At 71.1% G+C, this 57,671-nt stretch carries 47 protein-coding genes and 2 tRNA genes (1 of these 49 running past the window's edge); 28 read left to right on the top strand and 21 right to left on the bottom strand.

Annotation, left to right across the window (positions count from 1 at the left end; translation table 11 throughout):
- The 3 genes in view from MYF83_RS33450 to MYF83_RS33430 are tightly spaced (at most 51 nt apart) and all read left to right on the top strand, a layout consistent with a single transcriptional unit that may run on beyond the window.
- Positions 1-1,568, top strand: partial view of an RNA ligase family protein gene (locus MYF83_RS33450; protein WP_248964753.1) — the 3' portion only. It extends 277 nt beyond the left edge of the window; the window shows 1,568 of its 1,845 coding nt (coding positions 278-1,845); its start codon lies beyond the left edge, outside the window; the stop codon is at positions 1,566-1,568.
- Positions 1,569-1,570: 2 nt separating this feature from the next.
- Complete coding sequence (locus MYF83_RS43265; protein WP_279340419.1) at positions 1,571-4,672, top strand: poly(A) polymerase; 3,102 nt, start codon at positions 1,571-1,573, stop codon at positions 4,670-4,672.
- A 51-nt stretch (positions 4,673-4,723) separates the two neighbouring features.
- A complete protein-coding gene (locus MYF83_RS33430; RefSeq protein ID WP_248964752.1) occupies positions 4,724-5,272 on the top strand; it encodes a P-loop NTPase family protein in 549 nt (182 codons plus the stop codon).
- Between the two features lie 77 nt (positions 5,273-5,349).
- On the opposite strand, the gene MYF83_RS33425 is transcribed toward MYF83_RS33430, so the two are convergent.
- Positions 5,350-5,937 (bottom strand): TetR/AcrR family transcriptional regulator, encoded by a 588-nt coding sequence (locus tag MYF83_RS33425; protein WP_248964751.1) that lies wholly within the window; start codon positions 5,935-5,937, stop codon positions 5,350-5,352.
- A gap of 124 nt (positions 5,938-6,061) precedes the next feature.
- On the opposite strand from MYF83_RS33425, the gene MYF83_RS33420 reads away from it, so the two are divergent.
- Complete coding sequence (locus MYF83_RS33420) at positions 6,062-6,886, top strand: SDR family oxidoreductase (RefSeq protein WP_248964750.1); 825 nt, start codon at positions 6,062-6,064, stop codon at positions 6,884-6,886.
- Between the two features lie 393 nt (positions 6,887-7,279).
- Here MYF83_RS33420 and MYF83_RS33415 read toward each other — a convergent pair whose 3' ends face one another.
- Entirely contained in the window at positions 7,280-8,224 is a 945-nt protein-coding gene (locus MYF83_RS33415) for a lysozyme (protein WP_248964749.1), read from the bottom strand.
- Positions 8,225-8,765: 541 nt separating this feature from the next.
- On the opposite strand from MYF83_RS33415, the gene MYF83_RS33410 reads away from it, so the two are divergent.
- The 5 genes from MYF83_RS33410 to MYF83_RS33390 all read left to right on the top strand — a co-directional run bounded on the left by MYF83_RS33410 (position 8,766) and on the right by MYF83_RS33390 (position 15,091).
- Positions 8,766-10,241, top strand: coding sequence for an alkaline phosphatase PhoX (locus tag MYF83_RS33410; protein WP_248964748.1), 1,476 nt, complete (start codon positions 8,766-8,768; stop codon positions 10,239-10,241).
- A 178-nt stretch (positions 10,242-10,419) separates the two neighbouring features.
- Positions 10,420-10,899, top strand: coding sequence for a MarR family winged helix-turn-helix transcriptional regulator (locus MYF83_RS33405; RefSeq protein WP_248964747.1), 480 nt, complete (start codon positions 10,420-10,422; stop codon positions 10,897-10,899).
- A 56-nt stretch (positions 10,900-10,955) separates the two neighbouring features.
- Positions 10,956-13,487 (top strand): MFS transporter, encoded by a 2,532-nt coding sequence (locus MYF83_RS33400; protein WP_248964746.1) that lies wholly within the window; start codon positions 10,956-10,958, stop codon positions 13,485-13,487.
- Between the two features lie 98 nt (positions 13,488-13,585).
- A complete protein-coding gene (locus MYF83_RS33395) occupies positions 13,586-14,443 on the top strand; it encodes a YceI family protein (protein WP_248964745.1) in 858 nt (285 codons plus the stop codon).
- A gap of 42 nt (positions 14,444-14,485) precedes the next feature.
- Positions 14,486-15,091, top strand: a complete 606-nt coding sequence (locus MYF83_RS33390; RefSeq protein ID WP_248964744.1) for a MarR family winged helix-turn-helix transcriptional regulator — start codon at positions 14,486-14,488, stop codon at positions 15,089-15,091.
- Between the two features lie 110 nt (positions 15,092-15,201).
- Here the strand turns inward: MYF83_RS33390 and MYF83_RS33385 are convergent, their stop codons facing one another.
- Positions 15,202-15,882 (bottom strand): hemerythrin domain-containing protein, encoded by a 681-nt coding sequence (locus MYF83_RS33385; protein ID WP_248964743.1) that lies wholly within the window; start codon positions 15,880-15,882, stop codon positions 15,202-15,204.
- A 204-nt stretch (positions 15,883-16,086) separates the two neighbouring features.
- Between MYF83_RS33385 and MYF83_RS33380 the strand changes: the two genes are divergently transcribed.
- The 8 genes from MYF83_RS33380 (at position 16,087) to MYF83_RS33345 (ending at position 21,095) form a co-directional block, all read left to right on the top strand.
- Positions 16,087-16,305, top strand: a complete 219-nt coding sequence (locus MYF83_RS33380) for a transposase (protein WP_248964742.1) — start codon at positions 16,087-16,089, stop codon at positions 16,303-16,305.
- A gap of 375 nt (positions 16,306-16,680) precedes the next feature.
- Positions 16,681-16,753 (top strand) — tRNA-Thr (locus MYF83_RS33375).
- A gap of 216 nt (positions 16,754-16,969) precedes the next feature.
- A tRNA-Met gene (locus MYF83_RS33370) sits at positions 16,970-17,043 on the top strand.
- Positions 17,044-17,121: 78 nt separating this feature from the next.
- Positions 17,122-17,286 carry a 50S ribosomal protein L33 gene (rpmG, locus tag MYF83_RS33365; RefSeq protein WP_114028158.1) on the top strand — a complete coding sequence of 55 codons (165 nt, stop codon included), beginning with the start codon at positions 17,122-17,124 and terminating at the stop codon, positions 17,284-17,286.
- Positions 17,287-17,665: 379 nt separating this feature from the next.
- Entirely contained in the window at positions 17,666-18,115 is a 450-nt protein-coding gene (locus MYF83_RS33360) for a MaoC family dehydratase N-terminal domain-containing protein (protein WP_248964741.1), read from the top strand.
- A 3-nt stretch (positions 18,116-18,118) separates the two neighbouring features.
- Entirely contained in the window at positions 18,119-18,547 is a 429-nt protein-coding gene (locus MYF83_RS33355; protein ID WP_248964740.1) for a MaoC family dehydratase, read from the top strand.
- A gap of 135 nt (positions 18,548-18,682) precedes the next feature.
- The gene (locus MYF83_RS33350) at positions 18,683-19,792 is read left to right on the top strand and encodes a glycosyltransferase family A protein (protein ID WP_248964739.1); all 1,110 of its coding nucleotides are present in this window, start codon (positions 18,683-18,685) and stop codon (positions 19,790-19,792) included.
- 157 nt (positions 19,793-19,949) lie between these two features.
- Positions 19,950-21,095: a UDP-N-acetylmuramate dehydrogenase gene (locus tag MYF83_RS33345; RefSeq protein WP_248964738.1), complete on the top strand. Its 1,146-nt coding sequence runs from the start codon at positions 19,950-19,952 to the stop codon at positions 21,093-21,095.
- Between the two features lie 192 nt (positions 21,096-21,287).
- Here MYF83_RS33345 and MYF83_RS33340 read toward each other — a convergent pair whose 3' ends face one another.
- The 3 genes from MYF83_RS33340 to MYF83_RS33325 form a co-directional block, all read right to left on the bottom strand.
- Complete coding sequence (locus MYF83_RS33340; RefSeq protein WP_248964737.1) at positions 21,288-21,854, bottom strand: TMEM165/GDT1 family protein; 567 nt, start codon at positions 21,852-21,854, stop codon at positions 21,288-21,290.
- Between the two features lie 390 nt (positions 21,855-22,244).
- The gene (locus MYF83_RS43260; RefSeq protein ID WP_279340417.1) at positions 22,245-25,121 is read right to left on the bottom strand and encodes an ATP-binding protein; all 2,877 of its coding nucleotides are present in this window, start codon (positions 25,119-25,121) and stop codon (positions 22,245-22,247) included.
- 293 nt (positions 25,122-25,414) lie between these two features.
- On the bottom strand, positions 25,415-25,582 hold the full coding sequence (locus MYF83_RS33325) for a hypothetical protein (protein WP_248964736.1): 168 nt from the start codon (positions 25,580-25,582) through the stop codon (positions 25,415-25,417).
- A gap of 341 nt (positions 25,583-25,923) precedes the next feature.
- On the opposite strand from MYF83_RS33325, the gene deoC reads away from it, so the two are divergent.
- From deoC to MYF83_RS33305, 4 genes are read left to right on the top strand one after another with little or no spacing between them, the layout of a single operon-like run.
- A complete protein-coding gene (deoC, locus tag MYF83_RS33320; protein WP_372500317.1) occupies positions 25,924-26,943 on the top strand; it encodes a deoxyribose-phosphate aldolase in 1,020 nt (339 codons plus the stop codon).
- A gap of 9 nt (positions 26,944-26,952) precedes the next feature.
- Positions 26,953-28,410: an aldehyde dehydrogenase family protein gene (locus MYF83_RS33315; RefSeq protein ID WP_248964735.1), complete on the top strand. Its 1,458-nt coding sequence runs from the start codon at positions 26,953-26,955 to the stop codon at positions 28,408-28,410.
- Positions 28,403-28,612, top strand: a complete 210-nt coding sequence (locus MYF83_RS33310; RefSeq protein WP_248964734.1) for a hypothetical protein — start codon at positions 28,403-28,405, stop codon at positions 28,610-28,612. The genes MYF83_RS33315 and MYF83_RS33310 overlap by 8 nt, the downstream gene beginning before the upstream one ends.
- Positions 28,605-29,474 carry an aldehyde dehydrogenase family protein gene (locus MYF83_RS33305; protein ID WP_248964733.1) on the top strand — a complete coding sequence of 290 codons (870 nt, stop codon included), beginning with the start codon at positions 28,605-28,607 and terminating at the stop codon, positions 29,472-29,474. The genes MYF83_RS33310 and MYF83_RS33305 overlap by 8 nt, the downstream gene beginning before the upstream one ends.
- Before the next feature lie 67 nt (positions 29,475-29,541).
- Here MYF83_RS33305 and MYF83_RS33300 read toward each other — a convergent pair whose 3' ends face one another.
- The 4 genes from MYF83_RS33300 to MYF83_RS33285 all read right to left on the bottom strand — a co-directional run bounded on the left by MYF83_RS33300 (position 29,542) and on the right by MYF83_RS33285 (position 35,128).
- Complete coding sequence (locus tag MYF83_RS33300) at positions 29,542-29,763, bottom strand: hypothetical protein (RefSeq protein WP_248964732.1); 222 nt, start codon at positions 29,761-29,763, stop codon at positions 29,542-29,544.
- Positions 29,764-29,779: 16 nt separating this feature from the next.
- Positions 29,780-31,573 (bottom strand): hypothetical protein, encoded by a 1,794-nt coding sequence (locus MYF83_RS33295; RefSeq protein WP_248964731.1) that lies wholly within the window; start codon positions 31,571-31,573, stop codon positions 29,780-29,782.
- A 255-nt stretch (positions 31,574-31,828) separates the two neighbouring features.
- Complete coding sequence (hrpB, locus tag MYF83_RS33290) at positions 31,829-34,360, bottom strand: ATP-dependent helicase HrpB (protein ID WP_248964730.1); 2,532 nt, start codon at positions 34,358-34,360, stop codon at positions 31,829-31,831.
- Between the two features lie 189 nt (positions 34,361-34,549).
- Positions 34,550-35,128, bottom strand: a complete 579-nt coding sequence (locus tag MYF83_RS33285; RefSeq protein WP_248964729.1) for an LURP-one-related family protein — start codon at positions 35,126-35,128, stop codon at positions 34,550-34,552.
- A gap of 150 nt (positions 35,129-35,278) precedes the next feature.
- Between MYF83_RS33285 and MYF83_RS33280 the strand changes: the two genes are divergently transcribed.
- The gene (locus tag MYF83_RS33280; RefSeq protein WP_248964728.1) at positions 35,279-35,476 is read left to right on the top strand and encodes a PspC domain-containing protein; all 198 of its coding nucleotides are present in this window, start codon (positions 35,279-35,281) and stop codon (positions 35,474-35,476) included.
- A gap of 100 nt (positions 35,477-35,576) precedes the next feature.
- Positions 35,577-36,239, top strand: coding sequence for a lipoyl(octanoyl) transferase LipB (lipB, locus tag MYF83_RS33275; RefSeq protein WP_248964727.1), 663 nt, complete (start codon positions 35,577-35,579; stop codon positions 36,237-36,239).
- Between the two features lie 61 nt (positions 36,240-36,300).
- Here lipB and MYF83_RS33270 read toward each other — a convergent pair whose 3' ends face one another.
- Together MYF83_RS33270 and MYF83_RS33265 are read right to left on the bottom strand one after the other, a co-directional pair.
- Entirely contained in the window at positions 36,301-37,851 is a 1,551-nt protein-coding gene (locus MYF83_RS33270; RefSeq protein WP_248964726.1) for an amino acid permease, read from the bottom strand.
- A 76-nt stretch (positions 37,852-37,927) separates the two neighbouring features.
- Positions 37,928-38,905 carry a phosphotransferase gene (locus MYF83_RS33265; protein ID WP_248964725.1) on the bottom strand — a complete coding sequence of 326 codons (978 nt, stop codon included), beginning with the start codon at positions 38,903-38,905 and terminating at the stop codon, positions 37,928-37,930.
- Positions 38,906-38,976: 71 nt separating this feature from the next.
- Here MYF83_RS33265 and MYF83_RS33260 point away from each other — a divergent pair, with 71 nt between their 5' ends.
- From MYF83_RS33260 to MYF83_RS33250, 3 genes are all read left to right on the top strand, one after another.
- Positions 38,977-41,634, top strand: a complete 2,658-nt coding sequence (locus MYF83_RS33260; RefSeq protein ID WP_248964724.1) for a GcvT family protein — start codon at positions 38,977-38,979, stop codon at positions 41,632-41,634.
- A gap of 187 nt (positions 41,635-41,821) precedes the next feature.
- Entirely contained in the window at positions 41,822-43,327 is a 1,506-nt protein-coding gene (locus MYF83_RS33255) for a cytochrome P450 family protein (RefSeq protein WP_248964723.1), read from the top strand.
- A 611-nt stretch (positions 43,328-43,938) separates the two neighbouring features.
- A complete protein-coding gene (locus MYF83_RS33250; protein ID WP_248964722.1) occupies positions 43,939-44,313 on the top strand; it encodes a DoxX family protein in 375 nt (124 codons plus the stop codon).
- A gap of 144 nt (positions 44,314-44,457) precedes the next feature.
- Here MYF83_RS33250 and MYF83_RS33245 read toward each other — a convergent pair whose 3' ends face one another.
- From MYF83_RS33245 to MYF83_RS33235, 3 genes are all read right to left on the bottom strand, one after another.
- The gene (locus MYF83_RS33245; RefSeq protein WP_248964721.1) at positions 44,458-45,345 is read right to left on the bottom strand and encodes a sugar kinase; all 888 of its coding nucleotides are present in this window, start codon (positions 45,343-45,345) and stop codon (positions 44,458-44,460) included.
- Between the two features lie 148 nt (positions 45,346-45,493).
- Positions 45,494-46,039 carry a type 1 glutamine amidotransferase domain-containing protein gene (locus MYF83_RS33240; protein WP_248964720.1) on the bottom strand — a complete coding sequence of 182 codons (546 nt, stop codon included), beginning with the start codon at positions 46,037-46,039 and terminating at the stop codon, positions 45,494-45,496.
- Positions 46,040-46,124: 85 nt separating this feature from the next.
- Positions 46,125-47,030: a Sco1979 family transcriptional regulator gene (locus tag MYF83_RS33235; protein WP_248964719.1), complete on the bottom strand. Its 906-nt coding sequence runs from the start codon at positions 47,028-47,030 to the stop codon at positions 46,125-46,127.
- A gap of 263 nt (positions 47,031-47,293) precedes the next feature.
- Between MYF83_RS33235 and MYF83_RS33230 the strand changes: the two genes are divergently transcribed.
- Both MYF83_RS33230 and MYF83_RS33225 read left to right on the top strand, forming a co-directional pair.
- Entirely contained in the window at positions 47,294-47,803 is a 510-nt protein-coding gene (locus MYF83_RS33230) for an ATP-binding protein (RefSeq protein WP_248964718.1), read from the top strand.
- Between the two features lie 131 nt (positions 47,804-47,934).
- A complete protein-coding gene (locus tag MYF83_RS33225) occupies positions 47,935-48,846 on the top strand; it encodes a LysR family transcriptional regulator (protein WP_248964717.1) in 912 nt (303 codons plus the stop codon).
- A 78-nt stretch (positions 48,847-48,924) separates the two neighbouring features.
- Here the strand turns inward: MYF83_RS33225 and MYF83_RS33220 are convergent, their stop codons facing one another.
- The 6 genes from MYF83_RS33220 to MYF83_RS33195 form a co-directional block, all read right to left on the bottom strand.
- Complete coding sequence (locus tag MYF83_RS33220) at positions 48,925-49,740, bottom strand: serine hydrolase (RefSeq protein ID WP_248964716.1); 816 nt, start codon at positions 49,738-49,740, stop codon at positions 48,925-48,927.
- 124 nt (positions 49,741-49,864) lie between these two features.
- The gene (locus MYF83_RS33215; protein ID WP_248964715.1) at positions 49,865-51,538 is read right to left on the bottom strand and encodes an N-acyl-D-amino-acid deacylase family protein; all 1,674 of its coding nucleotides are present in this window, start codon (positions 51,536-51,538) and stop codon (positions 49,865-49,867) included.
- A 76-nt stretch (positions 51,539-51,614) separates the two neighbouring features.
- Entirely contained in the window at positions 51,615-52,379 is a 765-nt protein-coding gene (locus MYF83_RS33210) for an amino acid ABC transporter ATP-binding protein (protein ID WP_279340421.1), read from the bottom strand.
- Positions 52,379-53,383 (bottom strand): amino acid ABC transporter permease, encoded by a 1,005-nt coding sequence (locus MYF83_RS33205; protein ID WP_248964714.1) that lies wholly within the window; start codon positions 53,381-53,383, stop codon positions 52,379-52,381. The genes MYF83_RS33210 and MYF83_RS33205 overlap by 1 nt, the downstream gene beginning before the upstream one ends.
- A complete protein-coding gene (locus MYF83_RS33200) occupies positions 53,374-54,258 on the bottom strand; it encodes an ABC transporter substrate-binding protein (protein ID WP_248964713.1) in 885 nt (294 codons plus the stop codon). The genes MYF83_RS33205 and MYF83_RS33200 overlap by 10 nt, the downstream gene beginning before the upstream one ends.
- A gap of 209 nt (positions 54,259-54,467) precedes the next feature.
- Positions 54,468-57,332 (bottom strand): helix-turn-helix transcriptional regulator, encoded by a 2,865-nt coding sequence (locus MYF83_RS33195; protein WP_248964712.1) that lies wholly within the window; start codon positions 57,330-57,332, stop codon positions 54,468-54,470.
- Positions 57,333-57,671 lie beyond the last annotated feature (339 nt).

Below are 57,671 nucleotides of genomic sequence, written 5' to 3'. Positions count from 1 at the left end.
CCCGGCACTCGATCGCCTACCGGGACCTGGAGGGCTGGTTCTACGCCTTCTCTGTCTGGAACGGCGACTTCTGCCTGGACTGGGACCAGACCGTGCGCTTCACCCGGCGGCTGGGAATCCCGGTCCCGCGGGTGCTGTGGCGCGGCACCTTCGACGAGCGGGTGCTCAGGGCGCTGCGCCTGGACACCGCTCGGCACGAGGGCTACGTCGTGCGGACCGTCGAGGGGTTCCAGCACGAGGAGTTCGCTCACCGCGTGGCCAAATGGGTACGGCCTGGGCACGTGCGAACCGATGAGCACTGGATGCTCGCACGCGTCGTCGAGAACGAACTGAGCCCTGCCGCCGCCCTGTGGCAGGTGCGTTCGGGCGGCGGCGCAGACGTGCCATCGCTCCTCGCCGCGGTAGGCCTGGCCAGTGGCGACCTGCGCTGGCCCGCCGTACTGGAGAGTCTGCGCGGGGCCGCCGCGCCCGAGCGCTTGCGCGGGCCCGCCGTACCGGAGCCCGCGGTCGTCGAACGGGTCGAAGCGGCCGTGGCCGAGGTCTCCGCTCGGCTCGATCTGCTGGGCCGGTCCGGGGATGCCCGGCTGGCGGGGGTGCTGGGGGCCTTGTTCCACGGTACGCACCGCTCCTGGCTGGCGCCCCGATTGGTGGCGCCCCTCGGCATGCCCCTGGCGCGGCGGGTCGCCGATCTGGCCGAATTGTCCGCCCGCCTGCACCGCCCGTTCCCTGACGAGGCGCGCAGGGCCGGTCTGGTACGGCTCGCCGCAGCGACCGACGTGGGCGTCCTGCATGCGGTCGCCGCCGCGGTCCTGGCCAGGGGCGGAAGCGCCGACGGCGATGCCGGAGCCGCCGCCGAGGCGGGCGAGCAGGTCGACTGGTCTGAACTCCACGCCGAGGAGGCCTGCCTGCTCGGCGAGGCGCCACTGGAGCCGCTGCGCGCAGGCCTGTGCCGGGCGCTCGGCGGGTGCGATCCCCAGGTGGCGGATCGGTGCTGGGCCGAGGCCCGGGAGGCGTACGCGCTGGGCCGGATCGCCACGGTCGAGGAGGCTCTGGCGCTGAGCCGGCGGTGGCGATCGGGCCGGTTTCCCCGGCTCGTCATCATGGTCGGGCCGTCCGGCAGCGGGAAGAGCACCTTCGCCCGTGCCCTTCCGGGCGTCGACGCCGTCGTGTCGCTCGACGACCTGCGCCAGACCCGTGGATCGCGGTCGGACCAGCGGGCCAATCCGGCGGTACTCCGCGAGGGCCTGCACCGGCTCGACGCGCTCTTGGCCGGTGGCGGGACGGTCGTCTGGGACGCCACGGCCCTGAACCGGCACCAGCGTTCGCTGGTGCACGCCGTGGCCGGCCGCCGTGACGCGCTGACGACGCACGCGGTGATGCTGGTCCCCGGTGACGTGCTGGCCAGGCGTAACGGCGGCCGCGCGCACCCGGTGCCGGCGGAGGTGCTCTCGGCCCAGCTCCGCCGCTTCTCCCCGCCCTATCCGGGAGAGGCGCACCGCACGTGGTACATCGGATCGGAGGGGGACGTCCGTGACGTCGCCGGGTCTCTGGACGGCGAGGAAGGCTGAGCATGCGGACGAGTGAAGAGGTCTACCACCGGGTCCGCTGGGACCCGCGCTTCGATCCCGCGCGGTTCGTCCTGGGGATCAACGTGCGCGAGTCCGCGGCCAAGCGCGTGCCGCTGCCCGCCTTCGTACCCGGAGGGGACATCCCCTGGCATCGGATCCTGTTCGTGGAGGCGGACGGCGAGGTGGTCTGGGACCGGTCGGCGGGCGTGGACCGCATCGACTCCTCGCAGGCCAGCCGGGTGCGAAGTCCGCGCAGACTCCGGGCGCCGTTCTTCACGGCCAGAACACCGTTCGCGTGGGATCCCGCCGTGGGCTGGCAGCCCGCGGAAGACGTACCGACCGGGCGGGCGCCGACGGCGGCCCGCCTGCGCGTGGCGCCGACGGCGGCCCGTCTGCGCGTGCTGACCTGGAACACCCTGTGGGATCGCTACGACAGCGACCGAATCGACACCGCCCGGCGCAGGCCGCTGCTGCTGGACGCCCTTGAACAGGCGGACGCGGACGTCATCGCGCTGCAGGAGGTCGAGGCCGAGCTGCTGAGCATGCTGCTGTTGTCCCGGTGGGTCCGCTCCGGATACACGTTGAGCACCGACCCGGCGGGCCGGGATGTCGACGACGGCGGGCTCCTGCTGCTCAGCCGCCTGCCCGTGCGGGAGGCGGGCGTGCATGTCCTCGGTCCGCACAAATCCGTCGCCGCCGTCACCGTGGAGTCCGCCGCCGGGCCGATCGTGGTGGCCGTCACGCATCTCACCAGTGATCACTCCGAGAACGGTAAGGCCAGGCGTGAAGCCGAGCTCACCCGGCTCGCCGAGGTGCTCACCGGGCTGGACGGGGACGTGATCCTGCTGGGTGACCTGAACGACGGCGGTAGCGGGCCCGCCGGGGTGCTCGGCCTGCGGGACGCTTGGACGGAGGTGCACGGCCCTTCGGACCCGACCGTGACCTTCGACCCGCGGGTCAATCCGCTGGCGGCGCTGTCCTCGCTCTCCGGCCGCGCCTCCCGGCTCGATCGCGTGCTGCTGCGCGGCCCCGGCCTGCGAGCGGCCACCGCGGTCCTGCGGGGTGACTCTCCGGCGACCCCCGACGGCCTGTTCATATCGGACCATTACGGCGTGATGGTGGACGTCGCCATCGGCGAGGGCGAGGGCGAGGGCGGTGGCGCAGGCCAGGGCGAAGGTACGGGCCAGTTCACGGGCGAGGGCGAGGGTGAGAGCCGGAGCGGGCGCGGGGCCGCCGGCACCCTCGACGCGCGACCCACGGCACGGACGGCAGTGGTCTGGATCCCTCCTGGAGAGCTATGGCCGAGGATCCAGGAGATCCGCCAGGAGCACGACCCCAAGGCCCGCAGATGGCCGCCGCACGTCACGCTGATGTTCGGTTTCGTGCCGGAATCCGACTTCGAGGAGGCGGTGCCCATCCTGGCCGCCGCCGGGGCCGCGACCGTCCCGTTCACCGCGCGACTTGAGGGCGTCCACGCTTTCCCTCATCGTGAGGGCGCCGTGGTCTGGCTCGACCCGGCCGCGGCCGGGTCGGAACCGTGGGCGGGGCTACGCGGCGCGCTGGAGCGCGGATTCCCCCGCTGCCGGGGCGGCGCCGCGGGCTACGTCCCGCATCTGAGTCTGGGAAGGACGCGCGATCCGCGCCGCCTCGTCGCCGACTGCGCGGCACGGCTCGGCGGCATGTCCGCGCGTGTCGGCGAGCTCGTCGTGCTGTCACGCAGGGGTGCGGAGCCCATGCGGCCTCGGCTGACCGTCGCCTTGGGGACCGGGGAGGTGCGCCGGCTCGACGACGAGACCGGCGCACCCGACGACCAGGTGCCGGACCTGGGACGCCCAGGGGTCACCCCCGGCACGGGCCACGGGAACGTCGCGGAAACACGTCCTGGAAACGCGCCGGGAGCGGAGCGGCGCTCCTGGCGCGATCCTGAGGCGGGGGAGCGGTCCAGGGTCGCGTGGGCGCAACGGGTCGTGGAGCGGCTGCGCGGTTCGATGGCGCAGGGTGTGGTCCACGTGGCCGGGTCGCGACGCCTCGGCTGCGCGCTGCACGGTACGGACCTGGACCTGGTGGTGGCGCTGCCGGGGGCGGCCGACATCGCGGACGTCGAGGCGCGGGTCAAGACGGTGCTGCCGGAGGCCACCGGGGTGAGGCGTGTGGTCGGCGCCCGGGTGCCCGGGCTGCGGCTGCGCGTCGACGATCTCGACGTCGACCTGGTCGTCGTGGCGACCGGGAGCGTCGCGCCCACCGAGGCCGTGTCCCGCCGTACCGAGCTTGGAGAGTCGTCGGCGATCGCACTGAGCGCGGTCAGCGACGCGGACGCGCTGCTCGAGGCGGTCGGCGAGAGCCGTGTCGGCTTCGCCGGGCTGGCCCGGGAAGTGAAGGCGTGGGCGAAGGCGCGGGGGCTGGACTCGGCTCCGTTCGGCGGGTTGCCGGGTCTGGCCTGGACCGTCCTCGTGGCACGGACGGTGCGCGATGCCGGGGACCTCCCGCTCGTCGACCTGCTCCGGCACTTCTTCGGCGGGTGGGCCGCATGGGACTGGCGTGAGCCGATCGCGCTGCGCCCGGATGTCGCCCTACCCGGACAGGAGGGCCTGCCGGGCGGGACCTCGGACGCGGTGGTGCAGATCATGACCCCTACGGCTCCGATCCGCCTGTGCAGCGAGCAGGTCGGCATCAGCGGGCGAGATCTCCTGACGCAGGAGCTTTATCGCGCCTGGGAGATCGTGGAGGCCGCGGCGGAGACCGGCCGGGATCCCCGGCCCGAGCTGCTGTCGGCGCCCCCGTTGCACCGGCGTCATGCGGCGTGGGCCGTCGTGACCGTGCGAGCGGGGCGGGGCGAGGAGTTCGGTGTGACGCTGGGCCGCGTCCGCGGCCGGATGCGCGCGCTGCTCACCGCCCTGGAACGCGCGGGGACGCGGGGTGCGCACGCGTGGCCCCGGCCGTTCGAGATCGGGCCGGATTCGGCGCGGTTCGCGGTAGGGCTCGGTCGTACGCCGCCGGACGCGGCCCGGCTCGCCGAGACCGTCGGACCATGGGCCGCGGGCCTGCGCGGCACCGGTGTCGAGTGGGCCGAGTGCGGCGAGGTGCCGACGCTACGGTCCGTGTGAATGCGCCCAAAGGGCTTCCACCGGTTCGCGGGCAGTACCGGTCGTGGTGGGATGTCCGCGTATCCTGCGCGCATGCAGCGCATCCTCGTCGTCGGTATCACCGGAGCGGGGAAATCCACGATGGCGCGGACGTTGAGCAAGAGACTCGCGCTGCCCTATCACGAGATGGACGCGTTCTACTTCACCGGACCCGGCTGGGCCGTGGATGAGGATTTCTCCGTCAAGGTGGCGCGGGTCGTCTCCTCGCCGAGCTGGATATTCGACTCGTTGGGCTACCCCGAAGTCCGCGACCTGCTGTGGGAACACGCCGACACGGTGGTGTGGCTGGACTATCCCAAGCGGGTCATCATGCCCCGGGTCCTGCGACGATCGCTGCGCAGGACGCTGCTGCGCGAGCGCGTCTTCGGCGGCAACCGGGAGACATTGGCGAACTGGTTCCGCCGAGATCACCCCGCGTGGTGGGCATGGTCCCAGCACGCGGCCCGTCGCGCCGAAATCGGCCGGCGTTCCCTGGATCCTCGTTTCGGTGCGTTGCGGGTCATTCGTTTCGGCACTCCGGGGGAAGCCGGCAGATGGCTGCGGACCGTCGCAGGTGACTGACGCCTTCCGCGGCCATTCCGCACGAGACATCCGGTGCTCCGGACTCGCTATTGGACTATCGCGGCCGGCCGGCCTGGTCAGGCCGGGGCGGTAGGTGGCTCGGTGGCGGCCGTGGCCTGGAGGCCGTCGAGGATCAGGCGGAGGAACCTGGCCGGCCGGGCGGCCACGGCGGCGGGGAGGTCGGCCGGGTGGCAGGCGAAGAGGTTGAGGAGCGCCAGCACTTCCTCGGTGGTCACGTCGGGGCGCATCGCTCCCTCGGCCTGGGCTCGGTGTACGAGCGCGTCGAGCATCTCGAGCCAGTGCCCGCGCGCTCTGGCGAAGTCGGGCCTGTCCAGGAACACCTCGTCGGGCAGTTCGGCCATCGCGCTGGCGAGGGCGCCGCGGCCCGGATCGACGGTCCAGGTGAGGTGCTCGCGTAGCGCGGTCCACGCGTCGGGGACGTTCTCCTCCGACCTGCGCAGGGCGTCGGCCAGCGAGTGGACGTAGTGGTCCCCTAGCGCCGCGATGAGGGCATTGCGGTCGGGGAAGCGGCGGTAGAGCGTGCCGACGCCGACGCCGGCACGTCGGGCGATGACCTCCATGGGGGCTTCGATGCCGCGTTCGGCGACCACGGCGGCAGCCGCCGTGACGATCTTGTCGAGGTTTCTCCGGGCATCCGCGCGCACGTACGACTCCAAAGTGACCGAGGCGATCTCGGGGTGGGCAAGACGCGCTCGAAGTGGACGATGTGATTCCGGTTAGTGTACCGTCCGGACAACCGGAATCTAGCCTTCCGCTTAGGGGGTCGTAATGATCGTGGTGACGGGTGCCACCGGTTCCATCGGCAGGGCGCTCATCGAGCGGCTGGACGGCGAGGGTGAGGAGGTCCTGGCCGTACTCCGCCGTCCCGCCGACCTGGGCTGCGAGTACGTGCTCGGCGACTTCGATCGGCCGGAGACGGTCGGCGAGGCGCTGTCGGCCGGAGATCGGCTGTTCTTGAACACCTCGCCGTGGCCGGGCTTCGTGCGGGGGCATCGCGCGGTGATCGACCTGGCCAGGGAGGCGGGGGTGGCCCAGGTGGTCTCGGTCTCGGTACGGGGCGCGGCGCCAGGTGCGCCGCTGGCCGGGGGCATGCACGGCGAGGTCGACGACCATCTCAGGGCCTCCGGGGTGCCGTGGTCGATCCTGCGGCCGGTCGGCTTTATGCAGAACCTCCTGACCGACGTCCGCGACGGCCGGATCTACGGCTCCTACGGCCAGGGCCGGGTGGGCTACATCGACACCAGGGACATAGCGGACGTCGCGGCGGCTCTCCTGACCCGCCCGGTCGGTCCGGACGGTACCTACGTCCTCACCGGTCCCGACGCTCCGACGCAGGACGAGATCGCCGCCGCGGTGAGCGGCGCCCTCGGCCGCGAGGTCCGCTACGTGGACCTCCCGGTGCCGGAGATGGCCGCCCATCTGGCAGGCCAAGGCATCCCCGAACCGTTCGCCCGCGACCTCGCCCGGTTGATGGCGGACACGGGGGACGGCCGCTGGTCGACGACCACATCGACCGTGGAGGACGTCACCGGCCACCGCCCCCGCTCCTTGGCCGCCTTCCTCGCCGACCATGCGGCCACCTGGCCGGCTTGAGTGGGAGGTCCGCCGACGCCTGGAGCGGGAGCGACAGGGTGAACTGCGATCAGAGCCGTGTGCACTGACGTGCCGGAATGGGCGTATTGACAGCGAGATCGTGTGATGTGGCGGATCCGAGTGACCGCCACACCACACTGCCTTTCGTCCGGTTCAGAGCTGGGACACCCAGTACGGGGACACGTCCATCCAGCCGTTCGCGCGGGCGCCGTTGAGGCGGCCGCCGCTGGAGGTCGACAGCGTGTACCAGGAGTCGACGTAGTCCGGATCGTCGTGTCGGTGGGCACCGCCGCTACCAGCGGCGCCTCGCCCCGGGCCAGGGCCGCCCGCAGGTCCGGGCCGGCCGGCCGCACCTGCAGCAGCGCTTGCCGTCATGCCATGCGGTGAACGGGGTCAGCCGTTCGCGAGGGCCTGGACGCGGGAGTAGTCGCCGTTGAAGAGGTCCTGGTCACCGGGGAAGGTGCCGTGGTCGGCGTACTGCCAGATGGTCTGGTAGCCCCAGTTGTACGGCATGGGCCCGGGGGAGCCGTTGTAGTTCGCGAGCATCAGCGGGTTGGTGGAGGAGAAGTCGCCGATGTTGCCGGTGCACTGGCTCCACCAGCTGGTCGCCGTGTAGATCACCGGCCAGCGGCCGGTTCTGGCGTGGTAGCGGTTGCTGAACGAGAGGATCCAGTTGACCATGCCGGAGGCCGAGAGCCCGTAGCAGGCCGCGCCATAGGGGTTCCACTCCATGTCCAGCAGGCCGGGCAGCGTCATGCCGTCCCGCGACCAGCCGCCGCCGTGCGCCAGGAAGTAGTCGGCCTGGGTGGCGCCGGAGGAGGTGTTCGGCGTGGCGAAGTGGTACGCGCCGTGGATGATGCCCGCGTAGTACGCGCCGGTGTACTGCTGGCTGAAATAGGGATTGGTGTAGGTGGTGGACTCGGTCGCCTTGACGTAGGCGAACTTGGCGCCGTTGGCGGCGACCGCCGACCAGTTGACGTTGCCCTGCCAGCCGCTGACGTCCAGGCCGGGGGTCTGGGCGACGGCCGGCCTGATGACCACTTCGCCGTTCGCCGGCTCGTGCTTGGCGACCTGTGAGCCCATCCAGTCCCGTTCGGGATGGGTGACCGGATCGCCGGGCGCCGGGGGAGCCATCGGAGCGGCGGTGGCGGCCGGGGCGCCGAGGGTGACCGTGAGGCAGGCGGCGGCCGCGACGGTGAGTGCCTTGCGCGCGGAGCCGAGCGCCTTGACCAGGGGTGGGAGCGCTCTGAACAGGGATGGGAGCGCCTCGAGCCGGGATGTGAGCGCCTTGAGTCGTGGGGTGAACGCTGTCCGGGACGGGTGATTGCGTGATGCCACGTGATCCTCCGAGGGGGGTGCCGGAAGAACGGCCGCGGGGGCGGAAGGCTGCGGAAGGTTCCGTGGGCGCCGGGGCCGCGGCGGCCGCGTGGGGCGAGGAGAGCGGGAAGGCCTCCTTTCGGCCGCATATGATCGGATTTGAGTAAGTAGATATCCTTCCTAGGGTGAGTTAGGAAAGGTGTAAATTTTCCTAACTAATCGCGTCGGATTGGCAGAACTCCCGATCCCCGCAGGTCACCACGTCTGTACGTCCTCGGGCCGTCACGGAACCCGTGACGACGGACTCGGCCGTGCGCTCTGGGCGGCACGGAAGGGCGCGGAAGGGATGAGACGAGTTGTCGCCCGGCGCTTGATTCAGATGCCGTGTCGCTGGTTCGGTTGGGGGAAGTCGTGCGCCGATGCACGCAGAACCATCGTCATCAGGAAGTAGGGGACGTTAGCCCTTCATTAACCAAAAGGTCCGCATCAAGGGAGGAACCGTTCATTTCCGAGGACTTGGGTCGAACATGTCTGTGATCATGCGAATGGAAAAGGTGCTCTCATGACCTCCTCGATGTCTCGTCCCGAGATGTCACGCGGCGAAGTGTCCGACGGTGACACGCCTTCTCGTGGCGTCTCCCGCCGCGACCTGTTCCGTGCCGGCGCGGTAGGCGGCCTGGGCATCGCCATCGCCGGCAGCCTTGAGTCGATCATCGGTCCGGCCGCCTTCGCCCAGTCCGGCGCGCGTGGAGCGGTCGGCTATGGCGCCGTCGTCGCGGACCCGGCGGGGCTGCTCGCGCTTCCCCCCGGCTTCTCGTACAAGATCGTCGCTCAGGCCGGAAAGACGCTGCTGGAGACCGGTGAGCCGACCCCCAGCGACGCCGACGGCACCGGATGCTTCCGTGGCCCCAACGGGTTCGTCCTGGTCAACAACCACGAGATCGGCGGTGGGGAGCCCTATGGCGTGCCGACGCTGGAGGGGCTGACCTACGACCCGGGCGCGCACGGCGGCACGACCAACATCGAGGTCGACCGGAACGGCGACCGCGTCCGCGAGTACGTCAGCGTGGCCGGCACCCACAACAACTGCGCGGGCGGGATCACGCCGTGGAAGACCTGGCTGACCTGCGAGGAGACCGAGCAGCGCAAGGGCGGGGCGTTCCAGAAGGACCACGGGTACGTCTTCGAGGTGGACCCGTTCGACCGGGCCGCCAACCGTGACCCCGTCGCGCTGAAGTTCCTCGGCAGGTTCGCGCACGAGGCGGTCGCGGTCGACCCGGAGACCTCCGTCATCTACGAGACCGAGGACGCGAGCGGGCCGAACGGGCTGTACTTCCGCTGGGTGCCGCCGCGGAACTTCCGTGGCCGCAAGGGCGCGCTGCGGGCGCTCGCGCTCTCCGAGGGCGGCGACACCGCCGGCAAGCTGCAGGCCATGAGCTGCTACAAGGGCAGCAAGCACATCGCCGACCTGTCCGAGGCCACCCAGCCGGGCACCCGGTACAAGGTCGAGTGGGTCGACGTCCCCGACCGCGACGCCGCCACGACCTCGGTGCGCAAGCAGTTCACCGCCGACCAGGTGACGCACAGCAGGAAGCTGGAGGGCGCCTGGTGGAGTGACGGCGGCGCCTACTTCGTGGCCAGCTACGCCCGCACCGCCGACGGCAGCGTCAACGAGCACGACGGCCAGGTCTGGTTCTACGACCCAAGGTCCGAGACGGTCACGCTGAAGACCATCTTCGGGGTCAACCCCGACCCCGCGCAGGACACCAACTATGACGGGCCGGACAACATCACCGTCTCGCCGTACGGCGGGGTCATCCTGGCCGAGGACGGAGAGGGCGTCTCGCACCTGGTGGGCGTCACCCAGCAGGGCACTCCCTACCCGATGGCCCGCAACGAGCTCAACGAGAGCGAGTTCACGGGTCCGACGTTCAGCGCGGACGGGAAGATCCTGTTCGCCAACATCCAGACGCCCGGTTACGTGTTCGCCATCACCGGCCCGTGGCGCCGTCCGGGCGACGGGGGCGGCCAGCACTGACCTTCACCGCCATCCGCTGAGGATGGCCGGCAAGCACGCTACGAGCGCACGGCGCCGTCTTCGCCCATCAGGGCGGGGGCGGCGCCGTTCCGCGTGGCGGGGGGAATGTTTGTACCCCTCCAAAAGTTGCCTTAAGCAATCATATATGTTTGCCTAAGGCAACCAGATGGAGGCGGTCATGGCATCGGAGGTCGGCTGCGAGGAACTCCTCGCCCGGCTGGGCGAGGTGGTACCGATCGTGAAGGCGATCAAGCGCGATCTGCCCTTCACCGGTCCCCGGGCCGGCATAGGCCTGCTCTTCGCGCTGCGCCGATGCGGTCAGCTGCGCATGGGGCAACTGGCCGAGTGGTCCGAGGTCGACCAGTCGGTGATCAGCAGGCACGTCGCGGAGCTCGAGGAGCGAGGGTGGGTCGAGCGCGTCCCCAACCCTCATGACGGGCGCTCATGGCACGTCCGGCTCGCGCCAGAGGGCGAGCGGGTGACGGACGAGACCATCGCCTACGTCCGGCGGATGTTCGCGAGCACCCTGGACGACTGGACCGACGAGGAGGTCGCCGAACTCTCCGGCCTCCTCGGCCGCCTCCGGACGAGTTTCCACGCGCATAGGGCTCGGGCCGAGCACCTTCCCCGCACGGCTCAGACAGTGAAAGGACATTGATGACAACCGCAGTACCGACGGGGACGCGGGAGGCGGCACCCGATCCGGGGGCACCTATGTCGCACAGGCAGATCCTCGAAGCGCTGTCGGGACTATTGCTCGGCATGTTCGTGGCGATCCTGTCGTCCACGGTCGTGTCGAACGCACTGCCCACGATCATCGCCGATCTGCACGCGGACGAGACCACCTACACCTGGGTGATCACCGCCACCCTGCTCGCGACCACGGTGTCCACGCCCCTGTGGGGCAAGCTCGCCGACCTGGTGAGCAAGAAGATCCTCGTGCAGCTCGGGCTGGTCGTCTTCGTCATCGGCTCGGCCATCGCCGGTCTCTCCCAGAACCCCGGCATGCTGATCGCCGCCCGGGTGATCCAGGGACTCGGCGCCGGCGGCCTCACCGCCCTGGCGCAGGTGATCATGGCGGCGATCATCTCGCCGCGTGAGCGCGGCCGTTACTCCGGCTATCTCGGCGCGGTCATGGCCCTCGGCACCATCGGCGGGCCGCTCATCGGCGGCGTGATCGTGGACACCTCCTGGCTCGGCTGGCGGTGGTGCTTCTACGTCGGGGTGCCGTTCGCCGTCGCGGCGCTGATCGTCCTGCAGAAGACGCTGCACATCCCCGTGTACAAGCGCGAGGTCAAGATCGACTGGTTCGGCGCCACGCTGATCACGGCGGCGGTCTCGCTGCTGCTGGTGTGGATCTCGTTCGCCGGGCACAACTACGACTGGCTCTCGTGGCAGACCGGCGCGATGGTGGGCGGTGCGCTGGTTCTGGCGCTGTTCTTCATCCTCGTGGAGTCCCGGGCCGCCGAGCCGATCATCCCCCTGCACCTGTTCCGCAACAGCGCCATCTCGCTCGCCGTGGTGGCCAGCATGTTGGTCGGCGTGGCCATGTTCGGCGGGACCACGTTCCTCGCCCAGTACTTCCAGCTCGCACGCGGCGAGACGCCGACGATGGCGGGCATCATGACCCTGCCGATGATCCTCGGCCTGGTGCTGTCCTCGACCGTCAGTGGTCAGATCATCACCCGCACCGGCCGCTGGAAGGTCTTCCTCGTCATCGGCGGCGTGTCCCTCACCGCCGGCTTCGGGCTGATGAGCTCGCTGCGCTTCGACACCGAATACTGGCTCGTCGCCGTCTACATGTTCCTCATCGGCGCGGGCGTCGGCATGACGATGCAGAACCTCGTGCTGTCGGTCCAGAACCAGGTCAAGCCGCAGGAGCTCGGCGCGGCCAGCTCGGTCGTCGCCTTCTTCCGCACGCTCGGCGGCGCGGTCGGCGTCGGGGCCCTCGGAGCCCTCCTCGGCCAAAGGGTCATCGAATACATGCAGGAGGGCCTGGCCAAGCTGGGTGTCAACAACGCCGTGAGCGACGGTTCGATCCCCCAGATATCCGCGCTCCCCGCCCCCGTCCGGACGGTGGTCGAGAGCGCGTACGGGCACGGCGTCGGCGACCTGTTCCTGTACGCGGCGCCGTTCGGCCTGCTGGCGCTCATCGCCGTGCTGTTCATCAAGGAGGTCCCGCTGCGTACGACGAACGCCGAGCAGATGCGGTCGGACACCGACGCCGACGCACCGGTGCCCGACAACACCGGACCCGGCCGCCACGCCCAGCGGAAGGCCGAGCAACTGGTGTCCGTGGGCGCCGGCGCCTCGTCCGGCTTCAACGGGTTCGCCGCTCCGCCGGCGCGCGCGGGACAGGCGGCCTACGCCGCCTTCGAGGCGAACGCTCCCGTCCCGGGACAGACGGCCGGTGTATATGGACAGACCCGGGAGACGGTCTACGCCTCCCAGGGACAGGACGAGACGTCCTACACCGCCGAGCCGCAGGGCGACAGCGGGATCCGCGGAGTGATCCGGGGCGGTGACGGCTCGCCGGTGGGCCAGGCGACGCTCACCCTCATCGACCTGCGCGGCCACCAGCTCGGCCGGGCGGTCACGCAGGACGACGGCAGCTACAGCCTGTGGACGCCCGGTGGCGGCACCTACGTCCTCATCGCCTCCGCCGGCGAGCATGATCCGCAGGTCGCGACGCTGGTCGTCGGGGACCGTCCGCTGGACTTCGACCTGGTGCTCACCGGCTCCGGCCGGCTCATCGGGACGGTCCGCGACCCGGAGGGCGTCGCCGTCGCCCAGGCGATGGTCGTCGTGGCGGACGTTCGCGGCGAGGTCGTCACCACGGGCGTGACCGGCGACGACGGCGGTTTCGGCTTCGCCGGGGTCGTCGCGGGCGGCTACACGCTCGCGGTGAGCGCGGAGGGGTACCGCCCGGCCGCGGTGCCCGTCGAGGTCGGCACCGGCCAGACCAGGCAGGACGTGGTGCTGCTGCGCGGCGTCCGGGTCAGGGGCACCGTCCGGGTCAGGAACGGCGACCGGCCGCTGGCCGACGCCAGGATCACGCTGCTGGACGCCGCCGGGAACGTGGTCGGTACCGCGACCACCGGCGAGGACGGCGAGTACGCCTTCGCGGACCTGACCGGTGGCCAGTACACCGTCATCGCCACCGGGTACCCGCCCGTGGCGAGCACGGTGAACCTCTCCGGGCAGGGCGACGACGCGCACGACGTGTGGCTCGGTCACCCCGAATGAGCCGCGAGCGACGTGTGACCGCGTCTTTCGGAAGGACCGGCGAGCGAGGACTGACCGCGTCTCCCGGTACGACAGGGACGCGCGGTGGGAGCGAGAGCATGGACATCGGACTTCACACCGCCTACCCGAGCACCGCGCGGCACGGCCTGCATGCCGTGGTGCGCACCAAGGACGGCTGGGCGGTGCGGCACGCGGTCGTCACCGTGACCGACATGTCCGGCCACCAGGTCGTGCGCGCCGAGGTGGACGCCGAGGGCGAGGTCATGACCGCGCCCCTGCCCCCCGGCGTCCACACCGTCGTGGTGACCGCCGTCGGCTACATGCCGGTCGCCGTGACCGCGATCGCCACCGCGTCGGGCACCGCCGAGCTGGGCGTACTCGAACTGGCGCGGCAGGGAGGCGTCGACCTGCCGCCGCCCGGCGTGTGGACGATCGACCCGGCCCACTCCAAGGTCTCCGCGACCGCGCAGCACCTGGGGCTGTCCAGCGTCCAGGGGAGGTTCTCGGAGTTCACCGGCCGCATCGACATCGGCCCCACCGCCGAGACCTCTTCCGTCGTGGCCGAGATCGAGGCGGCGTCGATCGGCACCGGCAACCGGACGCGCGACGACCACCTGCGCTCGGCCGACTTCATGCACGTGGACCTGAACCCGGTGATCTCCTACCGGAGCACCGGGGTGTCCGCCGCCGGCCCGGACCGGTGGACCGTGCGCGGCGTGCTGACGCTCGCGGGCGTCACCCGCCTGGTGGACCTGGACCTGTCCTACCTCGGTACGAGCCCCGATCCGTGGGGCGGCCTTCGGGCGGCGTTCCACGCGGTCACGGAGCTGCGCCGCGAGGACTTCGCGATGAACTACAACCAGGTGGTGCAGGCGGGGATCTCGCTGATAGGAGCGACACTGAAGGTGGAGCTGGACGTCCAGGCGGTGCGGGGGGAACCCACCCCGCAGTCCTGATCGTTGTACGTAGTCCACAGCAGGGGAGGAGGAGGCGGCACGATGCCCGACACACGAGCGGCGGCACCCGTCCAGGAGCCGGTCACCATCGAAGAGGCGGCACCTGCCGGGCAGGCGGTCGCAGCGAGGGGGCCCGGCCCGAGGCGGGCACCCGTCCAGGCGACGGCACCGGACCAGGAGGCGGTGCCCGTCGACGAATACGAGGCGTACTGCGCGCTCGAGCGCCAGCTCGGCGTCCTCTTCCGGAGGTCCCGGGCGCTGTCCGCCGACATGGGGCGGGAGGTGCACCCCGAGCTGGAGCCGGGCGCGTACAGCATTCTCGTCCGGGTCGGAGAGGTCGCGCCGGCACGCTCGACCGACCTCGCCGCCTACTTCGGCGTCGGCAAGGCGACGATCAGCCGCCAGCTGAAGGTGCTGGAGGAGCTCGGCCTGATCAAGCGCGAGCCCGATCCGGTGGACGGCCGCGCCCACCTGCTGGAACTCACCGACGAGGGGATGCGCAGGCTCGACCGGGCGCGCTCGGCCCGCCAGAAGCGCTTCTACGCGCTGCTCGGCACCTGGCCGCAGGACGACGTGCGCCTGCTGGCCGCGATGCTCGCCCGCTTCAACGACCTCACGGCCACCGCCGGCGAGCCCGGCTCCGCCTGATCCTCACTTGGTGGGGAGGGCCACGCCGCCGGGGTTGCCGGGGGCGTAGACGGTGATGCCTTGGGGGAGGGGCGGGGGAGCGGACCGGGCGGCGAGGATCCTGGTGCAGGTCAGGCCTGGGACGAGGAGGCCGGGACGTCCGCGGGCGACCCGAAGATGAGACGCTGACGGCGCCGGTGCGGCCCGCGCATCAGCGTCAGCATCAGGTAGAGGATCGGGCTCGCGAGCTTGCGAAGCTCGGCCAGTTCTTCCGGCGTCGCGTACTGGCCGATGCGCGGTAGCTCGAATCCGATGCTGCTCCCCTTGCGGGCCGCGGTCTCGACGGTGAGCCAATCGGCCGTGGAGACGTACTTCTCGATGATCGGGAAGAGGGTCCGCTCCTCCTCCTCGATGTGCCCGTCGAGGAGGTCGGCGAGGGTGGCGAGTACGGCGGCCAGTCGGTGCGCCTGCGAGCGGTCGGTCATGAACGCGACGGCGGCCGTGTGCACCTCGTTCAGCAGCGGATCCAGCTCGGCGTGGTCGTCGGTGAGATCGGAGAGGTCTACCTCGGCGCCGGCCGAGCGTTCCAGGACGGGCCACATGACCGTGTCCTCGGTGGTGTGGTGATGGTGGATGCTCTCGCAGAGCTTGGTGACGAACCCGGCGATCGCGGCGGCCCTGGCCTGGTCGCAGGGCTGCCTTCCGCCGGCGACCTCCGCCATGGTCACGGCCAGGCGGCGGACGTCCCCTCGCATGGCACGGTGGGCGATGCGGATCCCGAGGACGTCGGGTGTGCCGGTGGTGGGGGTCATTGTCGGTTCTCCTTGCCAGAATGGTGCCTGTCGCCGACCAGCGTGCTCGAGGGCACTTAGCGCTCTCTTGGTACCGACTTGGGCTCGACGCTCCAGCTCACCAAGCGTCCAAAGGTGCGGTGGGCGTCCCGCGTGGAGGTTGGTGGCATAGAGATTGCTGGCATTTCGAGAAACCAATGGTGATCAGGCATACTCTGTCCGGCTATGGAGACGCGCTGGGTCGGGCCCGAGGGCTATGAGATCTCTGCCGCGACGCGCGGCGACCGCCAGGTGCTCCGCCTCCGGCGGCACGGCGAGTTCGTCACCGACTGCTTCAGCGTCGATGAGCTCCGCCGGTTCGTCGACCTCGCCGACCTCTGCGAAGTGATCGCCCTGCCGTTCGGCGAGCGCTCCTCGCGCGGCCGGCGGGAGGCCCTCCGCTAGCCGCGCCGCTGCCCTCGGGCTGGACCGGCGGAGAGGCCGTCTGGGCCCCGAGGGTGCCGTTTGCCTGGGGGAATGCCCGGCCTGCCGTCGTCGCCCCTTTCGGGGCCTCTGAGCGGCCGGCCGGCGCCTTTGGGGGCCTCGGGAAGAGAGGGCCCGGATGCTTCCGGTGACCTTGCGGGGTGGCGGTCCGGACGCTTCGGGTGACCCTTCGGAGGAGGGAGCTTGGATGCCCGGCGTGGCCGGGTCTGTGCTCCCCGTGGCGGGGGCTGTGCGGGCGGCCCGAGTGGGCGTTCTGATTCGCATCGGCCGCGGGGTCCGTGTATGGTTACACCTGTCCGCAGCGCGGCGCGGTGACGCGAAACGCGAGCGCGACCGGCCCCTTTAGCTCAGTCGGCAGAGCGTCTCCATGGTAAGGAGAAGGTCTACGGTTCGATTCCGTAAAGGGGCTCGACAGCGTAAACGCCCTCTCCCGGAATTCCGGGTGGGGCTTTTCGCTTGTGGATACCAGGCCGAGCTCACCGGTCGCTCGAAATAGGGGAAGTGTAGGGGCCCAGTGATCAGGCATACTGGGAGCGCCTGCCCCAGATCGGGCACGCGATGGGCGTGCGCGATCGTCGTACAGGTCGGGTATCCTCATCGAGGCTGGCGAGTTCGCCGGTCCTGAGGCGGAGTAGCTCAGTCAGGCAGAGCAAGCGGCTCATAATCGCTGTGTCGCCGGTTCAAGTCCGGCCTCCGCTACTACCCTGCCGGGTCCCCTGTAAGGGGTGACCAGGTTCGGGTTGTCCATGTGTCCCAAACGTAGAAAGGCACTCCCACGTGGCTGCCACCGACGTTAGGCCGAAGATCACGCTGGCCTGCCAGGAGTGCAAGCACCGCAACTACATCACGCGGAAGAACCGGCGTAACGACCCGGACCGGCTTGAGCTGAAGAAGTACTGCCCCAACTGCAAGTGCCACCGCCCGCACCGCGAGACGCGCTAGGGCATCACCACCCGCCAGGCCGGCAGGCCGGGGTGGGTGCCGCCGTTCCCCTGTGAACGGCGGCAGAGCACGGTGAGTTCGGAGGCGGGGCGCCTTCGGCGACACTCGGCATCATCACGCACGACCGGCGTTCTCCACGAGGGCGCCGGTTTGTCGCGTCCGGAAACAGCCCATCGCTCACGCTTCCGGCGGGTGCGGGTGCGGGTCCGGCTCCACAGGCGCCAGGTCGGCCGCCGTCGTCCCGGTCGGTTGGCGTCGTCCCGGCTGACGTCGTCCCCCGTCGGTCGTCCCGGTCAGTCGAACGGGTCCATGAAGGCCGAAGCTTGTTCTGTTACCGTCGGGCTCGTCAGCTCGCGCGTTCCGAAAGGGCACCGGCACGATGGCTTTGAACCGTGATTTCGTCGGACGGACATATCCGGCGTCCAGCTCCTACGAAGTCGGCCGCGTCAAGATCAGGGAGTTCGCCGCCGCGATCGGCGACGACAACCCGATCTACCGCGACCCCGAGGTGGCGAAGGCCGCAGGCCATCCCGACGTCGTCGCCCCGCCGACCTTCCCCATCGTGTTCAGCCTGACGGGCGCCGCGGAGGCCCTCGCCGACCCCGAGCTCGGACTCGACTTCTCCATGGTCGTCCACGGCGAGCAGCGCTTCGAGTACACCCGCCCGATCTACGCCGGTGACGAGCTGCTGTGCGCCTCGACCATCTCCGAGATCCGCAGCGTCGGCCGTAACGAGCTGCTCACGGTCACGAGCGAGGTGACGACCGCGCAGGGCGAGCCGGTCTGCAGGACCTACAACACCCTTATCGAGCGCGGAGGGGCGGCGTAACCGATGACCGCGACCGTGAAGTACGACGAGATCGAAGTCGGGCAGCAGATCCCGGCCGTCGACTACCCCGTCCGCCGCGTCAACCTCGTGATGTACGCCGGAGCCTCGGGGGACTTCAACCCCATCCACTGGAACGAGCGGCACGCCAAGGCGGTGGGCCTGCCCGACGTGATCGCGCACGGCATGTTCACGATGGCCGAGGCCGGCCGTTTCGTGACCGACTGGGCCGGCGACCCCGGAGCGATGGTCGACTACGGCGTCCGCTTCTCCTCCATGGTGGTCGTCCCGGACAACGACGAGGGCGCCGTGATCACGGTGAGCGGTGTCGTCGAGGAGAAGCTGGACGACAACCGCGTTGTGGTCGCGCTCACGGCCAGATCCGGCGACGCCCGGGTGCTCTCCAGGGCCCGCGCGACGGTACGGCTCGCCTGACAGCGCGGCTCACCTGACGGGACGGCCGGCCCGGCGGTACGGTCGTCCTGCCATGCGGCTCGCCTGAGGGCCGGAATCCATGGTCGACCTGGGCCGGTCTTGAATGCTTCGATGCCAGGTGGGTACTGGGCGAGCGTGACAGAGGCACCGAACCACGTACATGGACTCGCCGAGCAGCGGGCGAAGGCCCGGGCGGAGCGCGACTTCACGACGGCCGACATCCTGCGCCAGGCGATCGAGGACGAGGGCTGGCTGATCCGTGACGCGGCCGAGGGATTCGTGCTGACCGTGAAGCCGCCGTTCAAGGTGTGGCCCACGGTCGCGTCGATTCCCGTGCCGTCCGGGCCCGGCCAGGACCGCCACGCGGACGGCGCTCATGAGCAGCACCCGGCCGACGGGGACCGTCGTGCGGAGGACCGCGCCGAGGCGGAGACCGGCACGGAGAACATGGTCGCCTCCCAGGTCCTGTGGGACGCGACGCTGGCGACGTCCCGGCTGGTCGAGGCGATCAGCGTCGCCCCCACCGCCCAGGACCACGCGGAGGTCCCCTCGAGCACGGTGACCGTGGCCCTGCTGGTCGACGGTGCTCCGTCCGACCTGCGCAAATGCCTCGACGCGCTGCTCGCCCACAGCGATGCGAAGATCATCGCGCTGGATCTCGGGAACGTCGAGGGAGCCGGTGTCGTCCTGCACGAGCTGGCCGAACGCCATCCCGAGCGGATCGAGGCCTGGCACGTCGCCGAGACCCCGCACTGGCGCGGCGGCGCGGCCGGCTGGGGCGCGAGCCGCAACAAGCTCCTCGCGCTGGACTCCGGCGACGTGCATGTCGTGATGGAGACCTCGACCATCCTGGACGGCGACGCGATCGCCCCGCTCGTCGCGGCCATCGACGGCGACGTCGTGGCGGCCGGGTGGAAGGGCGTCGACCCCGACACCGACGGCCGCGACTGGCACGAGGCGGGACCGGGCCAGGTGAGAGGGCTCCTCGGATACCTGCTCGCCGTCCGGCGCGAACAGGCCCTCGCCGCGGGCGGCTTCCCGGAGAAGGCCCGCTACTACCGCAACGCCGACCTGGAGTTCTCGCTCGCACTGCCCGGCACGCTGGTCGTGCCGCACGAGCGGCTGCCCGTCCACCAGGAGCGGCACCGCGGCTACCACGACGTGGACCCGGAGTACCGCGACCGCGAGTCGCGCCGCACCTACGACCGCGTCCTGCGCCTCCTCCGCTCGGCAGCCACCCCCTGACCCGCGTGCCGCCGGTCCGCTCGTACGCGCCGCCCTCGGACGGGGATGGCCGGCGGGCGGGCCGGGAGTACGGGGCGGGAGGCGGTGGTGGGCCGGTCTAGGCTGATGGCCGGTGCGCGGCCTTCGCGCGCCGGTTCGTACGTGCTGGGGAAGGCGCATGGCTGACCGAGTGGCAGGTGTACGGCTCGCGCCGTTCACCACGTTGAGAGTGGGCGGGCCCGCCCGCGCCTTCGCCGAGGTGTCCACGGGCGAGGAGCTCGTCGAGCTGGTGGCGGAGGCGGACCGCGCCGGTGAGCCCGTGCTCATCCTCGGCGGCGGCAGCAACCTGGTCATCTCCGACGAGGGCTTCGAGGGGCTCGCGGTACGGGTCTGCTCGCGCGGCGTCGACGTCCGGGACAAGGGCGACCGGGTCGTGCTGACCGCGCAGGCCGGTGAGGACTGGGACGCGCTGGTGACCCGAGCCGTCGCGGAAGGCTGGTCGGGCATCGAGTGCCTGTCCGGGATCCCGGGGCTGGTCGGGTCGACCCCGATCCAGAACGTCGGCGCGTACGGGCAGGATGTCTCGCAGACCGTCACCGGGGTCCGCGTCTACGACCGCCGGGCGGGTGAGCTGCTCGATCTCGACGCCGCCCAGTGCGGGTTCGCCTACCGGCACAGCGCCTTCAAGGCTGACCTGGCGCGCTATGTCGTCATCTCGGTGACCTACGCGTTCGACAAGTCCGACAAGTCCGGGCCGGTCGCTTACAAAGAGCTCGCGGCGAAGCTGGGGGTCGAGCTCGGCGAGCGGGTCACCCTGCACGAGGCCCGGCACGCCGTGCTGGAGCTCCGCCGGGGCAAGGGTATGGTGCTCGACGCCGCCGACCCCGACACCTGCAGCGCCGGCTCGTTCTTCACCAACCCCATCCTGAGCGCCCAGGAGGCGGCCGAGCTGGAGCGGCGTGCCCCGGGGTTCCCCCGCTGGGACATGCCCGATGGCGCCGTGAAGGTGCCCGCGGCGTGGCTCATCGAGCACGCGGGCTTCACCAAGGGGTACCGCCGCGGCCCCGCCCGCATCTCCACCAAGCACACGCTCGCCCTCACCAACCCCGGCGGCCACCGAGTCACCGGCTTCCCGACCGACCCAGAGCAACCGGCCCTCCACAACCCCACCGCCGCGCCCGGCACCACCCCCACCAAGCCCGTCGACACCGCCGCGACGGCGGCCGACCTGCTGGAGCTGGCCAGAGAGGTCAGGCAGGGCGTCGAGGCCAAATTCGGCATAACCCTCATCAACGAGCCCATCCTCGTAGCCCTCCACCTCTGAACCGCCCCGGTCCACGGGCGGCCCTGTCCCGGACCTCGCCACCGGGTAGCCCGCCCTGGGACGAGCCCGCTCTGAACGTCGCGACCCACCAGACGGCCCGCCGCACAACGGCGCCGGGGCGGTGGGGAGTGGTACGGGGATGCCGGCGCCGTCGTACGCCGGCCGGGTTGGGGGACGTTCGCGGGCGCTCTGTTAGAGGAGGGCTTCGGCGAGGAGGAGGATGCCGAAGATGGCGAAGGCGGCTGCGGCGCCGTAGCGGATGACCTTCTCGGGGAGGTGCTTGCCGAGCATCCGCCCGACGGCGATGGCGAGTGCGTCGGCGGCCACCATGCCGATCGTGGAGCCGACCCAGGTGCCGAACCATCCGTGCTGGGTGGCCAGCGTGATCGTGGCGAGCATGGTCTTGTCGCCCAGTTCGGCGAGGAAGAACGCCACGGTCACGGCGATCAGGGCGCTGCGCGTGGTCTGTTCGGCCTTGCGCGACTCCTCGTCGCTCAGCTCGTCACCGCGCAGCGTCCACAGGGCGAAGGCGAGGAACGCCAGGCCCGCCACGATGGAGATGGCCGTCGTCGGGAGCGCGTCCCCGATGAGGCCGCCGAGTCCCACGCTGAACAGGTGGACGACGGCGGTCGCCAGGGTGATGCCGGCCAGTACCGGCCACGGCTTGAACCGGGTCGCGAAGGTCATGGCCATGAGCTGGCTCTTGTCACCCAGCTCGGCCACGAAGATGACGCCGAGACTGATCCAGAACGCTTCCACAGGGGGGTCGCCCTTCCATATCGCGCGACCGGGCCGGAAGCGGCACCACGGGGAGGTCCGGGCATGAGCTTCGGCCCGGTCGCGTGCGCGTGCACAGCAACTGGGCCGAAGGTCTCGTCCGCCTCGGTGGGGCCGAGGCTCGCGCGACCGGGCTTACGCCAGCATGTCGATCACGCGATTCGGGACTACTCCCCTTCGGTGTTTCGCCCCAACCATATCCGAAGCCCTGACCTGCGTCGGCCCGTGTGATGCCTCGGTCCTCGTGATCCTGACCTGCGTCGGCCCCCGTGATGCCTCGGTCTCCGTGATCCTGACCTGTGCCGGCCGCCTCATGAAGGAGGTGCTTTGAGGAGTACCGGTGACGAGGTGCTCACTCGGCGGCGGTGCCTGTCAGGTGAGGAGGGCGAGGCGGTGGGCGGCCGCGGCGGCTTCGCCGCGGGTGGAGGCGCCGAGCTTGCCGAGGATGTTGGAGACGTGCACGCTCACGGTCTTCGCCGAGATGAAGAGCTCACCCGCGATGTCCCGGTTCGAGCGGCCGAGGGCCACGAGCCGCAGCACCTCCAGCTCGCGCGGGGTCAGCTCGGCGACGGCGGAGCCGTTCTGGCCGCCATGGCCGTTCTCGGCGGGCGCCGTTGTGAGCATGACCCCGGCACGGCGGGCGAGCGCCTCGATCTCGCCGAGCAGCGGGCGGGCGCCGAGCGCCACCGCGATGGGGTAGGCCCCGCGCAGCCGTGCCGCCGCCCCGTCGCGGTCGCCTGCCTTGGCGCGGGCCGAGCCGGCCTGCGCGAGGGCCATGGCCCGCCAGTACGAGCGCCCGAGGTGCTCCCAGGCCGCGGCGGCCGCGTCGTAGTCGCGGACGAACATCAGCCGGAAGGCGTCGGCGACCGGGCCGTCCGAGGTCATGGTCGCCTCGCTGGCCTCGGCTCGTGCCGCCACCGCCAACGCGCGTTCCGGGGCCACCGTGGCGGCCAGATCGCAGACCATCCGGGCCTGCGCCATGGCCCGCCATCCGAGCATCGCCTTGTTCGAGTGGGGCTGCCCGCTGGCCTCCAGCATCTCCTCGACCACATCGAGGGCCTCGACCGGCCTGCCGCGGAGCAGGTGGAGCTTGACGAGGAGGCGCAGGTTGGTTATCCACTCCTGGGCGTATTCGTCTCGCTCGTTGTGGAAGGCGCCGACCTTGACGAGGAGGTGCTCCAGCAGCTCGGCCTCCCCCCGGCCGGCCGCGATCTCGCCGTGCATCCGCAGGAGATGCCCGCGGATCTTCGGTGGCGGGTCCAGGGCCAGGGCCTGCTCGACCGTGTCGACCGTCTCGTCCCAGCGGCCGAGCGCTTCCAGCGCCTCGGCGCGGTTGTTGGCGATGAACGCCCCCGACACGCGGCTGCGGCCGTACTTCCTGGCCATCTTCTCGCCTTTCAGGGCGAGGGCCACGGCCTCCTCCGAACGGCCGAGGTTGTTCAGGGCGTCCACGTTGTTGGCCAGGGCGCGCAGGATGATGCGTCCGGAGTCGATTTTGGCGCCGATCTCCATGGCGCGCTCGTTGGTGCGGAGCGTCGCCTCCAGGTCGCCGTCGAGTGACTGCCCGAGCGCGAGGTTGGTGAGCAGCTCGGCCTCAAGGCACTCGTCCCCGATGTTCCGGGCGATGCCGAGCGCCTCCTGGGTGAGCGCGGTGCCCTCGACCGTCTGGTTGGTGAACATGAGCCACGAGCCGAGCCGCGTGAGGACCTGGGTGCGGGCGGCGCTGGCGCCGGACACGAGCCGCTCGGCGTAGCGGAGGTCGTCGAGACCGCCTCGCCGTCCCCTGTCGCTCTTGAGCTGGGCCCGGCGGATGAGCAGGTGGGCGACCCGGTCGGGCTCGGTGGTCTCGTCCAGCTCGGCCAGGGCGCCCTTCACGAACTTCAGGCCGCGCTCGATCTCGCCACAGATGACGGCGGCCTCCGAGGCGAGCTCCAGGACCTTGGTGTGGTCGGCCCCGATGCGCTCGGCGGCGTCCGGAACGCGGTCCCAGAGCGAGAGCACGCGTTCCAGCAGCTGGATCTGCTCGGTGTAGGCGAAGGCGTGGGCGGCCTTCTCCGCGGCCTCCCACGCCGAGATGAGCGCCCAGAGGTGGTCGCGCGCGGAATACCAGTGGTGGGCGATCTCGATGGCCGCCCGTCCCGGCGGGACCAGCCTGCGGTCGCGGTCGATCTCCTCGGCGAAGCGGGCGTGGATGCGGTTGTGCTCGCCGGGGAGCATCTCCTCGTGCACGGCCTCCCGGATCAGCGAGTGCCGGAAGGCGTACGCCCGCCCGTCCACCTGGATGACGTTGCCGGCGATCGCGGGCCGCAAAGCGTTCTCGAGGTCCACGTCGGACAGGTCGGCGACCGCGGCGAGCAGCTCGTGGCCGACGCGGTTGCCGCCGGCCGCCGCGATGCGGAGCAGGCGCTGGGTCTCCTCGGGCAGCCGCTCGACCGAGCCGATGATCAGATCTTGGAGGGACTCGGGGACGCTGCAGTCGTCATCGCGCTCCATCAGCGCCTCGACGAACAGCGGGATGCCCTCGCTGCGCTGGTAGATGCTCTTGACCAGGGCGAACTCGGGGACGTCACCGCGGATGCCGGCGATCTGCGCGGCGACCTCGCTCTCGCTGAGCCGGGGCACGTCGAGCCGGACCACGCCTTCGACGCGGCTCAGCTCGGCGAGCACCGGCCGGAGCGGGTGCTGGCGGTGCAGCTCGTCCGAACGGTACGTCATGATCATGAGGACCGGTGAGGTCCTGAGGTTGCGGCTGAGGAAGGCGATCAGGTCGCGGCTGGACCGGTCGGCCCAGTGGATGTCCTCGATGACGAGTATCACCGAGCGCCGCTCGGCGAGACGTTGCAGGAGCGTGAGGATCTGCTCGAAGAGCCGGGCCCGGCCGGTCTCGGTCTCGCGGTCGCCGGTCGGCTCGCCGAACTCGGGCAGGAGCCTGGCCAGGTCGCGCGAGGCGCCGTCCGGGAGCAGGGAGGTCACCTCGGGGGCGCCCATCTCCTTGACGAGCTGGCGCAGCGCCGCGGTGAAGGGCGCGTAGGCGAGGCCCTCGGTGGAGAGCTCCACGCACCCGCCGCTGATGACGTGCGCTCCGGTGCAGGCGGCCTCCTCGGTGAATCGGGTCACCAGGCGGGTCTTGCCGCCGCCTGCCTCACCGCCGAGGAGCACCGCCGACGCGGCCTCCTTGCGTGCCTGCTCGAAGGCCTCGGACAGTGTTCTCAACTCGGCTTCCCGTCCCACGAAGACAGGACTCACCATCCGACCCACCATGTCTGCAAGCATGTCACGCACCTACGACGTTTTCGCATTGTTTATCCACCGGCTGAACAGGGCGACGCCCCCCCGGAGGAGGGCGACGGCCGGCTACGGAGGCTGCGAGGCCCGGCCGGGAGGGAGGCTCCGGCCGGGCGTCGCGGTCGAGGGTTTCTCCCGGCGAGGGTGCCCCTTGATGGCGGGATCCCCCCATCGCGACCGAGGTCGCCCGGGCTCCGGTGAAGCGGCTCGCCCCACCCCGTGACGGAGGCGGGTGGCGCGAGCGTCGTACCGCGTGATCACGAGGTGCGGAGCTTGCCGAAGGCGGCGCGCAGGCGCTGCTGGGAGCTGCGTGCCTGCGCCTTCCTGCCGGCGATGGCCTCGTTGGCGCGGCGGTGGTTGCTGGCCTCTTCGTGAAGCTCGGCTACGCGGTTGATGATGAGCTGGTAGTGAAGCTCGGGAGCCATTTCGGCGTCTCCTTGATGTCGTCCTTCTCTTACATCTCAAGAGTCGGGCTAAGGCCCCCCTCCTCACATCGGGCGGATGCCTTATCTCCCGGGCGCCCTTCGGCCTAGGACCGTCTAAGCCCCCCGGCAGAGCCTTAGAGAACGGTCGCGGGGCCGGTCAGGCGGCCTTAGGCCTTCCTGTTCGGGCTGGTCGGCGGCCTTGGACCCTCCCTATAGGCGGGACGGCCGACCGGCCGGGCGGGCATGGGACCTCTATTGACGGGTGGATCGCCGGCCGCATATCGGCTCCGGCCGGCGGCTCTGGGCGACATTTGATGAAATGTCGTAGGCGCTCTCGGCTGATGGCCCGGTTTGGAACAATCACGCTGGTCGGCGATGCTGGTGAGGTGTCAACACTGACGACCTCGCTCGCGGAGATCGCGTCATCGAACGCGGCCCTGCGGGCATTCCTGCAGGGCCTGCCCGGTGTCGATCGTGTGGGTGCCGATCAGCGCGCCGCGATGCTGAGCACCCGATCCATCAAGACGACCGCCAAGGCGCAAGCCATCGACCTGGCCATCTCCATGGTCGACCTGACCACCCTGGAAGGGGCGGACACCCCCGGCAAGGTGCGCGCGATGTGCGCCAAGGCCGTCCGGCCCGATCCCGGCGACCCCTCCGTTCCGAAGGCGGCCGCCGTCTGCGTGTATCCCGACCTCGTCGAGCAGGCCGTGGACGCGCTCGGACGGTCCGGTGTCCGGGTGGCGAGCGTGGCCACCGCGTTCCCCAGCGGCAGATCCTCCCTCGGCGTCAAGGTGGAGGAGACCCGGCTGGCCGTAGCGGCGGGCGCCGGCGAGATCGACATGGTGATCGACCGCGGCGCGTTCCTCTCCGGCGACTACCGCAAGGTGTACGAGGAGATCGTCGCCATCAAGGCCGCCTGCGCCCGCGAGGCGGGCACGCCCGGCAAGGGTGACGCCCACCTGAAGGTCATCCTGGAGACCGGGGAGCTCGCGACCTACGACAACGTGCGCCGCGCCTCATGGCTCGCCATGCTGGCCGGGGCGGACTTCATCAAGACCTCGACCGGCAAGGTCTCCCCGGCGGCGACCCTCCCCGTCACGCTGGTGATGCTGGAGGCCGTGCGCGACTTCCGAGCCCAGACCGGGCGCGTGATCGGCGTCAAGCCGGCCGGCGGCATCCGCACCACCAAGGACGCGATCAAATACCTCGTGCTGGTCAACGAGACCGCCGGGGAGGACTGGCTGACCCCTGACCTGTTCAGGTTCGGCGCGTCCAGCCTGCTGAACGACCTGCTGATGCAGCGCCAGAAGATGGCCACCGGTCGCTACGCCGGTCCCGACTACTTCACCCTCGACTGAGGCGGCCCCATGTTCGAATACGCACCGGCGCCCGAGTCGCGCGACATCGTCGACATCCGCCCGTCCTACGGCCTGTTCATCAACGGCGAGTGGGTCGACTCCCTGGGCGACGAGCGGGAGAAGACCATCAACCCGGCGACCGAAGAGGTGCTCTCGGAGTTCGCCATCGCGAGCGACGCCGACGTCGACCGGGCCGTCTCGGCGGCGCGCAAGGCGTACGAGTCGGTCTGGGGCCGGCTCCCCGGCCGCGAGCGCGCCAAGTACCTGTTCCGGATCGCCCGCCTGATCCAGGAGCGGGCGCGCGAACTGGCCGTGCTGGAGTCCCTGGACAACGGCAAGCCGATCCGCGAGTCGCGCGACGTCGACCTTCCCCTGGTCGCGGCGCACTTCTTCTACTACGCCGGCTGGGCCGACAAGCTGGGCTACGCCGGATTCGGCCGCAGGACGGCCGACGGGCAGAGCGGCGCGGACCCCAGGCCGCTCGGAGTCGCCGCCCAGGTCATCCCGTGGAACTTCCCCCTGCTGATGCTCGCCTGGAAGATCGCGCCGGCGCTGGCCTGCGGCAACACCGTGGTCCTCAAGCCCGCCGAGACGACGCCGCTCACCGCGCTGGCGTTCGCCGAGATCTGCCGCCAGGCCGACCTGCCTCCCGGCGTGGTCAATATCGTGACCGGAGCCGGGGCCACCGGGCAGGCGCTCGTCGGCCACCCCGACGTGAACAAGGTCGCCTTCACCGGGTCCACCGAGGTCGGCCGCATGATCGCGCGTACGGTCGCGGGGTCGGGCAAGAAGCTGACGCTGGAGCTCGGCGGGAAGGCCGCCAACATCGTCTTCGAGGACGCCGCACTGGACCAGGCCGTCGAGGGCATCGTCAACGGCATCTTCTTCAACCAGGGCCACGTCTGCTGCGCGGGCTCCCGGCTGCTGGTCCAGGAGTCCATCGAGACCGAGCTACTGGACGCCCTCAAGCGGCGTCTGGCCACGCTTCGGCTCGGCGACCCGCTGGACAAGAACACCGACATCGGCGCGATCAACTCGGCCGCCCAGCTTGCGAAGATCACCTCGCTGAGCGAGGCGGGAGAGCAGGAGGGCGCCGAACGCTGGTCGCCGTCGTGCCCGATCCCCGAGAAGGGCTTCTGGTTCCCGCCGACCCTGTTCACCGGCGTCGCCCAGTCCCACAGGATCGCCCGGGAGGAGATCTTCGGCCCGGTGCTGTCGGTCCTCACCTTCCGCACCCCGGCCGAGGCCGTCGAGAAGGCGAACAACAGCCCCTTCGGCCTGTCCGCCGGGGTTTGGACCGAGAAGGGCTCGCGCATCCTGTGGATGGCGGACAAGCTCCGCGCCGGCGTCGTCTGGGCCAACACCTTCAACCGCTTCGACCCTACGTCGCCGTTCGGCGGCTACAAGGAGTCCGGATACGGCCGCGAGGGCGGCCGGCATGGACTGGAGGCGTATCTCGATGTCTGACCCCTGCGAGCACCGCCGGGCGCCCCGCCGCGCCCGGCGCGCGCAGATGACCCACGGACAGGCCTACGCCCGGTCCGGGCGTAGGAACACGACCGCCCGCCAGGGCTGGTTCGCCCACCGCTGCGGGGTGAGCCGCTGCCGGCAGGTGTTCCTGCTCGCACGGCTCTCCCCGGAAGAGATGACCTGGAGAGGCGATGACTGAGCCAGGCAGGCTCGCCGTGCGCAAGACGTACAAGCTGTACATCGGCGGGGCGTTCCCGCGTTCGGAGAGCGGAAGGTCCTACGCCGTGACCTCCTCCAAGGGCGACTTCCTCGCCAACGCCTCCCGCGCCTCGCGCAAGGACGCCCGCGACGCGGTGTCGGCGGCCCGCAAGGCGTTCCCCGGCTGGTCGGGGGCGACCGCCTACAACCGCGGGCAGATCCTCTACCGCATCGCCGAGATGATGGAGGGCCGCCGCGCGCAGTTCGTCGACGAGGTGGTCGCCGCGGACGGGGTGTCGGCGCGCAAGGCCGGCGAGCTGGTGGACGCGGCCGTCGACCGGCTGGTCTGGTACGCGGGCTGGTCGGACAAGATCGGGGTGATCCAGGGGGCGGCGAACCCGGTCGCCGGGCCCTACTTCAACCTGTCCACCTCCGAGCCGACCGGCGTCGTCGCCGTCGTGGCGCCGCAGGAGGGGCCGCTGCTCGGGCTGATCTCGGTGATCGCGCCGGTGATCGTCACGGGCAACACCTGCGTGGTGGTGGCCTCCGAGCGCGCGCCGCTCCCGGCGATCACCCTGGCGGAGGTGCTGGCCACCTCCGACCTGCCGGGTGGCGTGGTCAACCTGCTGACCGGAAGGCTCGCCGAGCTCGCGCCGTGGCTGGCGTCCCACATGGACGTCAACGCGGTGGACCTGACGGGCTGCCCGGAGGAGCTGGCGGTGTCCTGCGAGCAGGACGCGGCCGAGAACCTCAAGCGCGTCCTCCGCCCGTCCGGAAAGGTCGACTGGCTGGCCGAGCCGGGCATCGAGCGGATGACGGCCTTCCTGGAGACCAAGACCGTCTGGCACCCGATCGGGGTGTGAGCCCCGCGCTCTCGCCTGGCGTGGACGGCCCCGGTTCGCCGGGGTCGTCCCGCTGCGGCGTGGGGGCTCAGTGATGGACGCGGCCGGTCTCTTCCTGGTCCTGGAACACCTCGTTGATCAGCCGGGTCAGGTTGTCGGGAGAGCATGACCGGATGGAGTCCCGGGTGTCTCGCAGCAGGCTCTGGACCTGCTCGGGGTTCTGCAGCGTCGGGATGTCGGGCAGCGCGCGCGACCGGATGTACTCGATGGGCTCTACGACGTAGACGCCGTCGGGTCGGTCATCGGGCATAGGCGGCACCACCTTCTCAGATAACCGTATTGTCATTTACCACGGACTCCTTTCGCAAGAGGCGACGGTAAGCGCCCGAGCGGATTATGAGCTGGATCAGCACATAGCCGAAGTTGACGCCGGCCAGGTAGGCCAGCCCCACCCATCCCCACCATCGCATCTCGTTGTCCATCAGGGTCACCGAATCGATCGATTGCGTATGATCGACGGTTCGCGTCAGGATAAAAAGGGCGCATGCGGCTAATGATGTTAAACCGCCCAAAAGCAGGGAACATCGGGCCGCGAGCGAGGACCGGAGCACGGCCTCGTTGTCCGACGAGAAGCCGAACCACGAGGCGGCGACGGCCGGGAGCGCCAGCAGCAGGGCCGGCACGTCACTGGTGCGGGGAAGCCCTCGTGCCTCTGCCAGGGCGACGGCGCCGATCAGGAACAGGGACGTCGCCGCCGTGACCACCGCGCTGGCGAGCGTGCCGGGCGGCACCTCACCGAACGACGAGGTGAACCTGATCTTCTTCCAGTCCATGCCGGTGAAGCCGCGCATGTACAGGTGCGCGTAGTTCTGGCCGCGCTTGGACAGGAGCTGGAAGTACGGCTCGGCCTCCTGGGACAGCTTCACGTGGGAGCAGGTCTGCGAGCCGTCCGTCTCGATCTCCGAGTTGCTGAGCTTGCTGCCGCAGTCGGTGCAGCGCAGGGTCTGCTCCATCAGGTACTGCGACTCGGGCGCCTTGATCTGCAGGTGGTACACCTTGGAGTTGTGCGCCATGCCGGGCGCCATCTGCATGGTCACCGGCCGGAGCCCGAGGGTCAGCCGAAGCCGGTGCCGGGCCTGCCGCGACTTGTTCGGGGGGACCATCGTCCGGCGGTAGGAGATCTGCAGGCGCTGGGAGTCCATCGTGTGCGGGATGACGACCACGATCGGGAATGCCTGGTCGAGGGTCGCCAGGAACTCCTTCAGCCACATGACGTTGTCGGAGAGGTCATCGTCCCCGATGCCGATGTAGGCGAGCCCCTTGTGGATGGCGGTGGCCGACGCCTTGGGGGACATGCGGCCGCAGATCGGCATGAGGAAGGAGACCACCGCCCGGTCGATCCTGTCGGCGGTGACGGACGAGCCCCCGTGGGTCTCCCGTAACGCCAACTTGATCAGGAAGTGCAGTGACGACGAGATGAGCTGGATCGTCTCCTCGTAGCACAGGATGTCGAGCGACCCTCCGTCACGGTCCCTGACCTCGAAGTTGTCGACCATTTCCCGTTTGAGACAGGTGAGGATGGGCGCGTAGACCTCCCCGCTCGGCTGTTGCGGGCCCGCGGTGGCGCCTCGCAGGCGGCCGCGTACGCCGGAGGCCGGCGTGCCCATGCTCCAGGGACCCTCCAGGGCCGAGAGCGACATCTCGACCCTGACGTCCTGGACGACGACGCGGCCCTCCAGGGAGATGGTCTCCACCGTCCGCGTCCGTGACTTCTCCGGCTGGAGGAGCATCGACAGGAAGATCGGCACGGATGTGAGCTTGTCGGAGCGGACGGCTTCGTCGCGGAGCGCCATGACCTTCTGCATCGTGGACATCGTGACGCCGTCCCAGGGAGAGGGCGTCACGGGCTTGGCGTGTCTCTTGTACCGGCCATTGCGCAGCACGACGAGCGCGACGGCGAAGCCGAGGCACGCGACGGCCATCCATGGTCGCAAATGGATGAGCATCCCGGGCTGGGAGGCGTTCATGCTCCGATCTCCGGGGAGCGGCAGGAATGCCAGCCAGCCGGACACCGCGCTGGCGGTTCCGAGTGTGACGAAGCAGATGTTGGACCATTTCATTGACGGGATCCGAACTCCTCCGGCTCTGTGCGTGCGGTGCGGGTGGTACCTGACACAGAGAAATCGCTCGACCCGCATCGACGGTTGACGCGCGGAGAAGCCGGGCCGGCTTTCTTGATGGAACCGAGACCCGTGAAATAATGTTCGTGCGGCTATATTATGAAAAACGTCGATCTAAGGAAAAGATCGACCTTGAGGCTGTTTAGCGATTAATTGACTGGTTTGCGAAGCGGCCGGTTCTCGGCCTTGATCGGCTCAGCCCGATCCTCGGCGGTTGGTGCCCCGGGTGGGGACGGCGGCGAGAGGATCCTCCGGCCAGGGATGCTTGGGATAGCGGCCGCGCAGCTCGGCGCGGACCGCGCGGTACCCCTCGCGCCAGAACGACGCCAGGTCCGCGGTGACGGCGGCGGGCCTGCCGGCGGGGGACAGCAGATGGACCACCAAGGGAACTCCGGCGACCTGGGGAGCGGCGTCCCACCCGAACAGCTCCTGGAGCTTGGCGGCCAGCACCGGCTGCTCGCCGGAGTAGTCGACCCGCACACGTGACCCGCTGGGGACGGTGATCCGTTCCGGGGCGACCTCGTCCAGCCGCAACCGCCAGGGCAGCAGCCGCCTGAGCGAGGATGCCACGTCGACCCGCCGCAGGTCGGCACGGCGGCGCAGCTTGGGCAGGTCGAGCCAGTTCCAGGCCCCCTCGATGAGCCCCGCGTCCGAGACGTCCGGCCAGGGGTCGCCCAGCACGCGCCGGCAGAACGCCATGCGCTCGCGCAGCGCCACGGCGTCCGGCGTCCAGCGCAGCAGCGACAGCCCTTCGGCGCGCAGGCCGGCCAGGATCGCCTCGCCCACATCGGCGTCCGGGAGCGGGACCGAGGACAGCTCGATCGCCCCGAGGCGCTCGACCCGCCTCGCCACGACGTCCCCGTCCCAGCCGATCTCCTCCTCCACCTGGTGGAACGGCTTGGCCGCCTCCTTGGCGACGTCCTCGTCGATCACCACGGCCTGCCGTACCCGCGCCGAGGCGGAGCCCGCGGGCCGGTCGGCGACCGCGATGGCCAGCCACTCCGCCGAGGCGAGCCGCGAGTCGCGGGGGAGCGTCGCGGCCGTGCCCGACACCATGAGGTACCCGCCGGAGCGGCGGCGCGCCACGCGCTCGGGGTAGGCGAGCGCCACGACCAGCCCCGCCACCGCGTCGTCGCCCGCGCCGCCGCCGTACGGGGTCGCGGCGGCCGAGCCGGACCGCGCCGGCGTCCGGGCGGGGCCACCGGAGTCCGGCGCGGGGCCACCGGAGTCCGGTGCGGACCGCGCCGGGCGTCCGGCGTCCCGTACGGCCTGGGTGAGGCGGCGGGTCTCCTTCCGCCAGTCGCGGGAGCCGCCGCGCCGGGCCTCGCGCCAGACGGCCACGAGGTCGTCCGGGGCGGAGCGGGGAAGCTCGCCGGACAGCAGGGCCACCACCTCGGCGGCCTCCGGCGGGCCGTCGAGGAGCGCCCGGGCCAGCCGGGGGTGGACGCCGATTCCCGCCATGCTGCGCCCCCGCTCGGTGACCCGCCCGTCCGTGAGCGCGCCGAGCGCGTGCAGCGTACGGCCGGCCACGGCCATGGAGGCGGCGGGCGGCGGGTCGAGCAGCGCGAGCGCGGAGGCGTCCGGCGTGCCCCAGCAGGCGGCCTGGAGCGCGAACGCCGTCAGGTCGGCCAGCGCGATCTCCGGCTGGGCGTGGTCGGGCAGCCGCGCGTGCTCCGCCTCGGTCCAGCATCGGTAGACGGTGCCCGGCGCCTCGCGTCCGGCCCGTCCCGCACGCTGCTCGGCGGACGCCTTCGACACCCGCACGGTCGTGAGCGAGCCGAGGCCGCGGCCCTGGTCGGTACGCGGCTCGCGCGCCAGGCCGGCGTCCACCACCATCCGGACCCCCGGAACGGTCAGGCTCGACTCGGCCACCGAGGTCGCGAGGATCACCCGCCTGCGCGGGCCGGGCGACAGCACCGCGTCCAGCGTCTCCGCCCTGCCGTGGACCTGCAGGACGTCGATCCGCGGTGCCAGGCCGGCGAGCGCGGCGGCGACCCGGCCGATCTCCCCGACGCCCGGCAGGAAGCACAGCACGTCACCGGCCCGCTCCGCCAGGGCGCGATGGACGACTCCGGCGACGTGGGCGAGCAGGGCGGGATCGACGCGCATGCCGTGCGGCGGGGCGACCGGGCGCGGTGGCGGCGCCCACACGACCTCGACCTCGTGCGCCGTGCCGGAGGCGTGCACCACGGGCGCGCCGCCGAGGAGCCGGGCCCAGGGAGCGGCGTCGGCGGTGGCGGAGGCGGCGAGGAGCCGCAGGTCGGGCCGGAGGGTCGCCCGGACGTCGAGCAGGAACGCCAGCGCGGTGTCGGCGTCCAGGTGACGCTCGTGGCACTCGTCGACGAGCACGGCGTCGACGCCGTCGAGTTCGGGATCGCGCTGGAGCCGCTGGAGCAGCACGCCGGTCGTCATGACCTGGACCCGCCGGCCGGGCCGGTGCTCGCCGCGTACGGTGAACCCGACTTCCTGGCCGACCTCGGAGCGCAGCAGCCACGCCATGCGCCTGGCCGCCGCGCGGGTCGCAATGCGCCTGGGCTCGGCCACGATCACCCGCCGTGGCGGGCCGCCGCCGTCGAGGCCGGCCAGCGCCAGCGGGACCAGGGTCGTCTTGCCCGTGCCGGGCGGCGCGGTGAGGACGGCGCCGCCGGCCTCCTCCAGCGCGGCACGCAGTTCAGGCAGCGCGTGGCGGACGGGAAGGTCACCGGCGCGTGACTCGTCGACGGTCATCTAATCTCCTCGATCGTGGAGACCGCGCGGCGGCCGCGCGGGAGCCCTCGCCGGAGGTCGGCATGGCCGCGACCTTCGTCAGCGCAGGGATGACGGCGGTGGCCGCGGCGGCCGTGGTGGCGATCTACCTCCTGATCTCGTACTGGGCCGTGCTGATCCTGGGATGGACGGCCTGGGCGCTGCTAGGCCTCAGCGTGCCTGGAGGGCGTCGAGGGCGACAGCCATCGCGATGATCAGCCGCCGGTCGACCCGCGGGTCCTGGATGTCGACGATGTACCGGTCGCGCAGGCCGAACTTGCGGTCGACCGAGAACGCGATCTGCGCGCCCGCCCCGAAGTCGAAGTGGTAGGGCAGCCACGACAGCGAGTCGACGAACCGGCGCAGGATGCTCACCAGCACGTTGCGCTCCTGGCCGGTGAAGGTCGGCAGGCCGGGCTGCTGGAAGTGCCACGTGGAACGGATCAGCGACGCGCCGAACTCCTTGCGGAAGTAGCCGATCGGCTGGCCGGCGTGGTCCAGGACGTCGTACCCGCTGCCAAGGTCGAGCACCTTGCGGGCCTTGAAGCCCGCGAGCACGTACTGGCGTGACTCGTCGGTGTAAAGCGTGACCTGCTCCTTGAACGCCATGCGCTTCTGCTCGGCGAAGGCGACCATCGGCCCTTCCGAGCCGTCGGGCAGTTCTATGTGGACCACGTAGCGGTTCACCATCATGGTGATCTTCTGGCGGACGAGCAGGCGGCGCTGGGCCTGCAAGGTCGGGAGGTCCACGTTGCACTCCATAGTCAGGGGATTGCCACCCTAAGGCTTTCCCCGGTCGTTCAACGCGCGCGCTTGGCGCGGAGAAGACGAATGACCTTCCAGGAACGGGGCAGGGGAAACGATCGTTGAACAGAATGAATCGACACGGGGGGAGTCATCATGTACCGGTCAAGAGAGCACAAGATGATCGCGGGTGTCTGTGGCGGCATCGCGGAGAAGTGGGGCTGGGCGCCCACCATGGTGCGCCTGCTGTTCGTCCTGTCCTGCGTCCTGCCGGGACCGCAGTTCATCATCTACCTGATCATGTGGGCCTTCATCCCGAAGGCTCCGGCACGCTCGGCCCACGGCCAGTGGTGACGGCGGCCCCAGACGGCAGGTGACGGGCGGCGGGTGAGGGGTTGACGGGCCGCGGGACAGGGCAGGATGACGTCCTTTCGTAGGACGTATGCTCGGACGCGTGAGCGAACGAATCGTACGTGCGCGGCCACTCGCCTTGGTCCAGGACGATCTGGTCGACTACGAGCAGGCCATGGACCGCATGACCGAGCTGGTCGCCGCGCGGCAGGGCGATGAGATTCCGGACACGCTGTGGCTGCTCAGCCACCCGCAGGTGTTCACCGTCGGGAAGCGGACCGCGGCCGAGCACCTGCCCGACCCCTCACACGGCATCCCGGTCATCCCCACGGGCCGCGGCGGCCAGCTGACCTACCACGGGCCGGGGCAGCTCGTGGGCTATCTGATCGTCAAGCTCCGCCCGGACGAGGGCGTCGTCGACTACGTCCGTGAGGTGGAGCTGCGGCTGGTCGAGGCGCTGGAGAAGCTCGGCCTCCCGGCGGAGCGTCGTGAGACCCCGCCCGGGTCGGAGCTGCTCACCGGCGTCTGGACCCGCGAGACCGGCCGGAAGATAGTCTCGATCGGCATGCGCGCCGGCCGGGGCGTCACCAGTCACGGCTTCGCGCTCAACGTCGACGGTGACCTCGATCCGTGGCACTACGCAGTACCGTGCGGCATGCCCGACGTGGACATGACCTCGCTCGCGCGCGAGCTGCCCGAGCCGCTGGTCTCCGAGCACGTCCGCAGGGTGGTCGCCGAGGCCTTCGAGGCGTCCTCCGCCTCCTGAAGGCGCGGCCGCGAGCCTCCCCGCCTGGGCGTCGTACGGACGCCCAGGCGGAGCGGGCAGGTCAGGCGACCGGCTCGTCCAGCGGCACCTCGTCGATGTTGCGGCGAGGGCCGGTGAACCAGTGCCGGGCCGACAACGCCCACCACAGGGCGATGCCGAGCAGGACGGCTCCGACCGCGATCGGCGCGTAGTTCACCGAGGTCCAGGTGAAGTCCGCCGCGCCGGGCACACCGGCGGGGCTGATCGGCAGGATGAAGTAGATCGAGATGATGGCGATCTCGATCACCGCGATCCAGCCGAACACCTTGTACTTGCGGCCCAGCGTCCACGGCCCGGGCTTGAAGCCGTCGCCCATGCGCAGGCGGAGCCAGATCGGGATGAGGAAGGCCAGGTAGAGCCCGATCACCGCGATCGAGACCACGGCCAGGAACGCCACGGGGGTAGTGGTGCCCTCGGGCGCGTACAGGGCGGGGACCGTGATCAGAAGGGCGACGATGCAGCCGGCGATGATCGCGTTGACCGGCGTCCTGTTGCGGTCGACGCGCGACCACAGCCGCCAGCCGGGGATGGCGCCGTCACGGGAGAACGCGTAGGTCATCCGGGACATCGACGTCACGCAGCTCATGCCGCAGAAGAACTGCCCGATCGTCGAGATGCCGAAGATCACCGTGGCGAGGCTCGGGGTCAGCGACGAGGTGAAGATCGCGCCGACGAAGCCGGCCTCCTTGTTGACGGCGTCCACATCGGTGGCGGCGAACAGGAAGGCGAGCAGCAGGATCCAGCCGCCGATGGCCGAGTAGAAGATCGACTTCCACAGCCCCTTCGCCGCGCTCATGGCCGCGCCGTGCGTCTCCTCCGAGACGTGGGCACAGGCGTCGAAGCCGGTGATCGTGTACTGGGTGAGCAGGAAGCCCAGCGGGAGCACGTACAGCCAGAACGTCGCCCCCGAGTTGCCGGATCCGAAGCCCGAGTTGTTGAACTGCTCGAACAGGAAGCCCACGTTCTGGTGCTTGGACGGGCCGAAGATGAGGATGAGCACGACCACGGCCGCGCCGAACACGTGCCACCACACCGAGATGTTCTGCAGCACCGAGATCAGGCGGTGGCTGAAGATGTTGATCAGCGCGTGCAACACCAGCACCACCGCGAACAGCAGGAACGTCTGGCGCAGCGGGTCGCCGCTCGCCCAGCTGTCGCTGAACCGGCCGATGGTGATGTTGAGGAACGTCGCGCAGCCGTAGTCCACCGACGCGGTGACGGCGATGAGCCCGATCAGGTTCAGCCAGCCGGTGAACCAGCCGTGGATCGGCCGGCCCAGCTTGGCGGCCCACCAGTAGATGCCGCCCGCCGTCGGGTAGGCCGAGACCAGCTCCGACATGCAAAAGCCGATGATGAGGATGAACACCGAGATCAGCGGCCAGCCGATGGAGATGGCGATCGGCCCGCCGTTGTTCCATGCCTGGCCGAACGTCGTGAAGCAGCCGGCCAGGATGGAGATGATCGAGAAGGAGATCGCGAAGTTGGAGAAGCCGCTCCAGGTTCGCGAGAGTTCTTGCTTGTATCCGAGTTCGGCCAGGCGCTCGGCGTCGTCGTCGATCTGGGGCTGGGCCATCAGGCCTCCTTGCGTGGCGCGGGTGATGCGGTGGTGCGGTGCTACGGGCCAGGTGGGGGGTGTCGCGGGGAACCCGTCAGGGTGCCAGAGGTGGGGGTGCCGTGGGAGTGGGTAGGGGTGGTGCGCCTCCGGCCGGGCGTCGCCGGCCTCGGACGTCGTCGATGATCAGGCCGAATCCGGGATCGTCGAGATCGCGTACGGCCTGGGCGAACTTGTCGGCCCCCTCGGCCTCGTAGTCGAAGTCGGCCGCCGCGGCCTGCTCGGTGAGCAGACCGTGATGGACGCTGAACCACAACGTCCAGGTGAAGTTGGACATGATCAGATAAAGCTGAACCCTTGCCGCGGGATCCTCGTCCCCGAAGTAGGCCCGCGTCAACCGTCTGACCATTTCGGGGTCGTAATCGGCCTCGGCCGCGATGTCGCCCAGCTCGAAGGCCGGATCGTTGTTTCCGGACAGCTGGTAGTCCACGATGCGGACCGCCGAGCCGTCGAAGATGAAGTTCTCCGGCAGCAGGTCGTTGTGGCACGGGACGGTCGGCGGCCGCCGTACGTCCATCGCCGCCTCGATCTCGGCGACGGTGGGCAGCCGGTCCTCGTACCCGTCGGGAATCCGCAGGCCGTGGGCGTGGCACAGCGCGAGCAGCTCGTCGAGCTTGCGGAAGATCGAGAAGTCGGTGGCGAAGCGCGGCCCGGCGTGCAGGCGCCGGCAGGCCTGGGCGATGCCGTCCGTCATCGCCGGATCGCGGACGGCCGCGGCGTCGAGCGTGACGCCGTCGATGTACTCCAGCAGGACCGCGCCCGGGAGGCGCAGCAGCACGTCCGCGCCGACCCCCGCCTGGGCGGCCCTGACCGTGTTGACGATCTCCATGTCCAGCGGGATGCCGAGACCGGCGGCGGAGACGCGCGGGTCGAGGATGCGCAGCAGCCAGCGATCTCCCGCCTCGGTGTCGACCCGGACGATGCGGTGGCTCAACCCGCCCTTGATCTGGGTATGGGTGACGGGCCGGCCCGCCCAGGCCGTGACGAGTTCGAGCGCCGAGCCAAGGTCTGGCACGCGGGCCTCCTTTGGTCTACCTTCAGACCATTGATCCGATTCTGTGGGCCGGTTGTTACACGGGGGTACCGATGGTGAAACTTCCCGCCGAGGCGCAGGCCGTCGTCATCGGCGGCGGCGTCGCCGGGTGCAGTGTCGCCTACCACCTGGCACGGCTCGGCTGGACCGATGTCATCCTGCTCGAACAGCACGGCCTGACGGAAGGCACCACCTGGCATTCGGCCGGATTCGTCGGCCAGCTCAGGTCCACGGTCACCCAGACCCGCATGATCATGTACTCGGCCGGGCTGTACCCCGAGCTCCGCGAGCTGACCGGGCTCGATCCCGGCTGGCACGGCGTGGGCGGCCTGCGCCTGGCCACCACAGCCGAACGGCACGAGGAACTGCTGCGCCAAGCGGGCGCCGCCGAGACCTACGGGCTCGACATGGAGATCGTCTCGGCGGAGCGGGCCCAGGCCATGCTGCCGCTGATGGAGGTCGGCGACGTGCGCGCCGCCCTGTGGCTGCCCGGGGACGGCTGGCTGGACCCGGCGAGCCTCGCCCGGGCCCTCGCGGCCGGAGCCGAGAAGCTCGGCGTGCGCATCGTGACCGGCGTCACGGTGACCGGGCTGGACGTCCAGGACGGCCGGGTGCGCGCGGTGCGGGCCGGTGAGCAGGTCATCAGGACCGAAACCGTCGTGAACGCGGCGGGCGCGGCGGCAGGGAAGGTCGGGCGGCTGGCCGGGGCCGACATCCCGATCGTGCCGATCAAGCACCAGTACGTCGTGACCCGGCCGTTCGGCGTGCCGGCGTCGACGCCCACCGTTCGCGACCCGGACAACATCGTTTACTTCCGCGAGGAGGACGGCGGCATCCTCGTCGGCGGGTACATCCGGACACCGGAGGTCTGGGACGTCTCCGCGCCGCTGGCGGAGCCCCGGACGCTGTTCGAGCCGAATATGCCGAAATTTCGTGAATCGTGGGAGTCGGCGCGGCGCCGGCTGCCCGCACTCGGCGACCTCCCCCGGCCGGCCGCCGGTTCCGGCACCGGCGGCGACACGCCTGGGGCGACCGGCGGCGGTACGGCCGGGGCGACCGGCGGCGGTATGGCGGGGGCGACCGGCGGCGGTACAGCCGGGATGACCGATGGCGGGGAGGACGCGGCGGCGTTCGCCAAGGTCGTGCACGGCCCGGAGGCGTTCACCCCCGACGGGGAGTTCCTGCTCGGCGAGACCTCCGTGGCCGGGCTGTGGGTCGCGGCCGGGTTCTGCGTCCACGGACTCGCGGCGGCCGGCGGCGTCGGCAAGGTCATGGCCGAATGGATCGTCGACGGCTCGCCGGAGTACGACGTCTTCGGCATGGACATCCGCCGGTTCGGCTCTCACGCACGCGGCTCCCGCTGGGCTCGCGCCAAGGCGCTCGACTCCTACAGCAAGTACTACGACGTGGTGTACCCGGGCGAGGAGCGAACGGCCGCACGGCCGCTGCGCCGATCCCCGGCCTGGGCACGGCACGTCGACCTCGGCGCCGCGTTCGGCGAAAAGGCCGGCTGGGAACGGGTGAACTGGTTCGCGGTCACCCCGGCACCACAGAAGCTCGCGGCCGCTCCGGCGTGGGAGGAGTCCGCAGTCACCCAGGCACCGGAGGGGTTCGCGGTCACCCAGGCACCGGAGGGGTTCGCGGGCACCCCGGAACCGGAGGAGGCGGAGGCGTTCCGGCCCGCTGGGTGGGCCGGAAAGTTCTGGTCACCCGCGATCAGGGCCGAGTGCCTCGCCACCCGCGACACCGCCGCGCTGTTCGACCAGACCTCCTTCTCCAAGCTGGACATCACCGGGCTCGCCGGCCTCCAGCGCCTCTGCGCCAACGACCTCGACCGGCCCGTCGGCTCGGTGATCTACACCCAAATGCTCAACGAGCGCGGCGGCATCGAGGCGGACGTGACCGTCACCCGGCTCGCCGAGGACCGCTTCCGCATGGTCACCGGGACGGCGTTCGGCGTGCACGACGCGGCCTGGGTGCGCGGTCACGGGCTCGACGTGCGGGACGTCACCTCGGCGTACGCCTGCTACTGCCTGTGGGGGCCGAAGGCGCTCGACATCCTCGGCGAGCTGAGCGACGACGACCTCACGTTCGGATACATGCGGGCCCGTGAGATCAGCGTCGGGAACGTGCCCGTGCTGGCCCAGCGGGTCACCTTCGCCGGGGAGTTCGGCTGGGAACTGTACTGCCCGTCCGAATACGGCCTGACCTTGTGGGACGTCCTCATGGAAGCTGGATCGCCGCACGGGATGCGCCCGGCCGGCTACCGCGCCCTGGACTGCCTGCGCCTGGAGAAGGGCTACCGCATCTGGGGGCTGGACATCACACCCGAGACCACGCCCCTGGAGGCAGGTCTGGGCTTCGCCGTCGCGGCCGGCAAGGACTTCATCGGCCGCGACGCGCTGGCCGCCCCCCGGCGTTCGCTGCGCTGCCTGGTGCTCGCCGACCCCAGGCAGGTCTGCCTCGGCGGGGAGCCGGTGCGGGTCGACGGCGTCCCGGCGTCCCGGGTGACCAGCGGCGGGTACGGCCACCGGGTCGACCGCTCGATCGCCTACGCCTACCTGCCGGCGGGAGAGCAGGGCGCGGACGGCGGCGCGCCTACCGGCCAGGTCGAGATCGGCGTCAACGGCACCTGGGTCCCGGCCGAGATCGTGGCAGAGCCGCTCTACGACCCGAGCAACAAGCGGGTCCGCCGCCTCCCCGGATCGTGAAGACGGGTTCACGCCAGTGCCACAGTTGCGGTGCGGCAGGGTTGAGGAACGTCCGGAGCGCGCATAGATCTACGCGGTCCTCCTTACTCCGCGGCGCCCCCGTTCCGGGGTAGTCGAGCATCGCGGAGACGGCGGCAAGGAGGAGATCACCAGGCGCGACCTCACCCGACGCTCGAGGAGGGCAAGCATGGGCACTTCGGCCGACCCAGGCACCACCGGCACCACGAGCACCACCACCACGGACGCCACGACCACCACGGACGCGACACGCGTGACCGACGCGACCAGCATGAGCCACGCGACCAGCGTGAGGGACGCGACCAGCGTGGGCGACACGACCAGCGTGAGCGCGACGAACATGACGGACATGACGAGCGCGACCGACATGACGAGCGCGACGGACATGGCCAGCGCGACGGACATGGCCAGCGCGACGGCTGCCCCGGCGGACGCGGCCGGCATGGTCAACATGATGGACTTCGAGCTCATGCGGGACCCGTTCGGCGGATACTCGCGGCTGCGCGAGCAGGCGCCCCTGGTACGAGGCTCCTTCTTCGGGCGCGGCACGCCGATCTGGCTCGTCACCCGCTACGAGGACGTCAAGATGGTCCTGGGCGACCCGCGCTTCGTGAACGACCCGGCGAACGTCACGGGCATGGACCTGAAGAACATCCGCGAGAGGGAGATCGAGGCGCGCGGCGTCCCCAAGGAGTACGCGCAGTACGTGCTCGACAGCATCCTGGACGCCGACGGCGCCGACCACCTGCGGCTGCGCAAGCTCGTGTCGCGCACCTTCACCGCGCGCCGCGTCGCGGAGCTGCGCCCCCGCGTGGAAGAGATCACCGAAGGGCTCCTCGACCGGCTGGCCGTCCTGGGGCAGGACGGCGTCGTGGACCTGATGGAACACTTCGCCTACCCGCTGCCGATCACGGTGATCTGCGAGCTGGTGGGCATCCCGGAAGAGGACCGCGCGCAGTGGCGCGAATGGGGCAAGGCCCTGGTGACGCTCGAATCGGGCGGCATGGCCACCGCCCTGCGCGACATGGTGCGGCACATCCACGAGCTCATCGAACGCCGACGGGCCGCGCCCACCGCCGACCTGCTGACCGGCCTCATCCGCACCCACGACGAGGACGGCGACCGGCTCAGCGACACCGAGATGGTCACGCTCGTCCTGACCCTGGTCCTGGCGGGCCATGAGACCACCGCCCACCTGATCGGCAACGGGGTCGCCGCCCTGCTCACCCATCCCGACCAGCTGGCCCTTCTCCGCGAGGACCCCGCGCTGATGCCCCGCGCCGTCCACGAGCTGATGCGCTGGTGCGGGCCCGTCCAGGCCACCCGGCTGCGGTACGCCGCGCAGGACCTCGAGATCGGCGGCATGCCGGTGCGCAAGGGCGAGGCCGTGATGGCGGTGCTGGTCGGCGCCAACTACGATCCCCGCGAGTTCGACGAGCCCGAACGGCTCGACATCACCCGCGAGCCGGACGGCCGCAAGGAGAACCACGTGGGGTTCGGGCACGGCATGCACTACTGCCTCGGGGCCGCGCTGGCGCGCCAGGAGGGGGAGGTCGCGTTCGAGGCGCTGCTCAGGCGCTTCCCCGCCCTGGCTCTGGCCGTCGCTCCCGAGGACCTCGACCGCCAACCCATGCCCGGCTCCTGGCGCCTAGCCCACCTCCCCCTCCACCTCTAACACCAGAACGCAGCCGTTTCCCCTTCACCTCGAACACCAGAACGCAGCCGTTTCCCCTTCACCTCGAACATCAGAGCGCAGCCGTTTCCCCACCTGGCGTGCGGGTGGCCTCTTCCTCCTCGCCAGGTGTGGTGTCTTCTTCGGCGCCGGGTCGGCGAGGAGTGGTGCGGCGGTGTCGGCGCCGGCGTACGGCGGGGGACCTGCGCCGTTTCGCTCGGCGTGGGCCAGCAGCGCCTTGAAAGTCGTCGGTTCGGCGGGGTTCAGAAAGCTGCCGAACTCGGCACTGATACCGGCAGTCCATCTGCGTGACAGCTTCCACCAGGACTTTCTTTGCGGCAGGTGGCCATAGCGGAGCATCGGAGAACCGTCGGCGCGGAATCGGCACAAAGAATGGCCTGCCGACCAGGGCTAACGCCCTCTCCTATGTACCTGGATGGTAAGCGCGGGCGAATCGCTATGCGGCGTCCGATTTCGTGTAGCTGCCGGGTCTGCGTGTTGGTGAGGGGGGCGAAGACGAAGCCGCGGACCGCCTCCACGTGTCGACGCTGCAAGTTGATGCGCCCTACAGTCGCTTGAAGCTTCAAGTTGCCTCCTCTCGGATCGGACCCCCGATGAACATCGTTCTGTGGATCGTCGCCGCCCTGCTCGCCCTCGCGTTCCTCGCCGCCGGACTGATGAAGATCAGTCAGCCGAAGGAGAAGCTGGCCGCCTCCGGTATGGCCTGGGCCGAGGACTTCTCGCCCGGTGTGGTCAAGGCCATCGGGGCGCTGGAGATCCTGGGCGCGCTCGGCCTGATCCTGCCCGCGGTCCTGGACATCGCACCCGTGCTGGTGCCGCTGGCCGCACTCGGACTGGCGCTGGTCATGGTGGGCGCCACCGTCACCCACGCCCGCCGCAAGGAGTACCCGGTGATCGTCGTCAACCTGGTGCTCCTGGTGCTGTTCGCCGTGGTGGCCTGGGGCCGCTTTGGTCCGTACTCCTTCTGACTCGCCCTCGACCGGTCTGTCCTCGACCGGTCTGTTCCCGCGGCCTGACCCGTCCTCGGCCGGCCTGACCCGTCCTCGGCCGGCCTGACCCGTCCTCGGCCGGCCGGGGAGCGATCCGGCGGCCAGGGGCGAGGGAGTGTCGGGCTAGAAGGTGAGGGGCGGGAGTTCGGAGCGGGTGGGGAGGCCTTGCCAGTGGCTGGTGCTGGCGATGGTGAAGGCGGCGAGCGCGGAGCCGCGGCGGAGCCGGTCGGTCGGGTGGAGTTCTTCCAGCAGGCCGCTGAGGTAGCCGGCGGCGAAGGCGCCGCCCGCGCCCGCCGGGTCGACCACGGTCACCGGTGCGGCCTGCGCGTCGTACCGCATGCCGTTGATCGTGGCGCTCGCCCCTTTGCCGGCCCGGGTGACCACCAGCTCGCGGACCGTTCCAATCGCCGGCTCGATGAGCTGCAGCTCGTCCTGGTTCGTGAACAGCACATCCGCGCCGGTCGCGAGCTCGGTCAGCGCCTCGACGGCCTCCTGGCGGTCGACCCAGAGCTGCGGCCGGTGGTTCACGTCGACGGAGACCGTGACGCCGGCCTCGCGGGCGAGCTTGATCGCGTGGTGGGCGGCGCTCCACGCGGTGCCGCTGAGCGCCGGGGTGATCCCGGTGAGGTGCAGGACCTTGGCCGCCTGCAGGGCCCGCGCGGGGATGTCGCCGGGGCCGAGCCGGGAGCCGGCCGACCCGCCGCGGTAGTGGACGACGTGGCCGACCCGGCCGATGCGCCGCTGCCTGATCGCCAGGCCGGTGTGCGCCCCGGGGTCGGACTGCACGTGGGAGACGTCGACCCCCTCGCCGCGTAGCACGGTGACGATGCGCGCGCCGAGCTCGTCGGCGCCGACCCGGCCCAGCCAGGTCACGGAGTGGCCCAGCCGGGCGAGGCCCACGGCGGCGGTCAGTTCGGCACCGGCGACGTCGAGGCGCACGTCCGTGTCATGGCGGAGACGGTCGGCGGAGACGACGCCCAGTGCCTCGCCGAGCGTGAAGACCTCGGTCATGTCAGGATCTTTCGTGCCAGGCGACATGCCCTTCTGCCGCTGATGGCGGAAAGCATGGCAGAGACCGATGGCCCCCACAACGAGATGGCGGCTTCCCGGGCGCGACGACGCGCGACCGTGTCCTTGGGGGGCGCCTTCCCGTTTCCGGCTAATCGCCGAAGGCGTCGATGGCGGCCTGGCAGAAGGCCTTGAGGTCGTCGGGCTTGCGGCTGGTGATGAGCTTGTTCGGGCCGTTCGTGCAGATCATCACTTCCTGGTCGACCCAGGACGCGCCCGCGTTCTGCAGGTCGGTCTTCAGGCTGGGCCAGGAGGTGAGCGCGCGGTCGCCGACGACGCGTGCCTCGATGAGCGTCCACGGCGCGTGGCAGATCGCCGCGACCGGCTTGCGGGCGTCGAAGAATCCGCGCGCGAACCGCACGGCGTTGTCGTGGAGCCGGAGGTTGTCGGGGTTGGCGACGCCGCCCGGGAGCACGAGGCCGTCGAAGTCGTCGACGCTGACCTCATCGACGGTGGCGTCGATGTCGAACCTGTCGGCCTTGTCCAGGTGGTTGAAGGCCTGGGCCTTGCCGTGCCGGGTGGAGATCAGGCGGGGCGTGCCGCCGGCCTGTTGCACGGCCTTCCACGGCTCGGTCAGCTCGACCTGCTCGATGCCCTCGGGAGCGACCAGAAAGGCGATCGTCTTGCCCTGAAGCATGATGCCTCCTCTGAGCTGCGTTTTCCTTCCTCGCTAGCTCGTGCCCGACATTTCGCCATATATACGCGAAAGGATGTGAAGTGTCTTACATCTCCTTGCGGAGCGCGTCCAGGAAGCGGCGGGACTCGACCACGGTGGCGGCCTCCACGCACAGGCGGTCCATGACCTTCATGTAAGGGTCGGTCTCCTCGCGCTTGTCGAGGTAGAGGGCGCTGGTGAGCTGCTCCATGTACACGACGTCCGGCAGGTCGCGCTCGGTGAAGCGCAGGATCGTGAACGGGCCGCCCGCCGCCGCGTGGCCGCCCTGGCCGAACGGGACGACCTGGAGGGTGATGTCGGGCGACTCGGTCAGCTCCAGGAGACGGTCGACCTGGGCACGCATGACCTTCGTGCCGCCGAGCGGGCGCCGCAGCGCCGCCTCGTCCACCAGGGCCCAGAGCCGCGGCCCGTCGGGCGAGGTGATGCGGCGCTGCCGGGTCATCCGCAGCGCGATGCGGCGGTCGATCTCCTCGGCGGACGCCTCGGAGTGACCGAGCATGATCACGGCGCGCGCGTAGTCCTCGGTCTGGATGAGGCCGGGGACGAACTGGATCTCGTACGTGCGGATGATCGAGGCGGCCTCCTCCAGGCCGACGTAGAGCTCGAACCACGTCGGCAGGAGGTCGCTGTACTTGTGCCACCAGCCGGGGGTGTTGGCCTGCTGCGCGAGTAGGAGGAAGGTCCCGCGCTCCTCCGGCTCGGTCACCCCGTAGAGCGTGAGCAGGTCGCTGACGTCGCGGGTCTTGAAGCCCACCCGGCCGAGCTCCAGGCGGCTGATCTTGGCGTGTGAGGCGCGGATGGCCTCGCCCGCGTCCTCGCGGGTGATGCCCTTGGCGGTGCGGAGCCGGCGCAGGTGGGCGCCCAGCAGGATGCGCAGGGCGGTCGGTCCGCCGCGCGCGTAGGCCAGGATGTGTCCGCCTGGCGTGTCGTCTTGCCCGAGCGCCGAGATCATGCGAGCTCCCTGGAGCCACGGATGAATGAGCCGACAGTGTCTCATCCCCGGCCATGCCTCGTACACCAGGTCTCCGTTGCACACCCATTTGTGCGGACTTTTACGATAAATCCGGCATTAGGGGCTATATCTCATCTATCTAGGGAAAAAGGGGGGTTCTGCACGTGCATCCGTACTTGCATACGTACGAGTTGTGAAGAAAGATTGACTGTCTCCGTCATGTCCGGACCGCGTGAAACGGCCCAAGCGTAGTGAGGACCTTGATGACCGCACACCAGGCACGCCGGCGATCGGTGGTACGGGGTGAGGCTCCATGGTGGCTGCTGCCGGCGATGGAGGGCGACGCCTGGGAGCCTGTGGGCGCCGAGCTGGGCGGCCTTGGCCGCACGGGAGCATCGATCAAGATCGCGCGGGACTTCACCGTGGCGACTCTGAACAACTGGGGTCTGTCCGAGCTGGCCTACGACACGCGCCTCGTGGTCTCCGAGCTCGTCACCAACGCCGTGCGGCACGCGGGTGAGCCGACCCGGCTCCGCCTGCTCCACCGCGCGTCCCACCTCGTGTGCGCCGTCTTCGACTCCCAGGACCGGCCGCCCGTCGTGACCGAGGCCGACTACTTCGCCGAGACCGGCCGGGGGCTGCACCTGGTCGAGAGCCTGAGCTGCTCCTGGGGCTGGAGGATCATGGAGGGCCACGGGAAGCTGGTGTGGGCCGCCTTCGCCGCCCCCTACGTCACCCCCGCCGCCTACGGCCGGAACCGCGCCTCCGCTTAGCGTGCCCCTGCGCGGGCCGAGGTGCCCGCCTGTCTCCGCCCGGTGTGCCACTGGTGATCCGGCGCCGGGCTTCCTGGTCCCATCTGTTGTGATTTGTCATTGTCTGTTCTGACTGCCCGGATACTGGTGGGGTGCTCAGCAGTAACCGCCTCAACGTGCTCCTTGAGATCTTCAGGACCGGAAGCATCGCGGGAGCCGCGCGGAACCTGCGGCTCTCGCCGTCCGCCGTGTCCCACCAGCTCTCCCGGCTGGAAGGGGAGGCGGGCGTCGGGCTGGTCGAGCGGGGAGCGCACAGCCTGCGGCTCACGGCCGCCGGACGCCGGCTCGCCACGCGGGCGCAGGAGGTGCTCGACATCATCGAGGCCGCCGAGAAGGACCTGCTGGCCCAGGCGCGGGCCGACGCGGGACAGCTGAGCATCGGCTTCTTCGCCTCCGCCGGCTACCGGCTGCTGCCGCTCGCGCTGTCGACGTTCAGCGCCCGGCACCCCGGCGTGGAGCTCGACCTGGTGCTGGGCCAGCCCCACGAGCTGCTGCCCGATCTCGAACGCGGCGCGCTGGACGTCCTGGTGGTGTTCGAGCACGGGCTGGACCCGTGGAAGGCCCCGGACGGGGTCGAGGTGATCCACTTGTTCGACGAGCCGCAACTGCTCGTCGTGCCGGTCGGGCACCCGGCCGGCCAGCGCTCCCGGGTACGGCTCGCCGACCTCGCCGACGAGCCATGGATCACCACCTACGGCACGGAAACCCCGGTGTCGGTGCTGGAGCGGGCCAGCGCGCTGGAGGGCTTCAACCCGACGATCCGCTGCCGCAGCGACCACTACGAGGTCACGCTCGGGCTCGTACGGGCCGGGCTGGGCGTGGCGCTGGTGCCGAGCCTCGGCGCGCAGGGCGCCGCGGGCATCCACGTCTGCCGGGTGGAGGGCCCGAAGCTCTACCGCCGCATCGGCGCCGCCGTACGGCCCACCAACCCCAATCCGGCCCTGCGCTCCTTCATCGACTACCTGCGCGACGCCTCGGCCCAGCTCCGGAACGCCCTGCGCTGATCACCCCCGGCCGGGCGGCGGGGCGGCGGAGACGGGTCGCGTCCTGCCGGACCCGCGCCACCCGACGCCCTGCGCTGATCAGGTGCGGCGCAGGGCCAGGGCGCCGATCCTGATGCCCGCCTGGCGCACCGCCGTGACCAGCGCGGGTTCCTGGCCTGCCAGTCCGAGGGTCAGCACGGCGTACCCCACCCGGCGGACCCCGATCAGCACGCCCACGTCGGTCCGCACCCCGGTGTCCGTGCCGGTCTTGTTCGCCGCCCACACCGTGCCGGACGGCACCGGCCCGGCCGGCAGGTCGCGGTCCTCCGGCTCGTGCGGCAGCAGGGCGGGCACCAGGCTGCGGTCGGTGTTGTGCGCCATCCACCCGATCAGCTTCCGCTTCCACGGCGCGGGATCGGCCGCGTCGACCAGGTCGGCCGCGAACCGGGCCAGCTCGGCGGCCGTGCCGACGGCGAAGGTCGCCGGATGCTCGGGCAGGCGCGGCTCGCGGATCCGGTCCAGGACGCGGGTGCGGACGAATCCCAGATCGGCCGCCCGCTCGTTGACCCGGTCGAGGCCGAGCCGCCGGATCAACGCGTTGGTCGCCGTGTTGTCGCTCACGGCCGCCGTGAGGAGCGCGAGGTCGCCGATCGTCCAGCGGCGGGCCGACAGGCCGCCGAGCAGCCCGGACCCGCCGCAGTAGTCGTCGTCCAGCAGCGTCACGGTCTCCGCGGGGTCCAGGGAGCCGGCGGAGACGCTCCGGGCGACCTCGGCGAGCAGGAGCAACTTGCCGGCACTGGCCAGCGGCAGCTCCACGTCCTCGTTGAGGGCGAGCAGGCCCGGCACCGAGACCGCCAGCGTGCCGGGACACCCGCCCGCGACCGGTTCGAGGTCCATCACGGCACTGTCTCCCATCGCACCACCGTGCCCGCTCGCACGGCGTGGCGGTTCACCGTTTCCGCTTCCGCCGGCCGGTCGGCCGTGCCCGTCTCCGGAGCGCGGGTGACGTTGGGACGGCCGGTGAGGTTCGGACGGCCGGTCACGTTCGGACGACCGTTCCCGGGCGGGCGGCGCGGGGGGTGCCGTCATGGACGACGATCTCGCCGGCGACGATCACCGCGTGGATCCCGACGGGCGGCAGGAGGGGCTCGCCGAAGGTGGCGCGGTCGGCCACGGTCGCGGGGTCGAACACCACGAGGTCGGCGTGGGCGCCGTCACGTATCACCCCGCGGTCGGTGAGCCCGAAACGGGCGGCCGGCATTCCGGTCATCTTGTGCACCGCCGTCTCCAGGGAGAGCAGCCCGAGGTCGCGGCGGTAGCGGCCGAGGACCCGCGGGTAGGTGCCCGCCCAGCGGGGGTGCGGGCGCCCGCCCGGCTTCGGCACCCCGTCCGAGCCGATCATGGCGTACGGCGCGGCCAGCACCCGCTGGACGTCCTCCTCCACCATCGAGTGACTGATGATCGTCACCTCGCCGCCCTCGGCGAGCAGCAGGTCGGCGGCGACGTCGACCGGGTCGGCGTTCGCGGACGCGGCCAGGTCGGCGACCGTGCGCCCCTCGAGCTCGGGGTGGCGCGGCGCGCAGGCGATGGAGATGCGGTCCCAGCCGCCGTTGCCGACGGTGTTCTCCCACCCCGGCACGCCTTCGGCGATGGCCCGCCGCATCCGTTCCCGCTCGGCGGGGTCGGCGAGCCGGACCGCCAGCGCCGCGAACCCGCCGTCGTTGGCCCAGGGCGGCAGCATGGCGGCCAGGGACGTGCTGCCCGCCGTGTACGGGTAGACGTCGCAGGTGAGGTCCATGCCGGAGTCGCGCAACTCGGCGATCCGCGGCAGGGTGCGCTCGGTACGGCCCCAGGCGTACTTGCCGGCGGTCTTGTGATGGGAGACGTGCAGCGCCGCGCCGCTCCTTCGGGCGATCTCGACGGCCTCCTCCAGCGCCTCCTCGACGCGGGACATCTCGTCGCGCAGGTGGGTGACGTACGGCTTGCCGTGGCGGGCCGCGACGGCGGCGAGCGCGACGACCTCGTCGGTGCTCGCGTACGTTCCCGGGGTGTAGATGAGGCCGGTCGAGAGCCCCGCCGCGCCCTGGGAGAGCGCCAGGTCGAGCAGGGAGCACATGGTGTCCAGCTCGGCCGGGGTCGCGGGCCGGTCCGCGTGGCCGAGGACGCCCGCGCGCAGCGTGCCGTGTCCGACCAGGGAGGTCAGGTGGTTGGCGCGGGGGAGGGCGGAGTGCCGCGCGGCGAACCCGGCGAAGTCCTCGAAGATCCCGACCTCGCCGCCGAAGGTGACCCGGGTCTCCCTGCGCATCTCCGCGAGCCGTTCCGGCAGGGCGGGGAAGAGGCTGGAGCCGCAGTTCCCGCAGATCTCGGTGGTCACCCCCTGGACCACCGACGCCCACACCAGCGCCCCGGCCCCGGGCCCGCCGGAGGGGCCCTCGCCAGGGTCTCGCGCCGCCGCTTCGCCCGGACCGCCGATGGACGCCCCGGACTCCCGCCCGGGCAGGAGGGAGACGGCGTCGGAGTGGGTGTGCACGTCGATGAAGCCGGGCGCGACGGCCATCCCCTCGGCGTCGAGCACCTCCGGCGCCGCCGCCGGATGTCCCGGCGGGAGGACCGTGACGCGGCCCTTCGCCACGCCGATGTCGGCGAGGCGGGCCGCCGCGGCGGTGCCGTCGACCACCAGGCCGCCGCGGACCAGCAGGTCGAAGCTCACCACGGACCCATCCCCTTCTCCTCGCCGCCGATCCCGGAACCCCCGCCCCGCGCGCCGTACGCGCCTGCGGCGGTGCCGTTCACCGGACCTGCCCGAGGAAGGTGCGGAAGCGCTCATGGCGGGGGTCGGCGAGCACCTCGCGCGGGTGGCCCTGCTCGACGATCACGCCGCCGTCGATGAAGACGAGGTGGTCGCCGACCTCGCGGGCGAAGCCCATCTCGTGGGTGACCACCATCATCGTCATGCCGCTCCCGGCGAGATCGCGCATCACCGCGAGCACCTCCTGGACGAGTTCGGGGTCGAGCGCGCTGGTCGGCTCGTCGAACAGCATCAGTTTGGGGCTCATGGCGAGGCTGCGCGCGATCGCCACGCGCTGCTGCTGCCCTCCGGACAGCTGGGCGGGGTAGTGGTGGGCCCGGTCGGCCAGCCCGACCCGTTCCAGTAGCTCGGCGGCCCGCTGCCGCGCTTCCGCCTTGGAGGCGCGCTTGACGGTGACCGGGCCCTCCATGACGTTCTCCAGCGCGGTGCGGTGCGGGAAGAGGTGGAAGCGCTGGAACACCATGCCGATGTCCTGCCGCTGCCGGGACAGCTCGGCCGGGCGGAGCATGTGGAGCTTCTCGTCCTGTTCGCGGTAGCCGATGAGGTCACCGTCCACCCAGATGCGGCCCGAGTCGAGGGTCTCCAGCCGGTTGACGCACCGCAGCAGCGTGGACTTGCCCGAGCCCGAGGGGCCGACGACGCAGACCACGCCGCCGGCCAGCACGTCCAGGCTGATGCCCTTGAGCACTTCCAGCGGCCCGAACCGCTTGCGCACCGAGCGGATCTTCACCATGGGTTCGGCCATCATGCGCCGCCTCTCGCGAACGGCCGCAGGTTGCGGCGGATCCGGGCGGGCAGCGCGTGGTGGCCGCGCTCGAACCGCTTCTCGACGTAGTGCTGGCCGATGGTGGCCAGGGTGGTGAGCACGACGTACCAGACCGAGGCCACGATGAGCAGCGCGATGACCTCGAAGTTGCCGAGGTAGATGCGCTGGGAGACGGTCAGCAGCTCGGCGCCCGCGATGACCGACACCATCGAGGTGGTCTTCAGCATGGAGATGAACTGGTTGCCGGTCGGCGGGATGATGACGCGCATGGCCTGGGGGAGGACGACGCGGCGGAGCACCTGCCGGTGGGACATGCCGAGCGATTCGGCGGCCTCGCGCTGGCCGGGGTCGACCGAGCGGATGCCCGCCCGCACGATCTCGGCCATGTACGCGCCCTCGTTGATCGCCAGCCCCAGCAGCGCCGCGGTGAACGGCGTGATGAGCTCGTTGGCCTGCAATTCGATCAGCTTGGGGCCGCCGAACGGCACGCCCACGCCGAACGTCGGGAAGACCAGGCCGATGTTGAACCAGAAGATCAGCTGGACGAGCAGCGGTGTTCCCCGGAAGAACCACGTGTAGAGGGCCGAGGCGTAGCGCAGCACCGGGTTGCCGGACAGCTGCATGACGGCGGCGAGCACGCCGAGCACCAGGCCGATGGCCATGGACAGCACAGTGAGCTGGATCGTCACCCACAGTCCGCCGAGGATCCTGCCGTCGAGGAGGAACGCGGCGATGACGTCCCAGTGGAGGTTCTCGTTGACGATGATCGTGTAGGCGAGCCAGACCAGGAAGAGGGTGGCCAGCCCGGCGGTGAGCCACCGTCCGGGCCGCGGCGGCCGTACCGCCTTGATCGCGAGTTCGGGCTCTCCGGCCCGGGTCTCCGCCTCGGGCCCTCCGGCCCGGCTCGCCGGGCCGGAGAGCCGGGCCTCCGGGGCTCGGGTGCGGTCGGCCGGGGTGGGGTCGCCGGTACGGCTCACTGCCATGGCCGGGTGTTGACGAGCACCTTCGGGACGGCGTTGGCGCTCACCCCGTACTTGCGAAGGATCCCCTGGTAGCCGCCGTCGGCCATCAGCTCCTCCATGGCCTTGGCCACGGCGTCGCGCAGGCCCGTGTCGCGCTTGTCGATCGCGATGCCCCACGGTCCCGCGTCGTACTGCTCGGAGAGCACGTCGTACTTGCCGGTCTCCTTCGCGTACATCGCGGCGACGGGGGAGTCGACGATGGTGGCGACCGCGCGACCTGAGTCGATGCTGAGCAGCCCGGTGGGGGCGTCCTCGCTCTGCATGATCTTCATCTTCTCGGCGCACTTCTCGTTCTGCTTCTCGCCGATCGCGAGGTTGGAGCTGCCCTTGGCGAGCACCACGGTCCTGCCGCAGAGGTCGTCGAGGGTCTTGATGGCCTCGGGGTTGCCCTTCTTGACCATGATGGCGCCGCCGGCGTTGAAGTAGTCGACGAAGTTCACCGCGGCGCGGCGCTCCTCGGTGTCGCTGAGGGAGGACAGCACCAGGTCCCATCGGCGGCCCTGGAGGCCGGGGATCAGGCCGTCGAAGGCCGCGTTGGTGATCGTGACCTTGAGCCCGAGCTTGGCGGCGATCGCGGCGGCGAGGTCGGGGTCGACGCCGGTCAGCTCCTGGGTGCCCTTCTTGTACATCTCCATCGGCGGGTAGCCCTCGGAGGTCGCCACGCGGAGTTCCCCGGTGGTGCGCAGAGCGTCGGGCACGAGGTCCTTGGCGGTCTTCGCCTGGGCGGCGGCCGTGCTCTTGCCGCTCTCGGCTCCTGACGACGAACGCCCGCAGCCGCCGGCGAGCGCCGAGATGGCCAGCGCAGTGGCGATAGCGACGTATAGGCGCTTTGTCATGGAATCTCCTATTTGCTGGGGCCTGGACATATGCTTGCGACGGTGGGTCACAGGCCCAACAGTCGTGAACGCTTGCGATCCTCAGCATCGAAGTTTTCGATGCTCGGCCGCGCCGACCGGCGCCCGCCGGTCGGTCTCAGCGAGCTGATCTCGGCGGCGCGCCGGCCGTCCCGACACCACGCTCACCGGGGACAGGTGAGATCCCCGGGTCAGTGACGCTCCGGGCCCGCGTCGTGGTCCTGCTCGAGTACGAAACGGGTCAGCTCGACCCGGGAGCCGATCCCGAGCTTGCGGAAGATCTGGCGCAGGTGGAAGGCCACCGTGTGGACGCTGATGAACATCTGGTCGGCGACCTGCCGGTTGGTCCACCCCTGGGTGACCAGCAGGGAGACCGCGCGCTCGGTCTCGGTCAGACTCGCCCACCCGGTGACCGGCCGGTCGGCCGTGGCCCAGTGCCGGTGCCGCACGCCCATCCTGCGCAGCCTGCGGCGCAGGCGGGCCGCGTCCCTGGTCGATCCGCTCTCCTCGTAGCAGGCCAGCGCCTGGTCCAGGCTGCGTACGGCCCCCTGCCGGTCGCCTCCCGCCGCCAGCGTCACGCCCAGATCCTCGGCGGCGGAGGCACGGGCCCAGGGGTCGGCGCCTTCCTTCGCGGCGAGGCCCAGCGCCTCGGCGTCGCCTTCCAGCAGGCCACGGGCGTGCGTGGCGGCCGTGCGCATGGTCAGGAACCCGGGGTTGCCGTCCGCGAGGCGCTCCGCCGCCGCGACCGCGAGCCGGGCGCTTTCGCGGTCGCCCGCGGCGAGGGCGACGCGGGCCAGCCACGGTGCGCAGGCCGGTTCGCCCACGAGGACGCCAGGCTGCCTGCCCAGCCCTGCACAGAGGGGGGCGAGCCGCCTCATCGCGGCGGCAGGCCCGTCCCGCGCCTCGGTGATCCGGGCCGCCGCCACCACGTGGGGCGCGGGCGCCGGCCCGGCGTGGCGGGAGGGGAGGCCCTGGCCGGCGTCCAGGTGCTGGGCCGCCGCGCGCAGGTCGCCCTGGCGCAGGGCGACCTCGCCGAGCACGCGGGCGGCGAGCGGGCCGAACAGGTGGCTGCCGAGGGCCTCGGTGAGGTCGAGCCCGGCCCGCGCCTCCGCCACCGCGTCGTCCAGCCGCCCGGCGATCAGCTCGATCCGCGCGCGCAGCACGGCCGGGCCGGCCTCCCAGGCGCTGTGCCCGAGCGCCTCGACCTCCTCGCCGGCCTCCCGCAGCACGGCGCGCGCCTCGTCCAGGCGGCGGATGTCGGCCAGCATCGAGGCCAGCGCGAGGCGCGGGTGGGTGCGGCGTACCGGCACCGGGCCGCCCCGCGCCCGGCGGACGGCCTCCCGGGCGAGGCTCAGCCCGTCGGCGAGGTGCCCGGCCTCCCATCTGATCATCGCCAGGACGACCGTCGCGCCGACGGCGACCGCCTCCCCGTGGTGCTCGGCCGCCATGAGGACCTTCTCGGCCTCCTGGACGGCCCGCCGGCTGTCGGGCAGGCCCGCGAGGGCGTACAGCAGGGCGAGCGTGGCGCGGTCGCGCAGGTGGACCGGCAAGGTGGGCTCGCGCAGCGCGGCCTCGGCCTCCGTGACGGCCTCGTCGGCACGCCCGCCCATGAACAGGATGCCCGAGAGCGCGCAGTGCAGCTCGGCGGCGGCCGGGGCCGAGACCGGCCGGGTCAGCGCCGCGCGCACCAGCCTTCCCGCGTCGGCGAGCCGTCCGGCCTCGGTGGTCGCCTCGATGGCGGTGACCACGCGGGCCGGCCTGCCGGGGTCGGTGAGGTCGCTCAGCTCGACCGCCTGGACGGCGAGGTCGGCGGCGGCGCACGGCGAGGTCGCGAGGACCTCCGTCACCGCCTGGTCCAGGCCGGCGAGGGTGCGCGGGTCGCCCGGCCGGGTGCCCTCGATCAGGTGACCGGCGGCCTCCTCCGCCGAACCGCCCCGGTTCAGCAGGTTCTGCCCGATCTGGTGGTGCAGCGCGTGCCGCATCGGGGGAGGGAGGTCGGCGAGGACGGCCCGCCAGGCCAGTTCCTGGCGGAATTCGAGCGTCTCGTCGGTGGCGAGGAGGATCCCGGCGTCCAGCGCCTCCTCCACGGCGGGGAGCAGCGCCGCCGGGGTCGTCCCGACCAGCTCGGCCACGTCCTCGGGTGAGAAGCGGCGGCCCAGCACGGCGGCGACCTCGATCAGCTGCCGTGCCTCCCGGCCAAGCGCGCCGAGGCGGTGCCGTACGACGGACCGGACCCGCTCGGGCGGCTCGGGGCACAGCAGGCGTGCGCGGCCGCCGGAGATCTCGACGGCGCCTTCCTCGCGTAGCCCCTGCAGGAGCTCGACCAGCAGGTAGGGGTTGCCTCGCGCGCCGGCGGCCAAGGCGAGCAGGTCGGGCTGGGGCACCGCTCCGAGCACGTCGGCGGCCACCACGGCGACCACGTCCTCGGGGAGGGGGCGCAGCGCCAGCCGGGTCGCCCCGTGCTGTTCCAGGACGCCGAACAGGAGCTCGGTCTCCTCCCCGCCCTCCTGGGGCGCCTCATGCGGCGGGGGGCCGGACGCCGGCCCGCCGGTCCGTACGGACGCCGCCTCCGGGCGGCGGTACCCGCGGCCGGTGACGGACCGGGACAGCAGCCACACCACCCGCCGCGAACCGAGCTCATGGTGCAGGCCGCACAGCGCCGCGAGCGTGGCCGTGTCGGCCCACTGGAGATCGTCCAGGCTGATCAGCACCGGCCGGCCGGCCCTGCCCTGGGTGAGCCGGATCCGCAGCCGCTCCAGTATGCGGATCCGCGGCTCCCAGCCTCCCGCGAGCGCCTCCCCGGCTCCGGGCGGCGGAGCGGAGGGCTTGTCCAAAGCCAGGAACGGCGAGGTCAGGGGGATGAACGGGTCGAGCCGCTCGGCGCGTCCTGTGGCGAGCGCGAAGCCCCGCCGTGACGCCTGGGTGGCCGCTTCGGCGAGCAGCAGGCTCTTGCCCGTGCCCGGCTCGCCCTCGATGAGCAGCGTTCCGCCGCCGCCGTCCTCGGCCGTCCGCAGTAGACGGCTGACGATCTGCCATTCAGGCTCGCGTCCACGCATGTCTCCCCCGCGACGAGGGGCCGGGGTTCTTCGAGGGGGCGTTCTCCGATGTCCCGGGAGGGCCGCCACGGCTGTGCCCGCGCGCCGGCCCGCCGGACGGTACCCGGCTCACCTGCTCTTCTCCACAGTACACAGCGCGCGGGGGACGCTTCTGGACGGGGCGGCATCCTCCATTCGGCTAGCGACCCGGCCTGGGGCGGCGGCCGTGCCCCGCCCGTCCGGGGCCGCGCCCGCGGCCGGCGTTCTCTCGGGCCTGGCCGCGCATCCGTGTCCGCGCGTGTGGCGCTGAACGACTACCCGTTTGAAGGATGTGCGGTCGCCTCCGGTTGACCAGTGTCG

This window comes from Sphaerisporangium perillae, assembly GCF_023276435.1.
Classification (GTDB): domain Bacteria; phylum Actinomycetota; class Actinomycetes; order Streptosporangiales; family Streptosporangiaceae; genus Sphaerisporangium; species Sphaerisporangium perillae.
This window is presented reverse-complemented; position numbering and strand designations above follow the sequence as displayed.

Coding starts and splice junctions, on each gene's coding strand:
- MYF83_RS43265 (WP_279340419.1), top strand. CDS start 1,571: ATGCGGACGAGTGAAGAGGTCTACCACCGGGTCCGCTGGGACCCGCGC.
- MYF83_RS33430 (WP_248964752.1), top strand. CDS start 4,724: ATGTCCGCGTATCCTGCGCGCATGCAGCGCATCCTCGTCGTCGGTATC.
- MYF83_RS33420 (WP_248964750.1), top strand. CDS start 6,062: ATGATCGTGGTGACGGGTGCCACCGGTTCCATCGGCAGGGCGCTCATC.
- MYF83_RS33410 (WP_248964748.1), top strand. CDS start 8,766: ATGACCTCCTCGATGTCTCGTCCCGAGATGTCACGCGGCGAAGTGTCC.
- MYF83_RS33405 (WP_248964747.1), top strand. CDS start 10,420: ATGGCATCGGAGGTCGGCTGCGAGGAACTCCTCGCCCGGCTGGGCGAG.
- MYF83_RS33400 (WP_248964746.1), top strand. CDS start 10,956: ATGTCGCACAGGCAGATCCTCGAAGCGCTGTCGGGACTATTGCTCGGC.
- MYF83_RS33395 (WP_248964745.1), top strand. CDS start 13,586: ATGGACATCGGACTTCACACCGCCTACCCGAGCACCGCGCGGCACGGC.
- MYF83_RS33390 (WP_248964744.1), top strand. CDS start 14,486: ATGCCCGACACACGAGCGGCGGCACCCGTCCAGGAGCCGGTCACCATC.
- MYF83_RS33385 (WP_248964743.1), bottom strand. CDS start 15,882: ATGACCCCCACCACCGGCACACCCGACGTCCTCGGGATCCGCATCGCC.
- MYF83_RS33380 (WP_248964742.1), top strand. CDS start 16,087: ATGGAGACGCGCTGGGTCGGGCCCGAGGGCTATGAGATCTCTGCCGCG.
- MYF83_RS33360 (WP_248964741.1), top strand. CDS start 17,666: ATGGCTTTGAACCGTGATTTCGTCGGACGGACATATCCGGCGTCCAGC.
- MYF83_RS33355 (WP_248964740.1), top strand. CDS start 18,119: ATGACCGCGACCGTGAAGTACGACGAGATCGAAGTCGGGCAGCAGATC.
- MYF83_RS33345 (WP_248964738.1), top strand. CDS start 19,950: ATGGCTGACCGAGTGGCAGGTGTACGGCTCGCGCCGTTCACCACGTTG.
- MYF83_RS43260 (WP_279340417.1), bottom strand. CDS start 25,121: ATGGTGAGTCCTGTCTTCGTGGGACGGGAAGCCGAGTTGAGAACACTG.
- MYF83_RS33325 (WP_248964736.1), bottom strand. CDS start 25,582: ATGGCTCCCGAGCTTCACTACCAGCTCATCATCAACCGCGTAGCCGAG.
- deoC (WP_372500317.1), top strand. CDS start 25,924: ATGGCCCGGTTTGGAACAATCACGCTGGTCGGCGATGCTGGTGAGGTG.
- MYF83_RS33315 (WP_248964735.1), top strand. CDS start 26,953: ATGTTCGAATACGCACCGGCGCCCGAGTCGCGCGACATCGTCGACATC.
- MYF83_RS33310 (WP_248964734.1), top strand. CDS start 28,403: ATGTCTGACCCCTGCGAGCACCGCCGGGCGCCCCGCCGCGCCCGGCGC.
- MYF83_RS33305 (WP_248964733.1), top strand. CDS start 28,605: ATGACTGAGCCAGGCAGGCTCGCCGTGCGCAAGACGTACAAGCTGTAC.
- MYF83_RS33300 (WP_248964732.1), bottom strand. CDS start 29,763: ATGCCCGATGACCGACCCGACGGCGTCTACGTCGTAGAGCCCATCGAG.
- MYF83_RS33295 (WP_248964731.1), bottom strand. CDS start 31,573: ATGAAATGGTCCAACATCTGCTTCGTCACACTCGGAACCGCCAGCGCG.
- hrpB (WP_248964730.1), bottom strand. CDS start 34,360: ATGACCGTCGACGAGTCACGCGCCGGTGACCTTCCCGTCCGCCACGCG.
- MYF83_RS33280 (WP_248964728.1), top strand. CDS start 35,279: ATGTACCGGTCAAGAGAGCACAAGATGATCGCGGGTGTCTGTGGCGGC.
- MYF83_RS33270 (WP_248964726.1), bottom strand. CDS start 37,851: ATGGCCCAGCCCCAGATCGACGACGACGCCGAGCGCCTGGCCGAACTC.
- MYF83_RS33260 (WP_248964724.1), top strand. CDS start 38,977: ATGGTGAAACTTCCCGCCGAGGCGCAGGCCGTCGTCATCGGCGGCGGC.
- MYF83_RS33255 (WP_248964723.1), top strand. CDS start 41,822: ATGGGCACTTCGGCCGACCCAGGCACCACCGGCACCACGAGCACCACC.
- MYF83_RS33250 (WP_248964722.1), top strand. CDS start 43,939: ATGAACATCGTTCTGTGGATCGTCGCCGCCCTGCTCGCCCTCGCGTTC.
- MYF83_RS33245 (WP_248964721.1), bottom strand. CDS start 45,345: ATGACCGAGGTCTTCACGCTCGGCGAGGCACTGGGCGTCGTCTCCGCC.
- MYF83_RS33240 (WP_248964720.1), bottom strand. CDS start 46,039: ATGCTTCAGGGCAAGACGATCGCCTTTCTGGTCGCTCCCGAGGGCATC.
- MYF83_RS33235 (WP_248964719.1), bottom strand. CDS start 47,030: ATGATCTCGGCGCTCGGGCAAGACGACACGCCAGGCGGACACATCCTG.
- MYF83_RS33230 (WP_248964718.1), top strand. CDS start 47,294: ATGACCGCACACCAGGCACGCCGGCGATCGGTGGTACGGGGTGAGGCT.
- MYF83_RS33220 (WP_248964716.1), bottom strand. CDS start 49,740: ATGGGAGACAGTGCCGTGATGGACCTCGAACCGGTCGCGGGCGGGTGT.
- MYF83_RS33210 (WP_279340421.1), bottom strand. CDS start 52,379: ATGGCCGAACCCATGGTGAAGATCCGCTCGGTGCGCAAGCGGTTCGGG.
- MYF83_RS33205 (WP_248964714.1), bottom strand. CDS start 53,383: ATGGCAGTGAGCCGTACCGGCGACCCCACCCCGGCCGACCGCACCCGA.
- MYF83_RS33200 (WP_248964713.1), bottom strand. CDS start 54,258: ATGACAAAGCGCCTATACGTCGCTATCGCCACTGCGCTGGCCATCTCG.
- MYF83_RS33195 (WP_248964712.1), bottom strand. CDS start 57,332: ATGCGTGGACGCGAGCCTGAATGGCAGATCGTCAGCCGTCTACTGCGG.